The sequence below is a fragment of the Neobacillus nitrireducens genome (genome assembly GCF_030915405.1).
GTDB lineage: Bacteria > Bacillota > Bacilli > Bacillales > Cytobacillaceae > Neobacillus.
The window spans coordinates 2133840-2191510 of record NZ_CP133262.1; the positions used below are offsets into that span (position 1 = coordinate 2133840).

Below are 57671 nucleotides of genomic sequence, written 5' to 3' on the forward strand. Positions count from 1 at the left end.
AAATCAAATATTTTTGACATCATTTATCTCTCCCTTTTTTCTATTAAAATAAATCCCCATTTTCATTGAAAGGAATTTCATAAAGATCTGAACTTACCTCCATATTCGGATGCTGCTTTACATATTCGAGTAAAGGCTCAGACACTTCAATTTCACTTAACACTAAGGTATTTTTAATGCGGACTAATTTAACATTTCTAAAATCTAAAATATTACAAGTTTTAATTGCTGCTTGGATTGCTTGTTTATCATTGGGTAATGTTGTAGCAATTTTTGTAGGAGCAACAACTGTTGAGGTTAACCCATTTGCATAAGTTCCCTCTTTATCCATCTTGTCTACTAGCCGTTGTGTTGTAAAATCAGCCGTCCCAACGCCATTGGCATTTCCCTCGGATTGATGAGTTACATCGAGTACCACCATTTTATTTACATCTGGTCCGCCAGTTGCATAAGGTGTTGGATACCGCCCCGTAATATTTGGATCCATGCCATCCCCACTAATATTTTTACCGATTTCATCGATGACAAGGACATCTAATTGATCAAAGAAAAGCTTTGGTAATAACTCTTTTGCTTGCTTTTGAAGTTTATGTTCTTTATTAATTATCTCTTCTGGAGTAAGAACATCAATAATTGCTACTTTATCAAATGCATTTTCAACTGTTGCCACTCCGAAAAGTATCGGTGTCTTTTCCATGATGATTTTCGCCATTGCTGGGACATTTTCTGCCATATATTTAAAACCCATTTGATGACAGGCTTCTGCCCCTTTTTGCTTCCCTAATCCAATGCTAATCATCTTCATAATTCCACTTTCAACAGGTCCACGAAAGGCTGTATGTGGTTTTACTCGGTTAATAATAACAATTCCGTCGGCTTCAGAAGCAAATTTATCCACATAAACAGGTAACCCATTCGGAAGCTCACTAATTTTCACAACCTCCATTGAGGAGCGAATCTCACACCCAACGCTATCCTCGGTCACCCCTAGATGGGCTAAAACTTCGCGTTGCCCCTCTGCTGTCGCACCTCCGTGGCTGCCCATACTTGGGACAATAAAAGGTTTTGCTCCTAAGTCTTTTAGAAACTTGACCGTCACTGCAGTAATTTCAACGAGGCGATCGAGGCCTCTGCTTCCAACTGCTAAGGCGATTTCCATCCCTGGCTGAATTTTAGTCTGAATATGTACTTGCTGTAATTGTTCAATAAGCGCAGAGCCAAGATCATCAATCTTTTTGTTATCAAAGTTAACTTTGACTTTGGCCATTTTAGGAACTGGAATATCTTTTAATAATTCCTGAAGAATACCCATGTTTACTTCACTCCTTTATTTACTTATTAAGTTTCCTCATTCGTTACTTTTCCATGTATTTATTAGGATTATTAACAGTTCTTCTGTAATCCCTTTCAAAAGAAGTTTTAAAAAAATAAGGTTATTTTCCTTTAATTTGTTTACCAAACAAACTAATTACCTGTATAATATCATTATGACTAAAATACGTCAATATTTATAACTTATTTCTTTTTTTTAATAGCAAGGAGGTTCTTTATGCTCACTGGAGATGCAGCATTTATCAAAAAAATAAACAGATCTTTGATTTTAAGTAAAATTGTTGAGCATAAATTGATATCTAGGGCAGAGCTTGCCAAAATTACAGGATTAAATAAAGCAACCATTTCTGTACAGGTATCAGATTTATTGGACAAAGAACTAATTTATGAAACACAGCAGGAACACAAAAGTTTGGGAAGAAGGCCCATCATGCTCTCCGTTAATCGAGAAGCAGGGTTTGCCCTGGGAATTGATCTAGATAAAAATTCAATTACTTTTACCATTTCGGATTTAATTGGTACTTCTATACACACAGAGATATTAGAACTCCATGTCTCAGAATATAATTTCATTCTTAAGATATTAATCGATCAGATCAATAATTATAAATACAAATTCAATCATACTCGTTACGGTCTTGTTGGAATTGCCATTGGAATACACGGAATTGTCAACAAAGATGAAATAATTGATTTTGTCCCACAACACGGCTGGAAAAACAAAACCTTAAAAGAGGATTTAGAAAAGGCAATCGGAATTAAGGTTTACATCGAAAATAATGCTAACCTTTGCTCCATTGCAGAAAAAGTCTACAAGCACCACCAATGCAACAACTTATTATCCGTCAGTCTGTATTCGGGAATTGGTCTTGGTTTCATTATTAATGATACATTATTCAAAGGATTTCACGGTTATGCAGGCGAGATAGGGCATATGATTGTCGTCCCAAATGGACTCCCCTGCCGTTGCGGAAATTTGGGTTGTTGGGAACAATACGCTTCCGAATTAAGTTTTATTACCCAATTAGCTAAGGATCAAAAGAACCTAGCTTTTAACTATAATGATTTCCAAAATCGGATGATTGAATATGACCCTGCCTTACAAAAAGAGATTGATCGATTTATCATGTTTATTTCAATTGGTTTAAATAATTTGATTAATCTTTATAATCCTGAAATATTAGTGGTCAATAGTGAAATCCTCCGATTATATCCTAATGCAGCTGAAGAACTTAAAGCCCATCTCACATCTTCCATTAGTCATTATTCGGAATTGGTGATCTCACAATTTGGGAAAAGGGCGTGTATCATGGGAGCCTGTGCATTGGCAATTCAAAACTTCTTAGGAGTTTCAGAGCTTTGTTTAACTTTGAGTGAGGAAGGCTTTCTCGATAAATAGAAAAAGCAAAAAGTAACAAAAGCCCTCACTTCCGAGGGCTTTTTCTTTTTCCTATAGGAATTTACGAAAAAACGAGGAAATCAACGCAATTATAAGAAAAAGATTGATGGTTACACTTTCATGCCAAATGTCCCCGTTTTCATGACGTTTGTTTCCGTTTTCAGTGAGATTGTTTAAAACTTGATAATGAATGATAATAAGAGTATCAAATTATTAGGAGGAATTGTAATGAAGAAACTAATTAATTTAGTAGTTAAACAAATCGAAAAAAATAGTGAATACATTCCATTTCATTTAGCTGAACCAGTCAGAACCAATTCACACAAATAAAATGTGAATTGGTTTTTTTTGTTTAAAATTTAAAAAAAGTGCCTGACACTCTAGTGTCTGACACCCATTTTACTTAAAACCAATCGCTATAGCCTAATTTTCTCAAGTGGTTTGCTGATATTTCTAGACATTCAAATGGATCACGGCCATAGGTATCATCTTGTTCTACCAAGAAATACTGTGCTCCACTCTCAAGTCCAGCTTCCATGATTGATTTGATATCAAGATTTCCTTCACCAAGTTCAGCAAATTCAATGGTATTCGTGAATATGTCAAAGAATTTAGCCATGTCCTTAAAGTCAACATCGCTTAAATCCATTTGTCCAATTCGATAATCCTTTAAATGTAATAGTGAAATACGGCCAGTATAGCCTTTAACAAATTCCACAGGATTTACGCCTGCTCTTTGAATCCAGTGAACATCCAATTCAAATCCAAGCTTAGTGGTATTATTTTTAATGATATCTAATAAATATTCACCATCGAACTTTTGGAATTCTAAGTGGTGTGTATGGTAATACAATTCAATTCCATATTCTGCTAATCTGTGAGCCATCTCTTCAGCTTTAGCAATAAACTCCATGATTTGATCTTTATTCCCCATAGCCATTAACGGCATCATGCCAATTCGTAAAAAGTTACAATCAAGAGTCTTGCAATCGTTTACGATTTTTTCAAAGTCATTTGTCAATGTCTCACCAGGCATACCAGGAAGCATTAGTTCTACCGCAGCAGAAAGAGCAGCAATCTTAATATCAAAATCTTCACTCGCTCTTTTTATCTCTGCTACGTTCTCTGGAGTCATAGGGATTTGAGAAATTTCAACGGCATGATAGCCAAGCTCACTTACTTTTCTCATTGTTTCATAGGCACCTAACTCTTCAACTTTCCCCTTTAGCATCATCATTTGGACACCTATTTTTCCCTTTTTCATTAAAATACCCCCATTTGTATGGATTGTTTTTTCTTTGATGACAGGTGAATCGCATCAATTATCGCAATGGATGCAAGGGCATCTTTTGCATGGATATAGTCTTCTGTGTTTTCGGTAATGGCGGAATAGAATTGATTAATTGTTTTTGCATGACTAGCTCCATAATAATGTTTCGAACCTGGCAGCTTCGCATCCCCCATTAATTCTACTTTTTCCCCTGCTTCATTCACTCTTGTGAGGATGCTATCTTTGATGGTGAACCTTTCTTTTTCAAAAAGAACCTCAAGTTCAACACTAGAATTATCTGCATTCGCATTGGTAGCAAAGAATAACCCCTTAGCACCATTTTTAAACTGCATACGGGCGGAAGCAGTATCCTCAACTTCAATGTTATAATCTAATAGTTGATCAACTGAACCTCTAATCCATTCAATTTCACCGCCAACCAGCTGCATTAGGTCTAATGTATGCAGCGATTGATTGATCATCACTCCACCGCCGGCATATTTCCATTGCCCACGCCACGGCCGGCTGTCATAGTATTCCTTTGATCTAAACCATGCTACTAGACCCTTAACCCCTTGGATAGAACCATATTCACCAGAGAGTACAATCTCTTGAAGTTTTTCAAAGGATTCATTGTTGCGATTCTGCAAACAGACACCGATATTAATGTCCTTGTGTTCTTCCTCTAATTTCACCAGAGCAAGCCCTTCTTCCGTATTCAATCCCAATGGTTTCTCTAGAAAAACATGAACACCTTTTTCCACACAAGCCTTCGTAACAGGATAGTGCAGGTAATGGGGCAGACATATATGAACACAATCCAATTCTTCTTTTTCAAGCATTACTTCATAGTTACTGTAAAAGGTTGCTCCTGGTACCGAATTCGATAATGTTTCGTCATTATCACAAACAGCCGTCAACTCAACATTTGGGTTAGCTTTTATCGCCGGAATATGAATATTTGAAATCGTCCCCAGCCCTATAACTGCAATCCTCAGCATTTGCCTATCCCCTTTTTTTTGAAACGAACTCGGGAGCTGCATAGCAATGAGTTCATTTCCTGTATGTTTAATTACTTTCTAACCGGATATTTACCTTCTACAGTAATACGTTTATTTAATTCTTCTAGGAATAAATCTTCATCAAATGGTACTTCAATTTCCTTATCTAACCAGCTTGACAGGTGCATTGCATTTGCAAGTCTAACACCATTAATACCGTCGCTGCCTGGTGCTAATAATGGTGTACCTTCTACGATTGCTGAAGAAAAGTCTTCTAATACTGCAATGTGTTGTTCGCCCCAAACATTGCCAAAATCAAGTACTTCTTCAGTGAAAATATCAGCTGCGCCTCCGCCCATAAACAGCTTCATTACATCTGACATATCCATTGAAACGCTCATTTCATTTTCAGATTGTTTCAGGCGTTTGATCGTTACTTTTTTACTATCGTCTACCACGATTTTTCCTTTATCACCTAAAATTTCTAAACGGTCTGTCCCCATTACATCGTGTGTACGAGTAACGAATACACCGGTAGCACCATTTCCATAATCAAATACAGCAGTCACATCGTCTTCAACCACAATATCTCTTTGATAGCCATAGTTTAATTTTGCATAAACCTTTTTCGGCATGCCGCACATCCATTGAAGCAAGTCAATTTGGTGTGGCGCTTGGTTTACAAGGACACCGCCGCCTTCTCCACCCCAAGTTGCTCTCCATTCACTTTGGTTGTAGTACCCTTGTGGTCTCCACCATGTTGTAATAATCCAGTTAGTATTGCGAATGCTGCCAATCTCACCATTATCAATAAGTTCTTTAACTTTTTTATAAAGAGGATTTGTACGCTGGTTAAAGAAGATTGCAAACTTAAGTTCAGGCTTTGTTGCTGCAAAGTCGTTTAACTCTTTCACTTGTTTTGTATAAACACCAGCTGGTTTTTCAACTAATGCATGAATATTTCTTTTTAGTGATTCGATTCCCATTTCAGGATGTAGATAATGTGGAACAGTTGTAACAACTGCATCAACATCACCACTTTCAAGCATATCGATATAATTATCGTAGAAGGGAACACCAGGATACTTCTCTTCTGCTACTTGTTTTTTAGCAGGATCATTATCACAAATCGCACCAATCACCATGTTTTTTACTTTGCCTTCAGTGATAAAATTAGCGTACATACCACCCTCTGCACCTAATCCAATAATTCCTAATCTTACATTAGCCATAATTAAATTCCCTCGCTTTCAATTTTGTTAAGGATTTCCAAAAGTGCTTCATATTGAAGCTTGTAGCCGCCGGCACCATCCAGCCCTTTGTTGTCTTTAATGATCTCAGTTGCATCTTCAAGTTCTAAATCCTTTAAAGAATCAAAAAGAACGAGATGCGGCTCAAGGGTTAAAAAGCCTTTATAGCCGCTCTTAATAAAACGAGCTAACAATTCCGGAATTTTACCTTCTCCGGTTCCACAGACAACGTTTTCACTTTCAGCGGTTACAGCATCCTTTATGTGTATATAAACAATCTCATCTTTTAAGAGATCGTAACACTCCACTGTGTCTTCACCGCACTGAACGAAATTAGCGAAGTCAAAAATCCCTTTAAAGTATGGAGAACCAACTTCTGTTAAAATCTCCTGACAGCGTCTTCCGATATCACCAAAGATATCCTTTTCATTTTCATGCAGTAAAATTACATTGTACTTTTCAGCAATGGCTGCAAATTCCTTAAGCTTACGAACAACTTCTTCACGATATGGGTCGGCATGATCACTCTTTGGAATATAAAAACTAAATATACGGATATATTGACAATCTAAAAGGTTTGCAATTTTGCAGAGTGTGTTCAACATCAGCTTTTGTTTAGCAAAGCCTTCTTCATCATTAATGAACACTTTACCAATAGGTGAGCCGATGGAAGAAACGCCAATTCCCGCCTTTTGAAGCCTTGGCTGGACGTTTTCTTTGATTTCATCGACAGTAAAATCGCCTATGTTCTTCCCATCTATACCTCGTAACGAAATATATTTCATACCTAAATTTGAGATAACCTCAAGTTGGGTATGAAAATCAGATGAAATTTCATCTGAAAATCCTGAAATTAATAAATCTTGATTCATTTATGCTTTACCTCCTAATTAACAGGAATGTTGCGGCTAGTTTTTGTTTTACGATACTTGGACGGTGTAGTTCCAACCTTCTCTTTAAAAAAGCGGCTGAAATGAGCAACACTTTCAAAGCCTGATGAACGAGATACCTCTGTAAGAGATTGGTTCGGTTCCATTTCCAACAAATATTTCACTTGATTAAGTCTGCAAGCCATTACGTACTCCATTATCGTAAATCCAGTGACTTCTTTAAATACATGCGAAGCATAATACTTACTAAGATTTAATTCAGAAGCAATTCTGTCTAAACTAACTTTTCTTACATAATGATCATTTATCCAAGATGCGATTTCCTCGGCATGGAGTTCCTTTTCTGACTTTTTACTGGTGATTTGAGACAATTGCTTTTGACTCATCTTATAAATACCTAACAATAATTGAACTAACTCAAGTTTCACTTCAGCTTCTAAAAACTCATTCTTCTTCCCTATTTGCTGTGCTTCATCATCAATATGTTTTAATGAAGCAACGATTTCTTTAATCCGTCCATCCACAAATTGCCCTGTTTCATCATAACTTGTGCGAATCAGGCAATTGTTCAGTTTTTTAAACGGATCTAACAAATTGGGTATACCAAGAGCGTTTAATAACTCTTGCAGCCATGTCGGTGAAAAATGAAGTATACTTCTTGTGTAAGGACTGCTTGTTCCAGGATTAGGTTTATGCAATGTCATCCCATCCAATAGGATGATATCACCAGGCTGAAGTTCATAAATCCGATTGTTAATTAAATATTTACAATCCCCGGAATGAAAAAAATAAATTTCATACTCCTGGTGAGAGTGAAAATCAGAAATATAGTTTTCCATACCTTTTATTCTGTAGAAAGCATTTATCCACTCATCCATTATTTTTGATTTATAAGGAAAGTTGATTGGCTTATCCATGGCTCACACCCTTAAAAGTAACCGCTGTCAATTTAGTTTGTTAACTAAACATACTTATATGTTATTACACTTAGTAACAAAAATCATTCTCTTATCCTGCTGTAAAATACCTTTAATTTGTCTGAGATTGCTTTTCAGAAAAACATTACAGACAATTTTTATAAAAAATAGAGACAAAACTAACATTTAATGGCTAGTTTTTGTCTCTATTAGTAATGTTCTAATTCAATTCAATTATTCCATCCAGTTGGTATGGAAAACTCCTTCTTTATCAACACGTTGATAGGTGTGAGCACCAAAGTAGTCACGTTGAGCTTGTAACAAATTGGCTGGGAGTGTTTCAGTACGGTAGCTGTCATAATATGCAATCGCACTTGCAAAGGATGGAACAGGAATTCCACGCTCAATTGCCACAGCAAGAACTTGACGTAATGGCTGCTGATAATTCTCAACGATATCTTTAAAGTAAGGATCTAACAATAAGTTTCTTAATTCAGGATCGCGATCATACGCATCCTTAATTTTTTGTAAGAATTGTGCACGAATGATACAGCCGCCGCGGAAAATCATAGCGATATCACCGTAACGAAGATTCCAATCGTATTCTTCTGATGCAGCACGCATTTGTGCAAAACCTTGTGCATAAGAAACAATTTTACTCATATATAATGCTTTACGAACTGCTTCGATTAATTCTTCTTTATTGCCTTCAAAGCCCTTAACTTCTGGTCCATTAAGAACCTGACTTGCCTTCACACGTTCATCCTTCATTGCTGAAATAAAACGAGCAAATACAGATTCAGTGATAATTGGAAGTGGAACACCTAAGTCTAAAGAATTTTGGCTTGTCCATTTACCCGTACCCTTTTGACCAGCTGTATCGAGGATTACATCAACCATTGGTTTACCGGTTTCTTCATCCACTTTTGTAAAGATATCAGCCGTAATTTCAATCAAATAGCTGTCTAATTCGCCTTTATTCCATTCAGCAAAGACCTCATGAAGCTCTTTTGCATCCAAACCAAGGACATTTTTCAAAATAAAATAAGCTTCACAGATTAGCTGCATATCTCCATATTCAATTCCGTTATGAACCATTTTCACATAGTGACCGGCACCATTCGGACCAATATACGTACAGCAAGGATCGCCCTCTACTTTTGCAGAAATGGCTTCTAAGATTGGTTTAACAAGATTGTAAGCTTCTTCTTTACCGCCTGGCATGATAGAAGGACCTTTTAATGCGCCTTCTTCTCCACCTGAAACGCCAGTACCGATAAAATGGAATCCTGCTGTCTCTAGCTCCTTATTACGTCTGATTGTATCTTGGAAGAATGTATTCCCACCGTCAATTAGGATATCGCCTTCTTCAAGAAATGGCTTCAAGGAGTCAATTGTAGCATCTGTTGCAGTACCAGCTTTAACCATTAATAAAATTTTACGAGGCTTTTCTAAAGAATTAACGAATTCTTCAACAGTACGTGCACCTGCAAAGTTTTTTCCTTCTGCTTCATTCTTTAAGAACTCTTCTGTTTTTTCATAAGAACGATTAAAAACAGCAACAGAATAACCGCGGCTTTCAATATTTAATGCAAGATTTTTCCCCATTACTGCTAGACCAACTACGCCAATTTGTTGTTTTGCCATTCTAAATACCTCTACTTTCTTTATGTATTATTAATCACCATCATTAACATACCATCCATAATAACGATTAAAAGTGAGAACATCAAGCATTTAAGTTCCTCTTTATCCTTATCAAGGATTGAACCTAGGAAAGTAAGGAGGGGAACCTAACAGAACCCCTGCCTATAGTTTTTTTCAAAATTACCGCTTTAAAAAGTATTCTTCGGCATTATCATAGCAAATGTTCCGTACCATTTGCTCCATGTGATTCATGTCATTTGGGGCTAACCCATTTTCAACCCATTCGCCAAGGAGATTACACAGAATACGGCGGAAATAATCATGACGTGCATAAGATAAGAAACTGCGTGAGTCTGTTAGCATACCGATAAAGTGACTAAGTAATCCGACATTGGCAAAATCCTTCATCTGTCTCTCCATACCATCAATATGGTCTAAAAACCACCAGCCAGAGCCTAATTGAACTTTTCCCGGTATCCCTTCTTCATAGAAGTTCCCCATCATACCTGCCAGCATTACATTGTCTTTTTGGTTTAAGTTAAACAATACTGTCCTCGGCAATGCATTTTCTTGGTCTAAGGAATCTAAGAAACGAGATAATCCTTCTGCCATATTAGTTTCTCCAACTGAATCAAATCCTACGTCAGTTCCAAGAAGTTCTTTCATTCTTGTATTATTGTTTCTCATCGCTCCCATATGAAGCTGCATAACCCATTGTTTCTCCGCATACATCTTTCCAAGCTCTTTTAATAAGTAGTAACGGTAGGAAACCAATTCACTAGTTGTAAGCTCTAAGCCTTTTAATCCTTTATTGAAAATTTCTTCAATTTCCTGTTTTGTAGATTCTACGTATTCCATGCTCTGAATGTCATGGTCCGATGCACGGCCTCCGTTTTCATGGAAGTAGGCAACTCGTTGTTTTAATGCAGCCAGTAATGCATCAAATGAATCCACGTGGATACCTGAAACTTGAGATAACTTTTCAATCCAGCTAGCGAAAGTTGGACGTTCTATAAACATTGCACCATCAGGACGGAAGGTTGGAGCAATGATTGTTTTAAAGGTGTCATCATTTTTCAGTAATTGATGGTATTCTAGTGTGGAAATTGGATCATCTGTGGTTCCGATAAACTTCACATTTGATCTCTCAATTAAACCTCTTGCAGTGAATTCAGACGTTTGTAATTTTTGATTACATTCTTCCCAAATTTCACGAGCCGTATCTGGGCTTAATACTTTATCAATCCCAAAATACATTTTTAATTCTAAGTGCGTCCAATGATATACTGGGTTTCCAATTAAATAGGGAATTGTTTCTGCCCATGCGGCAAATTTTTCCCAATCACCTGCATCTCCAGTAATGTATTGCTCTCCGATACCATGCATTCGCATTGTCCGCCATTTATAATGGTCACCGCCAAGCCAGATTTGAGTAATATTTTCATAAGACTTGTTTTCCCAAACTTCCTTCGGGTCTAAATGACAGTGAAAATCAAAAATTGGTGAAGAAACTGCTGCATTTTCATAAAGCTTAACGGCCGTTTCTGTATTTAACAAAAAGTTTTGATCCATAAATTTTTTCAACGAATACCTCTCCTTTAGATAGAAATTCATACGGTTAATTCATTTATTCTGTAAACCCTTACAGAAATAAAAAAGTGGGTATAATATATAAACTCTCTTTAATTTGTTTATTAAACAAATTAATTACATTAATAATTTATCATGATTAATTTGTTAAGTCAATTAACTATTTAGTAAATATGAGAATAATAACGACCTTTTAATGAAAGAACTGATATAATAGTAATATACACACGTAGTGCGAAATGGAGGATATGGATATAGATGGTTACCGGTGATGCGGCATATATAAAGAAAATTAATCGCTCTTTAATTATTAGAGAAATTATTAAAGAAGGAATGATTTCAAGAGCGGATCTTTCCAAAAGCACGAACTTAACCAGAGCAACTATCTCTGCACAAGTTGCTGATTTGTTAGCTGAGGGGCTAATTATAGAGACTCATCTCGAACATTTCACAGTTGGAAGGAAACCAATTATGCTCTCTTTAAACGGACAAGCTGGCTATGCGCTTGGTATTGATCTTGATTTTGGTCAAATATCATTTACATTAACCGATCTTCTTGGCTGTCCTGTTACATCCCATATTATTAGAATTAGTACGGTGGAATATACAGAAATTTATCCACTTTTAGTTGAACAAATTAAGAAGTACAAAACTGAATTTAATGACAGTCGTTATGGCATAGTTGGAGTTGTAATCGCCATCCATGGCTTGGTAGGAAAAGATGAAATCATTCATTATGTTCCACGGTTTAAATGGCATGGTATCAATTTAATAAGTGATTTAGAAAGAGAGATCGATCTGCCGATTCATCTTGAGAATAATGCAAATCTAAGCTCTTTTGCAGAGCGTGTTTATATCCATCATGAAACAGACAATCTGCTATGTACTACCCTCTATTCGGGTATCGGTCTCGGTATGATGATGAACGATGATTTTTTCCGAGGCAAAGAAGGCTATGCCGGCGAAATTGGTCATATGATTGTTGTACCTGAAGGTAAACCATGTAATTGCGGAAATAAGGGATGCTGGGAAAAATATGCGTCCGAAACAGTTATATTTGAAAATCTGTCTGAAAAAAGACAAATCAAGAACCTTACCTACGAACACATTCAAACTTGGCTAGATGAAGGCGACGAGGAAGTACATGAAATGATGGAACAGTTCATCTTCTATCTATCGATCGGATTGAATAATATGATTAATATGTATAACCCTGATGTGCTCGTCATTGACAGTGAACTGTTGCGAATCTATCCAGACTCTCTTAATAAAATTACCAAGAATCTAAATTCTTCAATCAGTCATTATCGTGAATTAATGATCTCTACAATCGGAAATAAATCTTGTGTCCTTGGGGCGTGTGCACTTGCTATCAAACAATTTCTAGATGTCCCGATGTTAAATTTACCCTATGATATAAAAACCAATCAAATTGGAAGCGCACTCACCTATTGATGATCACTCTCCTTATATAACAAAAACCCCTTTATCTAAAAGGGGTTTTTTTGATGTTATTATGCACTTTTTAAATTATCATTAACCTTTTGTTTATCTTTAAGTTCATCAATAATCTTTTTATAAAGATCCTCAGTTAAATTATACAGAACAATTAAGATAACTGCTGCAATTAAGTTTAGTCCGGCTGGAACTAAGAACATTAATCCTTTTATACCAAGGAGTGTGCCTGCTGTTTGCTCTGCATTTGGAACATAACCGATTAATCCAAGGGCAACGCCAGGAATAAAACCAGCTAGCGCCTGTGCTAGTTTCCGGAAGAAACTGTAACTTGAATAGACAATCCCTTCTGTCCGTTGTCCTGTTTTCCATTCGTGATAATCCACTGCATCCGCGACCATTACCCATGGTAAACCTAGTGCAAAACTAAGACCTAGGCTTCCAATTGTAAGTAATATTATGAAAGTCGGTACATTTGCTGGTAAAACAAAGTTGGCAACATCTGCAGCAATTCCAATAAGAAGACCGATAATAAAGGTTTTCTTTTTTCCAAGTCTTTTAACAAGTGCTGGAATAAAGAATGAACCAATGACAGCGATTCCAATACTAGTAAATGAAAGCAAAGACATAAGACCTGGATTACCTAAATTATATTGTAAGTAATATAACTGTACAGCTGTGCGGAGGTTACTCCCCGCAACCATAAACAAACAAACGAAACATAGGGCAATTAGTGGTCTATTACTTAGCAATAATTTGAAGAGCTTTGACATCGGAACTTTTTCTTCTTCTTTTTTAGGCAGCCTAACAACATTTTCATTTGTATTACGATAGCAAATATAATGGAATATTACCCCAATTAGCGCCATCGAACCGATTCCTACGGTATATCCTAATTTTTGATCCGGAAAATATAAAACAATTGGGATAACAACCATCCCGGAAATAAGCATTGCAAATTGGCTCCCAATAGCGCGGAAGGATCCAAGAGATGCTCGGTCCACAGATTCTTGGGTCATGGAAGCTGCGAGTGACCCATAAGGAATATTAACAATGGAATACGACAACCCAAAGGCCATATAAGTTATAAAAGCAAAAGCAATTTTTCCTGTATCTGAAAAGTCAGGTGCCATGAAAGAAATAACCGTCATAATGGCAAGCGGAATCGATCCAAATAAAATGAACGGCCGGAATTTACCTCGTTTCCCTACCTTCCGTTTATCTATAAAAGCACCTACCGAGGAATCTGCAAATGCATCAAAAATTTTCGATACTAAAAATACTAGGCCGCCCCAATAAGCCGAAATCCCAAGAATATCTGTATAGAACTTCAGTAAATAAATTTGCCCCATATCAAACATAAATCCGTTACCCACATCACCTAAACCGTAGGAGACTTTTTCTTTTAAGGATAATCTTTTTTGGGCACTATTCTCCATCATGACTCCTTCTTCCTGTTAAATTAAGTTAAACTGTAACCCTTTTCAAAACTAGATAAAAAATATAAGATTTGAATTTAAACCTGAAAAAATTTTTTAATTTGTTTATTAAACTAACAAACTGTCTGCATAGATAGAATACCACCGTCGACAAATTCCGTCAATAATAATTTGTAAGCGGTTGTCATCCAGTTCCACCTATTTATAAATATTAATCAGCAAGATTCAATTTTGGAGTTCATCACATAAGCAGAAAAGGCTCCGATTTCCATGAAATCGGAGCCTTTGTTTACCTATTTAATTTCAGCCTTTTCTCTTTTCAGCTAAATCAATTGCAAGTTGCGCTGTACGCTTTTTGTTTAATGGATAACAGAATACAATGATTAGGAACACAACACCAAGTGTGATTGCAGGTACAAGAGTTCCAAGTGTATGAATTCCTTGAAGAGTATCCGCTGTTTGTACTTTAAGAGTTGGATTATAACCAACTGCTGCAATTGCTGCACCGCCAACACCGCCGGCAACTGCTTGACCCACTTTACGTGCCATCGAATAGATTGAGTAAACGGTTCCATCTTCACGTAAGCCAGTTAAATACTCATGATAATCAATAACGTCCGTAACGAAAGCCCAAATGACTAGGTTGAAAAGACCATAACCAAACATACCAATTGTTAAGACACTAATAAATTGTGTTCCAGTTAAATTTGGAAGGAAATATAAAAGCGTATATACAAGTGTTGCTAATAACAAACCACCGGAAGCTACTTCTTTTTTACCAAATTTTTCAACTAATGGTTTTACCATTGGCATACCCACAAATACTGCTGCTGCTTGAAGAAGACCTACCATACTTAGTGCTTTAGCATTTCCAAAGTAATCTTTAAATAGATAAACGTTTACTGCACCAATTAGCATAAAGACAACCAAGAACAATAATGAAGCAATGAGGAACCAAATTAATGGTTTGTTTTTTCCAAGACCTTTCATTGTTTGTTTTAAGTTCACTTTTGGTTTAGTTGTTTCATCCATTACAATTCGTTCAACCGATAATTTATAACAAGCCATATAACAAGCAAGTGCAAGTGCACCGAAAAGTAATGCAGCTAAGATGAAGCGATTAGCATCCGGTTTGTTGTTAACAAACAGAATCATTGGACCAGCCACGTTAATAATTAACCCAGCCAAATTTCCACCTAATGTTCTCCAGCTTGATAGTGTTGTACGTTCAACAGGATCGCCTGTGATAACGGAAGCCATTGATCCGTAAGGAATATTAACTGTACTATAGAGTGTTCCCCAAATAATATAGGTTACATAAGCATATGCAAGATAAAATCCATCTGACATTCCTGGGATGTGAACAAACATTAAAATACCAGAAATTATAAGCGGGAAAGACATCCTGAAAATCCAGGGCTTGAATTTTCCATTTTTCCCTGCTTTTCTTGTATCAATAAAACGGCCCCATGAAACGTCGGCTACTGCATCCCACAAACGAGCTAGTAAGAATAATCCACCGACTGCAGCAGGATTAATGTGAAAGACATCAGTATAGAAAACCATTAGGAATGCGGCAACTAGAATAAAGAAGAAATCGTTCCCCCAATCCCCAAACATATAACCAATTTTGTCTTTCATTCCAAACTTTCTAAATTCATTGGCAGAACCTTGAACAGCTGCTTTTTTTGCTGTTTGACTCATTTTGACCCCTCCATTATGCATTTATTTTGTAATTTGCCCTTATAACCTATACCTTTAAATCATTTAAATTCTTTGAACCTTTAATACTTTGAAATCCCTTTCAAACATTTTTAAAAAAAATATAAGTTCACTTCTTTAATTAGTTTAATGAACTAATTAATTTGTATAGATGTATATTATCATCGACTAATTACACAGTCAACAGATTTATGTAAGCGTTTAATAAAAAAAATTCCAATTATATAAAGCCCCTTTTCTTTAAGTAATCAAGTGGTTTAGTTTTGAAGCAAAAGTCCGACACGTAATGTTCAAGAACGTCACTTATTGTTCATTACTGAGCAAAGTTATTTTTTTTATAATAAATATATTGAACTAAATATATAAAAAAAGGTCGTGTATTTTATGGAGAAATTACTTTATGTAACTGCGAATCCAAAAGGCATCGAGAAGTCAAAGGGACTTAAAATAGGGGAAGCCTTCCTTGAGTCTTTCCAACAAGAGCGTCCCGACATTGAGATTAAGAAAATGGACTTATTTTCTTTGGAATTTCCGCAAATGGACGCCGATTTGGTTTCTGCAAGGGGGAAATTAGCCGGTTACGGATATACCTTAGATCAACTTTCAGAGATTGAACGAGAAAAGATACTTAAAATGCATGCTCTCGCTAATGAGTTTATCAGTTATGATTACTTTGTCTTTGTTTCTCCAATGTGGAATCTTAACTCCCCCGCCATTTTAAAAGCATTTATAGACAATCTATTTATTGCTGGTAAAACATTTGCTCATACCGTGAACGGACCAAAAGGACTATTAACAAATAAAAAAGCCATTCACCTCCAAACAAGAGGTGGTCAGTATACTGGTACTCCTATGGAAGCGTTGGAATCGGGTGATCGTTATTTAAAAATAGCTCTCCGTTTCTTGGGGATTGAGGTTATGGATTCTGTTATTACTGAAGGATTTGATATTAATCCGCTTAAGGTACCTGAAATTCTTGCAACAGGAGAAGAAAACGCCAGGCTTGCAGCAAAGGAATTCATGCGTAAGCCTGTCACAATCTAGGCTAAAAATGACATTGGGTTTCCTTTAATAGAGGGAAGCCTTTTTTTATTATCTATCTTTGTCATAAATATCTAATTCATAGTATAATTGGAAAGATGCATAAATTAGATATTTGATATTTTCAATAGTTAAGGAAAGTCATTCACAAAACCAGGAGAGTCTTCATGTTAAAAGATTTTGTCTCAAATGCAACACTATTAATTGCTTCCTTTTCTATTATGGGAGTGTTATTTAAAGATAAGCCATTATACACATCCTCACCACTTTCCACCAAACTTTATTGGGGCCTTTGTTTTGGAATTTTAGGAAATGTATTAATGGCATTTAGCATTCAAATAAATTCAAGTACTATTGCAGATTTACGCCATTTGGCCATTGTTATCGCTGCAATCTTTGGTGGTTATATACCCGGGTTGCTGACTGCAATTCTGATTGCAGCAGGAAGAATCATTCTTTTTGGTATTAATGAATCGTCAGTGCTGGGAGCGTTCGGAGCGATATTGACTGGGATACTTTATGGGGGCCTTTCAAATATAAATATTTCAAGAACCCTTAAAGCTTTCCTATTGAATTTAATCGGGGTGTTTATTACTTCCATCATTTTTATAATTAGAATTGATAATTCACATGTCCTTCAAAATGTTTTAATCATGCATAGTATTATCTCCCTCATAGGTGGTTTTTTTGCCTATCATTTTTTTGTTTTCGTGGTTAATTCGTATGAAGTACAGTCTCAATTAAAACAGAATGTTAAAAAATTGAAGGAGACGGAAGAGAGATTCCGACTCCTAGCTGAATATTCAAGCGACATGATTACCATGCACAATGAAAAAGCCGAATATATATACATTTCACCTGCAGTTAAAGAAATTATCCATTTTGAATATCCTGAACTTCTTGGTAAAAGGATGGATGATTTTATTCATCCTGAAGATATTGAGTATACAAAAAAGATGTTTGAAAAAGCACTTCTCAGAGGTGTGGCTGAATCAACCTACCGATACCGGACAAATATGGGAGATTACGTATGGATTGAATCCACTCTTAAAAGTGTCCATTTTGAGGAAGATGGAAGCAAAAAAGTGATTATCGTTTCAAGGAATATTACCGATCGCAAACTAACGGAACAAAAATTACAAGAGGCCAATGAATTGCTAAATCGTCTCTCCTATATGGATGGTCTAACAGGGATAGCCAATCGAAGATATTTTGATGAAACGCTTGACAAAGAATGGGCAAATTCTGTTACAACCCATTCACCGATCACCTTGATTATGTTCGATATTGATTACTTTAAGAAATACAATGATACTTATGGCCATTTAACCGGTGATTTTTGCTTACAATCCATTGCACAAGCTATTAACAATCAAATGTCTGTTAACTCTCATTATACTTTTTGCCGTTATGGCGGAGAGGAATTTGCTCTCATTTCCCCTTCCATAACCATCGAGGAAGGGATGAAAATTGCATATCAAATTCAAGAGACAATTAAGATACTCAAAATCCCTCATATTAATTCTAAGATTGCTGATATTGTTACACTAAGTATTGGAATAGCCACAATGGTTCCAACATCTATTGAAAAACCTCAGGCATTAATCCAAATGGCTGATTCTGCATTATATTTATCTAAAACAAAAGGTAGAAATACAATTTCATCTTCTCATTTAAGTTTGGAAGGCTTGTAAATAAACAGGCCTTCCTTTTTTTATCAAATTCAAACAAATTTTTCTAAATATTTTGCACACTTTGTTGTATAATGAAGAATATACAAGTAAAATTTTCCTTTCAGCCCTTTATGGATGGTGATGTTAATGGAAATTACGAGACATCTTTTTTTTAACCTTTCAATATATATCATCATTTTGTTTTTTTGTTTGATTCTTTTCGACAATTGTAAAAAAATCACCATTTCGAAGTCCTCACTTACGATTTTTTTTATTGCTATGTTATGGTTATGTATTCAATTCTCATACAATCCGACGCCTTCTGCCAGATATGATTTAAGGATTATTCCTCTTGTTTTAGGTGCCCTATATATTGGAATTGGCCCGATTCTAATTGGATCAATTATTATCATAAGAGGTTTCTATGGCTTTGATTTAGGCTTTTATTTAACAATGATGCTATATGCACCTCTCACAGTAGTATTTTGGCGATTATATCCATGGTTTTTAAAGCAAGTGGCCGCACGCCGTATTTTAGTGACCGTATGTATGGGAATAACCCTCGGCATATTGACAGTCATTGGGATGAGTTTCGCCCATCCCCATTCTAATTGGCTGGATGCTTGGATAGCGTTCCTGTTCCTTCCCTCACTCGGAATTGGGATCATTTCATATGGAATCGAATTTGTTAGAAGAAATAATGAAATGCAACAGGAGTTAATTAAAGCCGAAAAGTTAAAAGCAGTGGAACAAATGGGTGCAGCCATTTCCCATGAAATTCGAAATCCATTAACAGCTGCCAGCGGTTTTGTTCAGCTCTTGCAAGATGATTACCTTTCTAGACAAAAACGGAAAGAATATTTATCGATTGTAAAAGAGGAGTTAATTTCTGCTGAACGGGTTATTCAAGACTATTTAACCTTTGCTAAACCATCACTCGAGGCATTTGAAGAACTAAATGTAAAAAGTGAATTACGGCAAATCATAAATATACTTCAGCCATTAGCGAACCAAAATTCAGTCGAGGTTAATACGGACTTTTCCGTTATTGGGTTTATAAAAGGGGATCTCCAGAAGTTTCGGCAATGCTTTGTAAATGTCCTTAAGAACGCAATTGAATCCATGCCTAATGGAGGTTATTTAACAATAACCACTGAGTACAGTAAAAACTTCGTGACCATTAGTGTGAAAGACACAGGTGTTGGAATGACCATTGAACAGTTGGAGCGATTAGGGGAACCCTTTTATTCAACAAAAGGAAAAAATGGAACAGGCTTGGGGATGATGGTGGTCTATAGCATTGCTCGTGCAATGGATGGAACCATTTGGGCTGAAAGTGAAATAGGAGTAGGAACCACGTTTTATTTTAAATTTCCAACCATCTCTTCCATGATGAAAAGTGAAAATATTATCAGTTAAAACAAACCGACAAAAGCTAAACTTTTGCCGGTTTGTTTGTTTTTATTTTCCGATAAACATTTGGGTCCAGTGTTTGCCTGTCTGTTCAAATCCTACCCCAATATGAGTAAAATTTGAACTTAAAATATTTTTGCGGTGCCCTTCACTGTTCATCCAGGCAGTTACTACCTCTTGTGGTGTACGTTGTCCTTGAGCAATATTTTCACCTGCAGATTTATAGGTCACACCAAAGTCCCTCATCATGTCAAATGGAGATCCATAAGTAGGGCTTGTATGTGAGAAATAATTTTTTTGCTGCATATCCAGTGATTTTTTCTGAGCAACACCGCTTAGCTGGGTATCTGCCTTTAATGCCGGCAGTCCATTTTTACTTCGTTGTGCATTAGTTAAGTCAATTACTTGTTGTACGTATTGACTAACAGTACCAGTTGTTGGAGCATTTTGCGTTTGAGTTGTCTGTTTGGGAGCCGGTGTTGCTTGCCTTGTTGGTGTTGCTTGTCTTGTTGGTGTTGTTTGCTTTGGTACTGGTGCTGTGTGCTTTGGTACTGTTTGATGAATTGGCGCAGGTTGCCCTGCCGGTGTCTGTCCTGTCGGTCCTTGTTGTTGGATAAAGGGTTGTATCTGCTGAAACGCCCAATTTCTTGGGTCGATCGTAATATACTGGTATTTCGCATCCCGGATCAATATCGCTCTAGTATGAGGATATTGATTACTGTTCAATGATGTCTGATAGGCAGAAATCATATCATTATCATTGTTGTTGTTATAATTTTTCTTATATTTCCGTTTTTTATTGAACTGATTTACATCAAGATCCGATTCACTGTTATTATTGTTTGTATAATCCTCAGTTAATGGACCATTATGGTCAATCCCATCATCTCTCCCATTACGTACATCCATGTACGGGGTGTTATCTCTCGTATCGGTGTTCATTCCGACACGATTATTTGCCTGGTTATTAATATCATTCTTATCATTGTTATTACAAGCAGCAAGTCCCATTGTTAAGACCGCTGTTAACAGTAACCCCACAGGTTTTTTTATCAATCGAAATACCTCCTCTTGAAAATCTAGTTGCTCTCTTAGTTTTGATGTTTTTCAAAGAAAGTATTGATGGAAAATAAACGTATTCAAGTATCAGGCTGCCTACTTTTCCATAAAAAAAAACCAACAAATGCAACTGTCGGCTTCGTTAACAAACTTATTCTTATTAAGAGGTTTATTTTTCTAACATTGGAATCCGGCCTTTATATTTGTTAATAAGTTCGCGATTATGTTCTTCAGCACTATCAGCATTGCCACTTTTAAAAATTGGCGGTTCAAAATTATTTTCAATCATTAGACTGATGGCTTCTACCATTATTCCATTCACAATTGCTATTCCGACGACCGTTGATCCAGACCCAAAGCTTATGTCAAGATTCTTGTGCTCCATTAAGGCATCCCCCACCTTAATATGATTATCAATTGGAAGGTCAGTTGTATAATACAAATACTTACCATTTTTATGTCTTGAGGTCACATTTTGTGTATATATAAATGATGTAATTCCAATTACAAACGCACCCTTATTTTTAGCAATTTCGGCAACATCTATAGGCACGGGGTTCCTGCCTGAGGTTGATACAACAATGACAATATCTTGAGGATGAATCATTACATTGGTCATAAATTGTTCAGCAAAATCATTTTCTTTTTCTAATTGGGACGAACGAACAGCCCCTTTATGAAGCATTAAATCTTCCATAAGGATTGGGTTTATTGGCACTAGTCCTCCAGCTCGGTAAAATAATTCTTCCGCTAGGATATGGGAATGTCCGCAGCCAAAGACATGAACGATTCCATCTTTTTGGATGCACTGAGCGACTTTCTCTGCAGCTATTTTGAGGCTTTCATTTTCATCTCTTTCAATTGAGCTTAATAATTCTTTAAGCTCGTGGAAGTATTGTTTGTACATATTAAATAACCTCCAATATATGCTATCATCGTTTCATCTGAATCATAAACTTGTAACGATCTGCACGATAAACAGATTTAACGAATTCAAGAGGGGTATTATCGTTTAGAAACGTATTTCTTTGGATTAGCATAACTGGTGCTCCACTGCTAATTTTCAAATAATTCGCCTCACTTTGGCTGGCAATTGAGGATTCAATGATTTGTGACGCACTATGAATTTTTAGATCTAAATGCCCTTCAATGTGCGAGTATAAGGATCTATTCACAATTTCTTCTGTTAATCCTTTGACAAGATTCGCTGAAATATAATTTGTTTCTAAGGCCATGGGAACACTGTCTGCCATGCGAATCCGCTTAATTTCATATACAGGTCCATATTCAGAAATCAAAAGCTGTCCTGCGATTTGTCTTGTCGCAGGAATAATTTCAAAATGAATTAATTGGCTTCCCGGTTCTAGCCCTCTTGCTTTCATATCTTCCGTAAAGCTTGTCAAACCTTGGAGGGGCTGTTCGATTTTTCTTTCTGCAACAAAAGTTCCCTTTCCTTGCAACCGATACAAATAGCCCTCATTAACTAACTGTGTAAAGGCCTGTCTAACTGTCATTCGGCTAATTTGATATTTTTCGGCATATTCCCTTTCTGGAGGGAGAGCATCACCGGGTCGCAGTTCGCCGTTTTCAATTAATTCTTTGATATATTCTTCAATTTGATAATAAATTGGAATGGGAGAATTCTTAATAATCATTTTCCTCCAACTGCATCCTTTCCTTGAAATAGCCATCCTTACATTACATAAAGGTAAGCTGTTGAAAGAGAATCATGAATTTCTATTAACAGTTTACCTTTAAATCAGCTATTGCCACTTTATCTGCAATAATTGTAACATACGGATGATTTTTCAACACGGATGCAGGAAAACTTTCATTGATTTCTCCATTTAAAAGTCTAAAAAGTGCATCCTTTTTCTGTTCCCCCGAAACTAGAAGAAGAATTTCTTTGCTTTTCAAAATGGTCGAAATCCCCATTGTAATTGCTTGAGTTGGAACCTCTTCGATCCTGCTAAAGAATCTTGCATTTGCTTGAATGGTCGAATCAGCTAAGTTTACAATGTGTGTTGTTGAACGAAAGGAAGTCCCTGGTTCATTAAACCCAATATGCCCATTAGCACCAATCCCGAGAATTTGCAGATCAACCCCACCATGCCTAGCAATTAAATTTTCATAACGATGGCATTCTTCTTGAAAGTCGGCAGCAATGCCACTCGGAATATTTGTTTTAGCTTTATTGATATCTATATGATTAAAAAGCTGGTCATTCATAAAATACCGATAGCTATTTTTATTATTACCTGATAGCCCGATATACTCGTCCAAATTAAAAGTGGTTACCTTCTGATAGGACGTCCCGTTCTTTTGGTGATCCTCAATTAAGCTTTTGTAAGTCCCCATTGGGGTTCCGCCTGTTGCTAATCCAAGTTTAATACTTGGATTCTGAACGACCTTTTGGATAATATATTCCGCAGCCCTATTACTCATTTGTTGATAATCTTTTACTTCAATAACTCTCATTTTGATTTTTCCTCCCTTTTAAAAGCAAGTAATCCACGGCATAGAGTCATATAAACTTCCATTTCTTCATCTAAAATAACTATGTCCGCATCTTTTCCAACAGAAATACTGCCTTTCCGATCATAAATTCCCAATTGCTTTGCAGGGTTCACTGAAACCATTTCAATGGCCTCACCAAGTGAACAGCCAGTGAAAGCGATGATATTTTTCACTGCATGCCCCAGTTTCAAAATGCTTCCAGCAAGGGTTCCATCCTCAAGGATTGCTTTTCCATTTTTTACGGTGACTTCTTGACCGCCTAGATCATACTTACCATTTTTCAAACACTTTGCCCGCATCGAGTCAGTTATTAAAATTAATCCATCACTTTGCTTTTGTTTGAATGCAAGATTAACCATTTCTGGACGGACATGTACCCCATCAACGATAATTTCAGCTTTTAATTCTTCACGTAGAAAAGCTGCCCCCACTACACCAGGTTCGCGATGATGAAGCCCCCTCATTTGATTGAAAAGATGGGTGACGTGATTTGCACCAGCCTCAATGGCTTCGTTAACCTCATCATAAGTTGCATTTGTATGACCGATCGAGGCAATGATTCCATTTGCCTTTAGATATCGAATCATGTCTAATCCGCCTGGCCTTTCAGGGGCCAGCGTGACAAGTTTAATCGTTTTATTGGACAACTTTTGCCATTCTTTAAGTAAAGCAATATCTGGGTCGATTATATGTTGAATCGGCTGTGCTCCTGCCATTGTTGAATTTACAAACGGCCCTTCAAGATGAACCCCGATTATTTCAGATTTCCCTGGAGATTGTTGTTCTTTAATGTATTTCCCAGTATTTATTAAAGCATTTTCAATTTGTTTTCCTTCTTGAGTCATTGTTGTGGCTAAAAAACTTGTGGTTCCTTCTTTCGGTAGGCTCATGACCATTGTTTCCAGTGCTTCCTTAGTGGCATCCATTGTGTCGGCACCAGCCACACCGTGGATATGAACATCGATAAAACCTGGAACTGCATTAAAATGGGCAGGAATTTTAATCACATTAAAACCGTCCTGATCAGATAGCTCGTTTGATGAACCCATTTCAATAATTTTTTGATTTTTTATTTTTATATATCCATCATCAATTATTTTTTGGTCTGAATATACTCGTACACCCATAAGTAAAATATAACTATCGTCTGGAATCATCTTCGATACTTCCTTTCAGATTATAGCTCAATATTAACATCACCATATTCTAGTTGTCTATACCAATATCTTTATTTAGAAAGTTTGAAGAAAACCACATTTCTATGTATACCAATTGATACCAAAGTATTTCTATGGATTATAAGAATAGAAATGATATTTAAACAAAAAATTGGTATAGACATCTATAAATATTTAATGCTATAGTTAGAAATGGAAAAGCGCTTACACCATGTATCAATTATTCAGAAAATAATTCATTTTTAAGTTAATTTTATTTACAATTTATTGGGGGTAATAAGATGAAAAAATATTTACAAAGAATTGGCCGTTCATTGATGTTACCGGTAGCTGTTTTACCGGCTGCAGCCATTTTGATGGGTATAGGTTATTGGATCGACCCTACAGGATGGGGAGCAGATAGTCCGCTAGCAGCTTTCTTAATTAAAGCTGGTGCATCAATTATTGATAATATACCGATTCTATTTGCAGTTGGGGTAGCACTAGGGATGGCAAAAGAAAAAGATGGTTCATCTGCGTTAAGTGGTCTAGTAGCTTACCTGGTTGTAACAACCTTGCTTTCCACTGGTTCTGTTTCATTATTACAAGGGATTAAACCGGAAGATGTTGATCCTGCGTTTGGAAAAATCGGAAATGCTTTTGTTGGTATTCTTTCCGGTATCGTAGCTTCCATGATGTACAACCGATTTAGTCATGTTAAATTACCGGATGCTTTAGCATTTTTCTCTGGTAAGCGTCTTGTGCCAATCATGACTGCAGTATCTATGCTTGTTGTTTCTGCAGTTTTATTCTTCTTATGGCCTGTTATCTTTACAGGACTTGTATCATTCGGAAAAGGCATCTCTCACTTAGGTGCTTTTGGCGCAGGTTTATATGGGTTCTTTAACCGATTATTGATTCCAACAGGTCTGCACCATGCCTTAAACTCCGTATTCTGGTTTGATGTTGCCGGAATTAATGATATCGGTAATTTCTGGGCTGGAAAGGGAGTTAAAGGCGTTACTGGCATGTACCAAGCTGGATTCTTTCCTGTAATGATGTTTGGTTTACCAGCAGCTGCATTAGCGATGTACCATACTGCAAAAGACAAAAAGAAAAAGACAGTGGCTTCCTTAATGTTAGCAGCAGGTTTCGCAGCATTCTTTACTGGTGTAACAGAGCCAATTGAATTTGCCTTTATGTTTGTAGCTCCAATGCTATATTTGGTGCATGCTATTTTAACCGGGATTTCATTAGCCATCGCTGCTGCATTTCATTGGACAGCAGGATTTGGGTTTAGTGCAGGCTTAGTTGACTTTATTTTAAGTTCAAGATTGCCGTTAGCAAACCACCCTTACATGTTAATTCTTCAAGGTTTAGTGTTTGCGGTTATCTATTATTTCTTATTCAGATTCATTATTACGAAATTCAACTTAATGACTCCTGGACGTGAAGAAGACGATGAAGAGTCTTCTGAGGTTGTCGTTGCAGCAGGCGAAAGTAAATTTGCCTCAATGGCCGCTCAAATATATGAAGGACTTGGTGGAGACGCAAATGTTACTTCTGTAGACAATTGTGTAACACGCTTAAGAATGGAAGTAAAAGATATGAACGCAGTCGACCAACAAAAAATTAAAGCAACTGGTGTACCTGGCATCAATATAGTTGGTAAGCAAAGCATCCAAGTAATTGTTGGAACCAATGTACAATTTGTAGCAGATGAAATTATAAAACATCGTAATGGGACTACTAAATTTGATAAGACTAGACTTAATTCGGATTTGACACAAAGAGTGTCGGCTTCGATTGATTCTAATGAACTCTCACCACTTACTGAAAAAGATTTTGTCATGCCAATCGAAGGGGAAATTATTTCGATTTCTGAAGTGCCGGACCAGGTTTTCTCTCAAAAAATGATGGGTGAAGGCTTTGGAATTATCCCATCTAAAGGTACAGTCGTTTCACCAGTGGACGGCGAAATCATGAGTGTTTTCCCTACTAAGCATGCAATCGGAATTATATCTAAACAAGGCTATGAAATCCTTATTCATATTGGCTTGGATACTGTCAATTTAAAAGGTGAAGGCTTTAATGTACTTGTAAAAGAAGGAGAGCGTATTACTAAAGGACAGGAAATCCTGACCTTCGATCTAGAATTTATTAAGAAATCAGCACCTTCAGCGATTACACCAGTTATCTTTACAAACTTAAAAAAATTAAATGTAAAGAAACAGGGACACTCAGACCAAGGTCAAGACGGAATCCTATCAATTGAATAACAGCAAACATCGGCAGGTGCGCACCTGCCGATGTTTTGATATTTTTGGTTGAACCCCACTATAGTGATATTTAAATTGTTTATTTGGAGTCAGCAACTTAACAAAGCTCACCAACAATTTTTGTCCCGTGAACTTCACTAATATTTATCATACTTGCGATAGTATTTAGGTTCATATCAGTAATTCCCCCGCCGGGTAGAATTATAATTCGGTCCGCCGCATAATCCACAAATTCCTTCAACCGGCTAAGGTTTTCTTCGATTGATTTAGAACTTGGCCCTCCGTGAGTTAAAATTCGATTGACTTGATGTTTCGCAAGCCAATTAATAGCATCAAACTGATATTCACTTATTATCTGATCAAACGCCATGTGAAAGGTTACATCCAGCCCTTTCGCAGATTCTAACAGTTTGAGCATGGCCTCCTCATCAATCCAATCAGAATCATTTAAGCAGCCAATCACCACTCCATCTGTCCCTAACTGTTTGAAATGGGTTATATCATTTTGCATAATTTCAATTTCCTCTTTAGTATAAATAAAATTTCCGCCCCTAGGCCTGACCATGGTCATTACCTTCGTATTTTTGGAGTGACAATATGTAATGGTTTTTGCAGCTACCCCGTGACTAACAGTAGTCCCTCCAACAAATAAGTTGTCACAAAGCTCAATGCGATGTCCTCCCTTTTCAATAGCCACAGGAACGAATGTAAAATTCTCTACACAAACTTCTTTTAGCATATACACCCACCTTTCAAATACACCCCAAAGGATACCCCTGAACACTAAGCAAATCAAATCTTCTGCTTTCTTTCCCTCCTGTCATCTTTACCAGTTTAACAATTCTTCAAGTATAAACTTGAAGCAATAGCAAAAAAAAGACTGGTGCCTGACACCAGTCGTTTTTGCTAAGCGAATAATTTTTCTTCTTCTGCTTGGAAAAAGCTCTTCATGGCATGAAATACATCTGCTTTTTGTTTAAGGATATAGTAGCGGAATTGGTCATCTTTAATGTTTTTATAAGCTGACATTAAGGTAGAGTGACGATTATATTGATTTACCTCACCGTAGCCAAACATATTAGATACTTTCATTAATTCTTCAACTAGCTTCACGCAGCGAGCGTTATCCGATGTGAGATTATCACCGTCAGAGAAATGGAATGGATAAATGTTGAACTTACGTGGATTGTATTTGGCATCAATAATTTCTAGCGCTTTGCGGTAAGCAGATGAACAAATCGTTCCACCGCTTTCACCTTTGGAAAAGAAATCCTCCTCACTAACTACTTTTGCCTCTGTATGATGAGCAATAAACTCAATTTCAACCGTTTCATATTTCGTTCTTAAAAAGCGTGTCATCCAGAAGAAAAAGCTGCGGGCCATATATTTTTCCCATATCCCCATTGAGCCGCTCGTATCCATCATGGCGATGACGACCGCTTTTGAATCCGGTTTGATTATCTCGTTCCATGTCTTGAATTTTAAATCATCCTTGTATATAGGGTGGAATGCAGGCTTCCCAGTCATTGCATTCCTTTTAAAAGCAGACATCATTGTCCGTTTCTTATCGATATTTCCCATTAATCCTGTTTTGCGAATATCATTGAATTCAATGTTTTCAACAAGATGTTCTTGTTCTTCTTTTCTTTTTAGATTTGGAAGCTCCAATTGTTTAAATAATGCTTCCTCAAGTTCCATTAAGGATACTTCTGCCTCAAAATAATCTTCACCCGCTTGGTCCCCAGCACCTTGGCCTTTTCCAGGTCCCTTTTGACCACTGGAGCCGTCACGTGCTACTACATCACCTACTTGACTGTCACCATCACCTTGGCCCACGTGTTTGTTTTTGTCATAATTATAACGAATTTTATATTCGTCCAATGAACGAATCGGAATTTTTACTACATCTCGACCATTAGACATAATTATGCTCTCTTCAGTAATCAAGTCTGGAAGATTGTTGCGAATTGCCTCCTGGACCTTTTCCTGATGTCGCTGCTGATCATCGTGGCCTTTGCGGTGGAGGGACCAATCTTCTCTTGAAATTACATATTGATTGTTGTTAACTGACAATGTAAACCCCTCCTTAATTTATTAGTTTCAAAAATGCACACATTTTTATCAAATACATATTATAACTCGAGTGAAAAAATGAAGATAAATATGGATTACTTTATCCTATGCAGAAACATAGAATAATTTACAAATTATTTTGACAATTGTGCTTATGCCTATGAAAATGGACAAATTATTAATGTAGATGCAACACGGGTTTCTGTTGCCCTTTATAAGGAAAAAAATAGACTGACAGATTACCTTCTGCCAGTCCTAACTATTTTAATCCACTTATCTGTTTAATAGACTTCCAACATAGCGCAGTAATTCGTTAGCTGATGTTGTATTATAGCCATGCTCATCAACCAGCCTAGCAACCACATTATTAATCTTTTTCAATTGCTGTTCATCCGGAGTTTTCGATGAAGTAGTAATTTTTACAACATCCTTTAAATCGGCAAACAATTTCTTTTGAATCGCTTCACGAAGGCGGTCATGGGAGTTATAGTCGAAACGTTTACCTTTTCTTGCAAATGCTGATATTCTAATTAATACTTCTTCCCTGAAAGCCTTTTTCGCATTTTCAGAAATTCCGATTTGTTCTTCAATGGAACGCATTAGCTTTTCATCTGGATTGATTTCTTCTCCAGTAAGCGGGTCACGAAGTTTGGATTTATTGCAATATGCTTCAACATTATCAAGATAATTATCCATTAACGTTTTCGCAGACTCTTCATACGAATATACAAAGGCTTTTTGTACTTCCTTCTTGGCAATATTATCATACTCTTTCCGCGCTAATGAGATGTAATTCATATAACGTTCGCGTAACTCTGCCGTGATGGATGGATGTTGATCAAGCCCATCTTTTAATGATCTTAAAACATCAAGTGCATTAATGGATGGTATTTCTTTACGAATAATAGTAGATGAAATTCGATTAATCACGTAACGAGGGTCAATACCACTCATACCTTCATCTGGGTATTCCTTCTTAAGTTCATCCACATCCGCCGTATTAAAGCCTTCCACATTTTCCCCATCATAAAGGCGCATTTTCTTAAGTAGATCAATATCGCCTTTCTTTGGTTCCTTTAAACGAGTAAGAATCGTAAACATGGCAGCAACCTTTAACGTATGCGGTGCGATATGAACATCAGAAACATCACTTTCATTAATCATCTTTTCATAAATTCTTTCCTCTTGTGAAACCTTCAAGTTATAAGGTATTGGCATGACAATAATTCGTGAATGGAGTGCTTCATTTTTCTTATTGGAGATAAACGAACGATACTCTGTCTCGTTCGTATGAGCTACAATTAGCTCATCAGCACTGATAAGAGCAAACCTGCCTGCTTTAAAATTTCCTTCTTGAGTAAGGGATAGCAAGTGCCACAAGAATTTCTCATCACACTTTAGCATCTCCTGGAACTCCATCATTCCTCTGTTCGCCTTGTTAAGTTCACCATCGAAGCGGTAGGCACGCGGATCTGATTCAGAACCAAATTCTGCAATCGTTGAAAAATCAATACTCCCTGTTAAATCGGCAATATCCTGTGATTTTGGATCGGATGGGCTAAACGTTCCGATTCCAGTTCGTTTATCCTCGGAGAAGAAGATTCTTTCCACTAAAACATCCTCAATTCGTCCGCCATACTCCTGTTCCAGTCTCATCATATTCAATGGTGAAAGATTACCTTCGATGCGAATTCCATACTCATCATGGAAGTCCTTTCGCAAATGGTGTGGAATTAAATGCAATGGATCTTCATGCATTGGGCATCCTTTAATGGCAAACACAGAGCCTCTATCAGTGAGAGAGTAGGCTTCAAGTCCCCTTTTCAGCATAGTAACAAGAGTGGACTTCCCGCCGCTAACAGGACCCATTAACAATAAAATACGCTTCCTTACATCGAGCCTTTTTGCTGCCGGATGGAAGTACTCCTCAACAAGCCGTTCAAGCGATTCCTCTAAACCAAATAATTGATTGCTAAAGAATTCATACTTTTTCGTCCCTTTTTCTTCAGTAATTCCTGCATCTTTAAGCATATTATAAACTCGTGAATGTGCCGACTGTGCAACCCATGGCTTCTCTTTCAACAACTGTAAATAATCTGCGAATGACCCTTCCCAACGTAACTTTTCTTCTTCTTCGCGATACATCTCGATTTTTTTTAGAATATCCATAAGGCCCTCCCCCTGTAGGTTAATCAGAGACGATTAATATACTCTATGCTGATAAGCTATTGAACATGCGTAACCAATGCGAGTTAGCGTCTATCTTTTTTGTTACAATAAAAAGAATCTTCCTCTTTTCATTTTTCTAAGATAGGCTATAATAAAACTATATGTGTGATAAAAATGAAAAATGTATAACAAAGGGGGCAATACATAAACATGAACACTTTCATCGTAATATTAGTAATGATCACGTTTTTGACTGCAATCTTAACATCAGGTTATAATGACAAACCAGGTTCTTCAAAATAAAAAAAACTGCCGCTTGGCAGTTTTTTTTATTTAAGATCCAGTTTGTTTTTTTGAACAAATTCCTTCATATACATCCTGCTCTTTCGATCAAGCATCTTTGCCATTTGTACACTCCAGCGGTCCTTTCTTTTCCCTTCGGTCCGCTCATTGTAATAGTTTGAAATTAAATCATCGTATTTTTGAAGCTGACTAACATATACCTGTTTATCTTGTTCATATTCATCTTCATGATAGATATGTTCAAACGGTAGCCTTGGTTTTTTATCTGTCAATTTTGTTGGAACTCCAACCGCAAGTCCAAACAAAGGAATCACCCGTTCAGGAGTTTTTAATAGGTTTTTAACCTCTTCAAGATTATTACGAATTCCACCTATGTAACAAATCCCCAAACCCATCGATTCAGCTGCAATTGCGGCGTTTTGTGCTGCCAAAGATGCATCTATTAGAGCAACCATGAACTTTTCCGTACTTTCGATAGAAGGAGTAACATCTGTTTGTACCATCTCCCCAATAATGGAATGACGATTAAGATCTGCACAAAAAATGAAAAAGTGGCCGTTTATTTCAACATATTCCTGGTTACCGGCAATCTCAGCCAATTTTTTCTTTTTCGCTTGGTCTTTAACACCAATAATCGAATAGGCCTGAATAAAACTCGATGTAGACGCTGATTGGGCACAAGAAACAATCGTTTTGATTTGTTCCTCTGTTAAGGGCATGTCCTCAAAATGACGGAGGGAGCGGTGGTTTAGAATCGTTTCAATTACTTCATTCATAAAAAACCCAACTTCCTTTCCATTAATCAAAAGGAGGCCCGATGGACCCCCTTCCATTATTTTAGATGCGCATAATTTTGTTGACGCAGCGCCTCATAGATAAGAATGGCAGCTGTATTAGAAAGATTTAAGGAACGAATATTTTCATTCATTGGAATCCTTAAGCTGACTTCTTTATTGTTTTCAATGACATCTTTCGGGAGTCCCGTCGTTTCTCGTCCAAAGATAAAGAAATAATCTTTGCTTGAATTACTATAATCAAAGCTGCTAAAAGCCTTTTGACCAAATTTGGTTATATAAAAAAATTCACCGCCAGCATTCTTTTCATAAAAGTCCTCTAATGAATCATAATAGACAATATTGACGTATTGCCAATAATCCAAGCCTGCTCTTTTTAACATTTTATCATCCGTCGAAAACCCTAATGGACGGATTAAATGTAAGTTGGTATCTGTTCCTGCACATGTCCTTGCGATATTTCCAGTATTGGAAGGAATTTGTGGCTGATATAATACTACATTTATTGACACGCTGCTCACCTCGGGTAAAAAACTCTACATGCCATTATACCACGAGGATTTATCCTTTCAATAAAGATGCAATTTTAACCAAGGATTGTATAAAACTTATATTTTATATTAGGTGTATAAGCAGATGAATCTTCATACGCCCAGTACCTCATCCGGCTATTATACGTATGGGCATTCACTAACGGCATTCCGTCTGCATCTTTACCCGTTACAATTGTATTATGATTAAACCGGCCATCCCCTTCAAAATCGTAACAAATAACATCGCCTAATAACAATTGATCAGGGCTGCTGACTTCCCTTGCATGTAAACCACTCTTTGAAAGAGCAAAGTATAGCTTTAAAGAATTTGCCACTGCCCAGCTATAGCTCCATTTTTTATTTTGGAGCCACCAGCCTGAACCCTGGACGGGATAACCTCTCATCGGTGCCCCGCCTATATGAAGGCATTGCGAGATAAAGTTGGTGCAATCATTTTCAAATTTTATATACGAAGGATTATAGCTATTCCACCACCGTTCTGCATACTGCACAGCTTTTAAACGATCGTACTGAAAGCTTAATCGCTCATCCGTCTCCTCTAAGTTTAGTGTAGTTGGCAGTGGGGGAGATTTTTGATACTCATAAGGGTTAATTTCCTCATCCATTACTAAAGCCTTTTTATAAAACTTTGCTAATCTTTCTTCTATTTCTTCCTCCATGTAAAGCATCTCTTTTTGCTTAATTAAATATTGATAATGGGCTTGATATTTTACCGTTTGAAATTCTTCCTCCTCATTCATCTCTATTATTCGACCTGCCGCTTTAACTTTGACAATTTCTGCATCCCTTTTTGATAATGCACTTTGTTTCTGTTCAGCCTTTGGAAAAAATACTTTATGAGTTCTTTTATCGGAAACAAATTGATTTACTCTCTTTTCAAATAAATCTTGAATTAAATGAAGCATACTCTCCACCCCCTTCTTTCATACATATGAAAGAAGGCCGGATTTAATCAAAAAAAATAAGCGAACTACTTGAGTTCGCTCATTTTTACCTATAAAAACTTAAACCTTTTTCTATTTCATTTTGTACTTCAGGATCTTTTTCATGCGCTTGAGCCCTTTCAAGTGCAGAAAAGGCTGTTTCACCGCCAATTTTGCCCAAGGCCCAAGCAGCTGTTCCTCTTGAAACCGGACTTCCCTCGTTTTCCAAAACTTCAACTAAATCAGGAATCGCTGTCTCATCCTTAAAATGTGCCAGCGCAATGATCGCATTCCGCTGAATGGGTTTCTTCCCCCTCCAAGAACCAGCTATGTTTCCAAATTTAGATTTAAATTCCCGATTGCTTAATTTTAAGATTGGCTTTAGCAGTGGTTTGGCAATATCAGGATCCGCTTCAAGTTCCTCATGGAAATGAAAGTGCTTCCCCTTGTTAACTGGACATGCAGTTTGGCAGGAATCGCAGCCATAGACACGATTACCAATTTTATCTCTAAACTCCTCGGGGATAAATGTTTTTATTTGAGTTAAAAATGAAATACAGTGCTGGGCATTTATTTGTCCACCTTGAACCAATGCCCCTGTTGGACATGCATCCAAACACTTGGTGCACGACCCGCATTGGTCTTCAATCGGGGTATCCGGTTCAAAAGGAATACTCGTAATCATTTCTCCAAGATATACATAGGACCCAAACTCAGGTGTAATAATCGCACAATTCTTCCCGCTCCAGCCAATTCCTGCGCGCTCTGCCACAGCGCGGTCAGAGAGTTCCCCAGTATCGACCATCGATTTTAACCGAGCTTCCGGCATTCTTGCTAAGATAAACTCCTCAAGTTTATTTAAGCGATCCTTTAGAGCATGATGATAATCAAGACCCCATGATGCCCTGCTGAAAATCCCTCTTCTCTCACCCTTTTTACTTTCTACGCGGTGATTCATTTTTGAAGGATAGGCAATCGCAATGGCAATGATCGAACGTGGTTCCTCTAATAATAATGAAGGGGTCACTCTTTTCTCAATATCTGGTTCTTCAAATCCTGATTGGAAGTTAAGCTCCTGCTGTCTTACTAATCGACTTTTCAATTCAGTGAACGTGTCAGCGGTCGTAAAACCAATTTTATCAATTCCAATTTTTTTACTATATTCAATTAATTCTTCCTTTAGCTTGTTTACATTCATAGAGTGAACCTCCCTTCTTAACTAGAATGAACGACATGGATATTTATATGTTTTATTCCAAAATAAAATAGGAAAAAACGCAATGCATCGTTCTCCTATGTAACGATACACTGCGTTAGTTAGTATGTATGGAGCGGGTGAAGAGAATCGAACTCTCATCATCAGCTTGGAAGGCTGAGGTTTTACCACTAAACTACACCCGCAAAGGATTAATATTAATGTCATCAACTGACCTTTTCAATATTACACACTATTTTTAACATCGTCAAGAGAAAAACGCATATTTTGTCGAATTTTTTTATGATGATAAAATCTTACAGCACTACTCTAATTCTTTAAGCTGAAAAAACCGGTCAATGACCGGTTTTTTCAATTTATACTCCTAGCAACTACTTAGTTACGGAAACTTGTTCAAAAGGCCATGCAGGCAATTGTTCACGAAGTGGTTTATCTTCCCTATAACCTAAAGCGTACTCTCCTTGCATAATCGTATGGATTTCTCTCGTACCTTCATAGATGACTGGAGCTTTGGAGTTCCTCAAAAACCGTTCTACTGGATATTCATCGGAATATCCATAGGCGCCATGGATTTGAACGGCATCATTTGCTGCATCAAAAGCAGCATTACAGGAAATCCACTTAGCAAGTGATGTCTCCTGGGTATTTCGTTTCCCCTGATTCTTTAACCAACCCGCTTTAAAAACTAACAGTCTAGAAATCTCAAGATTTGCACTCATTTTCGCGATCATTTGCTGTACAAGCTGGTGTCTTCCAATTTCTTTCCCAAATGTTTTTCGTTCATGGCAATACTTTAGGCTTGCTTCAAGGCTGGCTTCTATTAAACCAACTGCTCCTGCAGCTACTGTAAATCGACCATTATCTAGTGCGGCCATGGCAATTTTAAACCCTTCGCCTTCTTCACCCAATCTGTTCTCAATAGGTACTTTTACATCGGTTAAAAATACCTCTCCAGTATTTCCTGCGCGAATACCCAACTTACCCTTGATCGCCTTCGTTTCAACCCCTTCAAAACTACGCTCTACAATAAATGCAGTAATTCCTTTATGCCCAATATCATGGTCTGTTTTGGCAAAAATCAAGAAATGGTCGGCAAAATCACAGAGAGAAATCCATGTTTTAGACCCATTCAGAATATAGTAATCTCCCTTTCTAGCAGCAGTTGTATTCATCGCAGCCACGTCAGACCCCGCATTCGGTTCTGTTAATCCGAAAGCACCAATTTTGTGCCCTTGTGCTTGAGGGACTAAATACTTTTGTTTTTGTTGTTCAGATCCCCATTGCAATAGCGTCATACTATTTAGCCCTGTATGAACAGAAACGGCAGTCCGATAGGCAGTATCTCCTCGTTCTAGTTCCTCACATACAATAGCCAGAGTATTATAATCCATGCCAGCTCCGCCATACTCTTCAGGGATACAAACACCCATAACTTGCAAATCCGCCAATTTTTTCAAAATCGCAGGTTCAAAATGACCTTGGCGATCCCACTCCTGAATATTTGGAATGATTTCCTTATCGACAAATTTTCTAACCATTTCCTTAACACTTTGCTGCTCATCTGTTAATTCGAAGTTCATCATTTAATATTTCCTCCTAAATAATATTTTTTTGTTTTAAACTAGATATTTCTTCGGAATTGTATCCAATGCTCTCTAATAGTGTTTCTGTGTGTTCGCCAAACAATGGGGGATGTCTCCTCATCGTTACTGGTGTTTGAGATAGCTTCAACGGTGAGCCCGTTAATTGAAGTTTATCAATTAATGGATGCTCCATTTCGACTATCATCTCTCGCTCCTTTATCTGTGGATCTTCAAACATTTCAGCAATGGTGTTGATTGGGCCATTCGGAACGCCTGCTGCATCTAATCGTTCTTTCCACTCATTTTTCGGCTTTTTTGAAAGCAGTTCTTCACAAATGGCAATCAGTTTATCGGTATTCTTTAGACGCTGTTCATTATGAATAAATTCTTCCATTTCTGCTAATTCAGGTCTACCCAAAACAGCAACAAATTGCTTAAACTGCTGATCATTTCCTACGGCAATGACAAGCTCCCCGTCCTTGGTCTTAAACACCTGATATGGGGAAATATTGGGGTGCCGATTCCCCATTCGCTTTGGAATCGCACCACTACATAAATAATTACTCGCCACGTTAATTAATGAGGAAACCTGGCAATCCAGCAGTGAAATATCAATTTCCTGTCCTTCTCCAGTCTCGTTTCGATGCTGTAAAGCCGCTAATATTCCTATACAGGTATATAATCCCGTTAAAACATCTGCGATTGCCACTCCGACTTTAACCGGACTCCCATCAGGTTCACCAGTGATACTCATCAGCCCACTCATCGCTTGAATGATATAATCATAGCCAGGTAAATCCTTATAAGGACCCGTTGACCCAAACCCCGTAATGGAGGCCATAATCATTCCGGGGTTATTTGCTTTTAGCTGCGAATATCCTAAACCCATTTTTTCAAGTGTTCCAGATTTAAAGTTCTGAATCACGACATCGCTGTTTGAAGCCAATTTGGCAAAGATTTCTTTTCCCTCTTCTGATTTAAGATTAAGTGTCATACTTTGTTTATTCCGATTGGCACATAAATAATACGCACTTTCTCCATTTACAAACGGTGGTCCCCAGCCTCTTGTTTCATCACCTGAAGCATAGTGTTCAATCTTTATTACCTCTGCTCCCAAGTCCCCGAGAATCATAGAGCAAAATGGTCCTGCTAGTACGCGCGAAGCATCCAAAATTCGGATTCCATCAAGTGCCCCTTTCACACTTATCACCTCTTTCCGACTATAAAAAAACAAAAAGGAGCCAGCAAAACAAACAATGAAATATCCCATTGATTGATTTACTGACTCCTACTCATAGCTCGTCTTCCCGCAAAGGAAATTCAAGTGAATATAGTCAATTTTAATATAATCATTTTTTCATACGATCATCTGGTCATGCAGCAAGGACTTTGCCGTCACCCAGTTGTTATTTTAACTATATACTAATAATTAGAATTTTTCAACAATTACTTTTCAGTAGATTTGATTTGCTGATAATGGAGATCTAGATCTTTTAACGCCGCCACCAAAGCATTAGCTGCCTTCCCACGGTAATACATTTGCAGCGCAGCGATTGCTTCCTCAATACCGTCGTTTAAACTCATCCCCCTTAATACCTGGCCAACAAATTCGCGGGCATGTTCGGTAGCCAATGTACAAGAGGCCTCGAGTATGACCCCATAGTTTCTATCAATTTCAGCGGTAATCGTCAATGTTTCAAATACACTTTTTGCTGCGATCCCTTGGGGTAACCGGGCATGCCCTGCAATAAACAAAGTTTTTCCGTTCATCAATTGAATCTACCTTTCTATTAATAAAATGTAGTATAGGATATATCTTACATTAGTTACTGATCATTTGGAATAAGGGGAACGATGGGGGACTGGGGAAATATTCATTATCTTTTTTATGAATTTTCAACACCGAGGAGCACGAATCATGTCTATTCGTTACCGTTATCATGTTTTTTCATTTCTGATGGGCACGATTAGCTTCTATTCGTTACTATACAAGAGTTCTACCATCAATCAGAGTAACGAATAGATTCATCATTCTTAAACAAAGGAAAATATCCTAAGTTAAGATATCCATAAAGCGATAAAATTCATAAAAAAAACGCTTCTCAAGCGTTATCTGAGAAGCGTTTTTCTTTAAACAAATTGATACCGGTGATCGGGGTCGAACCGATACTCCTCACGGAACACGATTTTGAGTCGTGCGCGTCTGCCAATTCCGCCACACCGGCGCGTATAAAATTATTTTGATAAAGCAATGCCGAGGACCGGAATCGAACCGGTACGGTAGTCACCTACCGCAGGATTTTAAGTCCTGTGCGTCTGCCAGTTCCGCCACCCCGGCAAAATCTAATTACCTATTCTTATCCATACTTTGCAATTACTTAATGGAGGCGGCAACCGGATTCGAACCGGTGGTAAAGGTTTTGCAGACCTCTGCCTTACCACTTGGCTATGCCGCCATTACTATTGGAGCGGAAGACGGGATTCGAACCCGCGACCCCCACCTTGGCAAGGTGATGTTCTACCACTGAACTACTTCCGCAATTTGGCTGGGCTAGCTGGATTTGAACCAACGCATGTCGCAGTCAAAGTGCGATGCCTTACCGCTTGGCTATAGCCCAACGTTTTAAAAAAATTTCATATTATGGGGCGACTGATGGGAATCGAACCCACGAATGCCTGAACCACAATCAGGTGCGTTAACCACTTCGCCACAATCGCCACAATATAATTGGCAGGGGTAGTAGGAATTGAACCCACACCAAAGGTTTTGGAGACCTTCGTTCTACCTTTAAACTATACCCCTATAAATGGTGGAGGGGGACGGATTCGAACCGCCGAACCCGGAGGGAGCGGATTTACAGTCCGCCGCGTTTAGCCACTTCGCTACCCCTCCACATATAATATTCATGTTGCCAGCTTCTGGTGCCGGCGAGAGGACTTGAACCCCCAACCTACTGATTACGATTCAGTTGCTCTACCAGTTGAGCTACACCGGCAAAAAACTAAAGGTGGCTCAGGACGGAATCGAACCGCCGACACAAGGATTTTCAGTCCTTTGCTCTACCGACTGAGCTACTGAGCCTAATTAAGATCTAAGAAAAAATTAAAGCGGTCTGGACGGGACTCGAACCCGCGACCTCCTGCGTGACAGGCAGGCATTCTAACCAACTGAACTACCAGACCAATTGCGGGGACAGGATTTGAACCTGCGACCTTCGGGTTATGAGCCCGACGAGCTACCAGACTGCTCCACCCCGCGACAATAGAAATTAATAAGTTTTGTCCATGATCATAATTCCCATAGACTGTATCAATCTCAGAAAGCTAATTCAAGAAGCAACTCGATTGATACAACTCGCAGATTATTCATTGAAGCAACGCTCGTTGCTCCACCCCGCGACAATAATAAATTTAAACATATGGTGGAGGATGACGGGCTCGAACCGCCGACCCTCTGCTTGTAAGGCAGATGCTCTCCCAGCTGAGCTAATCCTCCACATTAAGGTAAGTCTTTTCGCTGGTACGAAAATGGTGACCCCTACGGGACTCGAACCCGTGTTACCTCCGTGAAAGGGAGGTGTCTTAACCGCTTGACCAAGGGGCCTTATCTCTTAGAAATATTATGGCGGAGAGCAAGGGATTTGAACCCTTGAGACAGGGTTACCCGCCTACACGATTTCCAATCGTGCTCCTTCGGCCACTCGGACAGCTCTCCATAATGGCTCCGCAGGTAGGACTCGAACCTACGACCGATCGGTTAACAGCCGATAGCTCTACCACTGAGCTACTGCGGAATAATAATATTTCAGCCTGGCAACGTCCTACTCTCACAGGGACGCGTGTCCCAACTACCATCGGCGCTGAGAAGCTTAACTTCCGTGTTCGGTATGGGAACGGGTGTGACCTTCTCGCCATAATTGCCAGACCATTTATTCGACACTATTTTATTATAATGTCTTTTTCATATTTTTCAAGAGGAAATTTTATTTTTTTCATTCCCTCAAAACTAGATAATGCAGAAGAAGTTTGTAAATACGAGTTATCATTGTCCAGCTTCAGCGTCCAACGACTAGTGTCCTTCGGTCTTTTCCCTACGATAAGTCAACATCGAATCGCTATCGCTCTTCGTGTTTCCTTTATCTCAGTCAAAGCCCTCCAGGCCATACGTCGCTAAGCGGACGCTTCCGCTTTTCGTTTTGGTTAAGTCCTCGAACGATTAGTATCAGTCAGCTCCACATGTTACCACGCTTCCACCTCTGACCTATCAACCTGATCATCTTTCAGGGTTCTTACTAGCTTGCGCTATGGGAAATCTCATCTTGAGGGGGGCTTCATGCTTAGATGCTTTCAGCACTTATCCCGTCCGCACATAGCTACCCAGCGATGCCCTTGGCAGAACAACTGGTACACCAGCGGTGCGTCCATCCCGGTCCTCTCGTACTAAGGACAGCTCCTCTCAAATTTCCTGCGCCCACGACGGATAGGGACCGAACTGTCTCACGACGTTCTGAACCCAGCTCGCGTACCGCTTTAATGGGCGAACAGCCCAACCCTTGGGACCGACTACAGCCCCAGGATGCGATGAGCCGACATCGAGGTGCCAAACCTCCCCGTCGATGTGGACTCTTGGGGGAGATAAGCCTGTTATCCCCGGGGTAGCTTTTATCCGTTGAGCGATGGCCCTTCCATGCGGAACCACCGGATCACTAAGCCCGACTTTCGTCCCTGCTCGACTTGTAGGTCTCGCAGTCAAGCTCCCTTGTGCCTTTACACTCTGCGAATGATTTCCAACCATTCTGAGGGAACCTTTGGGCGCCTCCGTTACTCTTTAGGAGGCGACCGCCCCAGTCAAACTGCCCACCTGACACTGTCTCCCACCCCGATCAGGGGTGCGGGTTAGAATTTCAATACAGCCAGGGTAGTATCCCACCGACGCCTCCACCGAAGCTAGCGCTCCGGCTTCTCAGGCTCCTACCTATCCTGTACAAGCTGTACCAAAATTCAATATCAGGCTACAGTAAAGCTCCACGGGGTCTTTCCGTCCTGTCGCGGGTAACCTGCATCTTCACAGGTACTATAATTTCACCGAGTCTCTCGTTGAGACAGTGCCCAGATCGTTACGCCTTTCGTGCGGGTCGGAACTTACCCGACAAGGAATTTCGCTACCTTAGGACCGTTATAGTTACGGCCGCCGTTTACTGGGGCTTCGATTCAGAGCTTCGCTTAGCAGCTAACCCCTCCTCTTAACCTTCCAGCACCGGGCAGGCGTCAGCCCCTATACTTCGCCTTGCGGCTTCGCAGAGACCTGTGTTTTTGCTAAACAGTCGCCTGGGCCTATTCACTGCGGCTCTTCGAGGCTATTCACCTCAAAAAGCACCCCTTCTCCCGAAGTTACGGGGTCATTTTGCCGAGTTCCTTAACGAGAGTTCTCTCGCTCACCTTAGGATTCTCTCCTCGCCTACCTGTGTCGGTTTGCGGTACGGGCACCATTTATCTCGCTAGAGGCTTTTCTTGGCAGTGTGGAATCAGGAACTTCGGTACTAAATTTCCCTCGCTATCACAGCTCAGCCTTAGTGAGAAGCGGATTTGCCTACTTCTCAGCCTAACTGCTTAGACGCGCATATCCAACAGCGCGCTTACCCTATCCTCCTGCGTCCCCCCATTGCTCAAACGATAAAGAGGTGGTACAGGAATATCAACCTGTTGTCCATCGCCTACGCCTTTCGGCCTCGGCTTAGGTCCCGACTAACCCTGAGCGGACGAGCCTTCCTCAGGAAACCTTAGGCATTCGGTGGATGAGATTCTCACTCATCTTTCGCTACTCATACCGGCATTCTCACTTCTAAGCGCTCCACCAGTCCTTACGGTCTAGCTTCAACGCCCTTAGAACGCTCTCCTACCACTGACATCTAAGATGTCAATCCACAGCTTCGGTGATACGTTTAGCCCCGGTACATTTTCGGCGCAGAGTCATTCGACCAGTGAGCTATTACGCACTCTTTAAATGGTGGCTGCTTCTAAGCCAACATCCTGGTTGTCTAAACAACTCCACATCCTTTTCCACTTAACGTATACTTTGGGACCTTAGCTGGTGGTCTGGGCTGTTTCCCTTTTGACTACGGATCTTATCACTCGCAGTCTGACTCCCACGGATAAGTCTTTGGCATTCGGAGTTTGTCTGAATTCGGTAACCCGATGAGGGCCCCTAGTCCAAACAGTGCTCTACCTCCAAGACTCTTACTACGTGAGGCTAGCCCTAAAGCTATTTCGGAGAGAACCAGCTATCTCCAAGTTCGATTGGAATTTCTCCGCTACCCACACCTCATCCCCGCACTTTTCAACGTGCGTGGGTTCGGGCCTCCATCCAGTGTTACCTGGACTTCACCCTGGACATGGGTAGATCACCTGGTTTCGGGTCTACGACCACATACTCATACGCCCTATTCAGACTCGCTTTCGCTGCGGCTCCGTCTTTTCAACTTAACCTTGCATGGGATCGTAACTCGCCGGTTCATTCTACAAAAGGCACGCTATTACCCATTAACGGGCTCTAACTACTTGTAGGCACACGGTTTCAGGAACTATTTCACTCCCCTTCCGGGGTGCTTTTCACCTTTCCCTCACGGTACTGGTTCACTATCGGTCACTAGGGAGTATTTAGCCTTGGGAGATGGTCCTCCCTGCTTCCGACCGGATTTCTCGTGTCCGGCCGTACTCAGGATCCACTCAGGAGGGAACGAAGTTTCGACTACAGGGTTTTTACCTTCTATGACGGACCTTTCCAGGTCGCTTCATCTACCCCGTTCCTTTGTAACTCCATATTGAGTGTCCTACAACCCCAAGAGGCAAGCCTCTTGGTTTGGGCTATGTCCCGTTTCGCTCGCCGCTACTCAGGGAATCGCGTTTGCTTTCTCTTCCTCCGGGTACTTAGATGTTTCAGTTCCCCGGGTATGCCTTCCATACCCTATGTATTCAGGTAAAGATACTGTTCCATTACGAACAGTGGGTTCCCCCATTCGGAAATCTCCGGATCAAAGCTTACTTACAGCTCCCCGAAGCATATCGGTGTTAGTCCCGTCCTTCATCGGCTCCTAGTGCCAAGGCATTCACCGTGCGCCCTTTCTAACTTAACCTAAAAGGTTTATAACTCTTACTTACATAAGAGAGAAAATCTAAAATGGCGATTACTCGATGTTTACTTTGCTTCTTCTTACGATTATCTAGTTTTCAAAGAACGATTATAATGAAAGTTATTTTGCTATTGCAAAATAATTTGGTGGAGCCTAGCGGGATCGAACCGCTGACCTCCTGCGTGCAAAGCAGGCGCTCTCCCAGCTGAGCTAAGGCCCCGTTATAAAGATGGTGGGCCTAAATGGACTCGAACCATCGACCTCACGCTTATCAGGCGTGCGCTCTAACCAGCTGAGCTATAGGCCCCCACAACGGAAATATAATAGAGAGATTATACTCTCAAAACTAAACAAACAAAGATCGCGTTACAAACAAACTGTTTTGTCTGGCTCACAGGTCCAGCTTTATCCTTAGAAAGGAGGTGATCCAGCCGCACCTTCCGATACGGCTACCTTGTTACGACTTCACCCCAATCATCTGTCCCACCTTAGGCGGCTGGCTCCTTACGGTTACCCCACCGACTTCGGGTGTTACAAACTCTCGTGGTGTGACGGGCGGTGTGTACAAGGCCCGGGAACGTATTCACCGCGGCATGCTGATCCGCGATTACTAGCGATTCCGGCTTCATGCAGGCGAGTTGCAGCCTGCAATCCGAACTGAGAATGGTTTTATGGGATTGGCTAAACCTCGCGGTCTTGCAGCCCTTTGTACCATCCATTGTAGCACGTGTGTAGCCCAGGTCATAAGGGGCATGATGATTTGACGTCATCCCCACCTTCCTCCGGTTTGTCACCGGCAGTCACCTTAGAGTGCCCAACTAAATGCTGGCAACTAAGATCAAGGGTTGCGCTCGTTGCGGGACTTAACCCAACATCTCACGACACGAGCTGACGACAACCATGCACCACCTGTCACTCTGTCCCCCGAAGGGGAACGTCCTATCTCTAGGAGTGTCAGAGGATGTCAAGACCTGGTAAGGTTCTTCGCGTTGCTTCGAATTAAACCACATGCTCCACCGCTTGTGCGGGCCCCCGTCAATTCCTTTGAGTTTCAGCCTTGCGGCCGTACTCCCCAGGCGGAGTGCTTAATGCGTTAGCTGCAGCACTAAGGGGCGGAAACCCCCTAACACTTAGCACTCATCGTTTACGGCGTGGACTACCAGGGTATCTAATCCTGTTTGCTCCCCACGCTTTCGCGCCTCAGCGTCAGTTACAGACCAGAAAGCCGCCTTCGCCACTGGTGTTCCTCCACATCTCTACGCATTTCACCGCTACACGTGGAATTCCGCTTTCCTCTTCTGCACTCAAGTCCCCCAGTTTCCAATGACCCTCCACGGTTGAGCCGTGGGCTTTCACATCAGACTTAAAGGACCGCCTGCGCGCGCTTTACGCCCAATAATTCCGGACAACGCTTGCCACCTACGTATTACCGCGGCTGCTGGCACGTAGTTAGCCGTGGCTTTCTGGTTAGGTACCGTCAAAGTACCGGCAGTTACTCCGGTACTTGTTCTTCCCTAACAACAGAGCTTTACGACCCGAAGGCCTTCATCGCTCACGCGGCGTTGCTCCATCAGACTTTCGTCCATTGTGGAAGATTCCCTACTGCTGCCTCCCGTAGGAGTCTGGGCCGTGTCTCAGTCCCAGTGTGGCCGATCACCCTCTCAGGTCGGCTACGCATCGTCGCCTTGGTGAGCCGTTACCTCACCAACTAGCTAATGCGCCGCGGGCCCATCTGTAAGTGTCAGCCGAAACCGACTTTCAGCTTTTCCTCATGAGAGGAAAAGGATTATCCGGTATTAGCACCGGTTTCCCGGTGTTATCCCAGTCTTACAGGCAGGTTGCCCACGTGTTACTCACCCGTCCGCCGCTAATCACCGTAGTGATTCGCTCGACTTGCATGTATTAGGCACGCCGCCAGCGTTCGTCCTGAGCCAGGATCAAACTCTCCAAGAAAGTTGATTAGCTCATTTGTTACGTTGGCTTAGTTTCATAAAAGAAACTAAAATTTATTGTTTGTTTGCACGATTTTGTTTGTTTAGTTTTCAAAGAACAATTTCAATATCGCTCGTAAGCGACTTTATTAATATAACATAAGACATTTAAGACTGTCAACATTTTTTTAAAACCGTCACTTACGAAAACAATTTTGTTGTTTGGCTCGCAGCGACGGTTATTAATATACCAAGGAATCATAAAAAGGTCAATATGTTTTATTGTTTTTTTACGATAATTTTTTACTAAGTCGATAACCTCTATGAAAAACCCCTTGCCCTTTCGTTTCAATATTAACTACATCAACTAAATGCTTTTCAATCATATATTCGAGCAGGACAGCAAGGTCAACTGAATAAGGGGTCAACTCTTCTTCATTCATAATTTCATTAAACTGCCATACTTCCTTACGACTAAGAATTTCTAAAAAATGATTCGTGCCGATAGTCGTTCTCGAATGGATCATAAACTCGCTCGCAAGGAATAAAAGCTCTAGTCTTTTCTCAAGCGTTTCTTCACTGTAGACAAGCTCTTCGTATAATTTAAATATTTCTGGTTCAATTTGTTTTACTTGGTTCCAAACCGTTAGCTCTGGGTGGAGTCCATTTTCTAATACCGCCAACCTTGCAAGATGGTGAAGGGAATGCACGACATAGTTATATGCATCTAAGAACTGATGTCCTTCAAACAATGCCTTTCCATCGACATAGCGCCGAATTAATTTTGCAAATTCTAAACCCATTTTTATTTTGCGTCCGTTAAATGGAAATTCTCGCAATTCCGTTTTTAACTCAGCAACGTATTCGTTTCGATCAAAAATGATTTTCGCCTCATGGAGCCATTCAAAAATTTTGCGATTTGTTCCTAATAGTAACCACTCCTGCAACTTTGCTTCCGTAATAATATGCATGGCAGCCTTTTTGTCATGGTAAGTATAGTGCTTTATAAATAAAGGCTGTTCCGCCTCTTTGACTAATACCAAGAGAATTACATCAAATGAATCCGTTATGTGGCTTAACTTTTGTTTTTTTTGCACCATTAATACCCCAAGAGTATTTAATTGGCTCGCCCTTTCTTGGTAAATAGGCCGAAGGATGTCTTCCATTTATCATTCCTCCATTTTTTTCAGGTAGCATTATAAGTTCGACAAGGAAAGCAAATCTCCTTCTTTATCCAAAGACAAATTTCGACATTATTCCACCTAGTTTTTTTATTCTCTCTATAAATATGGTATAGTTTTCTCGAGGAGGGAGTTATATGGCAAAATATTCGAGTAAAATAAATAAAATTCGTACCTTTGCATTATCATTAATTTTCATCGGCTTCATTGTTATGTATGCTGGAATCTATTTTCGAACTTCACCACTTATTATGACCATTTTTATGATTTTGGGCCTTCTTTTTATTATTACCAGTACAATTGTATATTTTTGGATTGGAATGTTATCAACAAAAACCATTCAAGTGAAATGCCCAAGCTGTGGGAAACATACTAAAATGCTAGGTAGAGTGGATATGTGTATGTATTGTCGCGAATCATTAACCCTTGACCCGAATCTTGTAGGTAAGGAATTCGATGAGTCCTATAATAAAAAATCCTAAAATAAAAAGAGGAAGAAGAAAACCACTTTGCAGAATAGCTGCCATGGGGTCCTTCTTCCTCTTTTATTTACAACAAAAAAGGCTGATAAAAAAATCAGCCGCCGTTCTATCAATGAACTTCTTTACTTGCGCATTCTGGACAAGAACCGTAAATTTCCATGCGGTGATTCTCCACTTTAAAACCTGTAACATGTGATGCCAAGTGCTCTACTTCATCTAAACCTGGATAAAGGAAGTCAACTATTTTCCCACACTTTTCACATATCACATGATAATGATGAGATGTAACAAAGTCAAAACGGCTTGAAGCATCACCAAAAGTCAATTCTTTCACTAAACCCACTTCACGAAATACTCGCAAATTATTGTAAACTGTCGCCACACTCATATTTGGAAATTTTCCCTCTAGGGCTTTATAAATATCATCTGCAGTTGGATGTGACATCGAGTTTATTAAATATTCAAGTATCGCATGACGTTGCGGAGTAATTCGTACCCCTGTTTCTTTTAAAGTATCTAAAGCTTCTTTTAACTGAGTAATCGCCATGCACCTTCTTTCTAAAAAGTATTCTTATATTATAATTGTTATAATTAATTTTACTAGGTAATTTGTACTTTTGTCAATATTGTTAGCTCATTAACTTAAAATATTAACTTCTTCTTTCATGCAATGTTTGTTCTTTTAAGCCTAACTCATGGTTCACATAACGTGCGGTCACGAAGAGTAAGTCAGAAAGTCGATTTAAATAGGCTAATACAAGGGGATTAACCTCTTCACCTAGTGAAACTGCACATCTCTCAGCCCTCCTTGCTGTTGTTCGTGCCACATGGAAAGCAGCACCTGCTGGATGACCACCAGGCAAGATAAAATTCGTTAATTCTGGAAGTAATTCGTTCCAGGCATCAATTTGCTTTTCCATTTCTTCTATATCTGATGTTACAAGTGTCCACTTCACTTCTTTCCCTTTTGGTGTAGCCAGCTCCGCTCCCACATGAAAAAGATTTGTTTGTATTTTATGATAAATAGTATCAATTATTTCTTTCCCTTGAAAATTTTCATTAAATAAGTGACTCAACGCTAATCCAATCATAGAATTTGTTTCATCACAAGTCCCATAAGCTTCGACTCGTAAATCATTTTTCGCAACTCTTTGTCCGTAGATAAGTGACGTAGTTCCTTTATCACCGGTCTTTGTATATATTTTCATTTTTTTATCCCCCTGTAAAATGATATGATACTAGCTTTCAACTCTTATGCATTCGCTTATTATGAGAGGTGTAATTATCGTCTTCATCATATCACCTGTATCTATACTTAGAAAACTTGAAATATGGAAACTCTATTTAATTCCATAAAAAAAGGGGCCACAATGGACCCAAAGTTTATCTGAGGAGGTATGCCCTAATAAAATGATATTCAATCCAACGTTTCTTGCATTGGACAAATGCCTTCTATGCACAAAATAGGCTTTGGTAAGTAAATTAACTGAGCTGTTCTCGTATGTAAGTTAGTGCCTCATCTACATGGCCTTTAACTTTGACTTTTCTCCATTCTTTGACGAGGTTGCCTTCCTTATCAATAATAAAAGTTGATCGTTCTATTCCCATATATTCTTTACCAAAGTTCTTCTTTAACTTCCAAACTCCAAATGCTTCCGCTAATTGATGCTCCGTATCTGCAAGCAGCAAAAATGGCAAACCATATTTCTCAACAAATTTTTGATGACGATCAACTGGGTCTGGACTCACTCCCAATATAACGGCATCCACCTCTGTAAATTGTTGAATTTGATCTCGAAAATCACATGCCTCGGTTGTACAGCCCGGTGTCATGTCTTTAGGATAAAAATAAAGCACAACATTAGTGCCCTTGAATTTTGAAAGAGTTACTGTTTCTCCACTATTGGTTTCTAACTCAAAATTCGGTACCTGCATACCAATTTCAACAGACATCCTAACCACTCCTATTGTAATTTATTCCTTAATGTCAGCGTATCAAAGTCAGGGCTCACTACACAAATATCCTGCATCACTAGCTGACTTTTTCTCGATCAAATACCACGCGAGCAACAAAGGCGGCTGGTAGTGTATAACCTATCAAGGCCTCGGTGACAGTAATAATTCTTCCTAAACCATGGGGAATGACATCCCCATTTCCAACTGAAAATAAAGTCATTGCACTAAAATAAAAGCTTGTTTCAAAAATATTCTGGTGATCTTGGGTATTTACCTCCCTTAACAACGGCATTCCGATCAATTCAAAAAGTAAATAAATAAGACCAAAACCAATAATAACAGTTAAATAAACTGAACCTAAATATAAAAAGTTATCAATGGATACTAATTTCCCTTTTACGGTATTTGGAACAAAGAGCGTCCTTAAGCTCATAAAGATGCACAAAATAACGAGTGGCAGCAAGAAAAAAAACACACAGATCACCTCAATTTAACATCTGATATTTAATTTCTATGCACGCTTGGCCAATATAATATCAAATTCTAGTTAATTGCCGGCACCTCGGTATTTTTTTACCCCTTGATTCCAAAGCATGACGGACAGGACGAAGAAAACAACTCCAATCACAGGAGTTAAAAAAGAGTACCAAAACCATTCCTTTTTGCCGAGGAAAAATGCAGCTGGATAAACGCCAACAAAAGCAAATGGCATCACCCACGTTAGTACAAAACGAATAAGTTTATTATAGATATTAACGGGATACCGTCCATAATTGCTAATATTGTACATCATCGGCATAAGCGAGGTGCGTGCATCTGCCCAAAAGCTAATACAGGCAATCATGATGAACACCCCACCATAAACCAATGCCCCACCAAGCACAAAAACAATAAACAAGAACGGGTCGAACCAATGGACCTCTAGCCCTAATCGACTACCTGCATAAAACATGACAGCAAGTCCCGTGATCGCCCCTAATAATGATTCCATTTCAATTCGTTCAAGAATAATTTGAAAGAGACTGTGTATCGGCCTGGTTAAGATACGGTCTAACTCCCCCTTAACGATATAGCGTTCATTAAAATCCCATATGTTAAAGAAGGCAGAAAAAACTGCAGAAGGAACTAGAAAAAATCCATAGATGAAGATGATTTCATCTCTATTCCAGCCATTTAGTAAATTGGTATGTCCAAAGACAACCAATATGAAGATAAGATTTATAGCTTGCGATAGTAAATCAGAAAAAAACTCTACAAATATATCTGCTCGATATTGAAGTCTTGTTTTTAAATATTGAGATAAGTATTGAAAAAACATCGAAATATAAAACAACTTTTAGCCCCCTTGAATAATCAGTTGTTTTTTCGCCAAGGACCAAAGGATTTGGATGGGAAAAAATAAAATGATTACCCAAACAAATTGTTGAGAAATTGCTTCAAGTGCTTGGGTATGGGAAAAACCTTTTGTAACAATCATACTAGGAAAATAACTAATTCCTTGAAAGGGAAGATATTTCATCACATCTTGTGCCCAGCCTGGAAAAAAACTAATCGGCAATAATAGTCCTGAAAATAAATCAATAACGACACGTTTTGCCCGAATGAGCCCGGAGTTATTATATAAGAAGAAAGTAGTAATCCCCGTTAATAAATTCAATTCAGTGTTTATAAAGAAACTTAACAGGATGGAGAGCGCAAATAATCCCCAGACACTTAAATCCCATGTAAATTCTATGGGAAAGACAAAATAAACAATCAGCATTCCAGGCATTGAAAAGAAGAATAGCCTAAAAATCCCTTCCCCCAAGCCCTGCATCGTTTTCATTCCGAGATAATTATAGGGTCGGATTAATTCAATCGCCACTTTTCCTTCCATAATTTCTAATGCCATTTCACGATCGAGATTGTTAAAGTAAAATGCACGGGCCATCCAGGAAATTGCTACATAGGTGGTCATCTGTGTGACAGAAAGACCAACGATATGTTCCTTAGAGCCATAGATCGCAGACCACAAAAAATAATAGGCTCCAATGTTAATACTATAGATTAGAATTCCTGTGTAATAGTTGGTCCGGTATGCAAGCATCATTAAAAAGCGGATTCTAATCATTTCAAGGTATTTATCCACTTACACTGCACCCTTTTCATAGATATTTCGAATGATTTCTTCTGTAGAGGTTTCGTTTATTTTAATATCTTTTATTTTAAATGCGGCGACTACCTTGGCAATGACCTGTGAAATAAGTTCATCATTATCTTCTAATGCTGCTGTAAAAATTTGCTCTTTTTCGTCCTGCTCCCACTTAACAGGTATCCCTCGGGTGAGATTTAGCAGTTCAGAAACTCCGACATGCTCAAGGAACTGAAACTGAAGTTCCTTTCCTTCTCCCCATTTCTCCTGAAGATTCTTTAGTGCACCATCATAAATAACCTTTCCTTCGTCAAGCATAATCACCCGTTCGCATAATGCCTCAATATCCGTTAAATCATGTGTGGTTAGGAGAATGGTCGTCTGATATTTCTCATTAATTTCTTTTAAAAAATCACGAATCTTTAACTTAACGAGCACATCTAAGCCGATCGTCGGTTCATCCAAAAACAATAATGGAGGGTTGTGAATCAATGCGGCTGCAAGCTCACACCTCATTCTTTGGCCAAGAGATAATTTCCGCACGGGCTTATCTAAGAGCGGCTCAATATCTAAAGTCTGGATGACATGATTCATGTGGCTGTTATAATCTTCATCTGACACCTTATACACCTTTTTCAAAAGGCGAAAGGATTCCTGAACCGCTATATCCCACCATAATTGTGATCGTTGTCCAAAAACAACTCCAATGGTTTGGACAAATCTTTCCCGTTCTTTATGTGGGTTCATTCCGTTTACGGTGATTTGCCCGGAAGAAGGTGTCAAAATTCCTGTCAGCATTTTAATCGTTGTTGATTTACCAGCACCATTTTCACCAATATATCCGACCATTTCACCCTTTTTCACTAAAAAATTAATATCATTTACAGCTGGAACCACTTTATAATTTCTTGTTAGTAAATCTCGAAATGCCCCTTTTAAGCCCGTCCGACTGGAATAGGACTTAAATTCTTTTCGTAAGTTTTTTACTTCAATTACATTTTCCATTTTTTCCTCCCGAATCAATGCCTAAAAGGATAGTTTAGCCAAATAAGACTGATAAAACAACACTCAAGCACTTCAATAACTTTCCGAAAAGTGAAAACACATTCGGGAAATGAGGAAAAGTGATAAAATAAGTAAGAATCAGATGAAGGAGGAAAAAATATGAAATTTACTAATTCAGAAAGATTACATAATGAAGCACTTGAACACATTGTTGGCGGCGTTAACAGTCCCTCTCGGTCCTACAAAGCTGTTGGCGGCGGTGCCCCTGTTGTCATGGAACGCGCTCAAGGTGCATATTTCTGGGATGTCGACGGTAATCAGTATATCGATTATCTTGCAGCCTATGGTCCAATTATTACAGGCCATGCCCACCCGCATATTACAGAAGCAATCAAATATGCGGCTGAAAGTGGCGTCCTTTATGGTACACCAACACCGCATGAAGTGAAATTTGCTAAAATGTTAAAAGATGCGATTCCTTCGATGGAAAAGGTTCGTTTTGTTAACTCAGGCACAGAAGGCGTAATGACGACTATACGTGTGGCCCGTGCTTATACCGGACGCGATAAAATTATCAAATTTGCCGGCTGTTATCACGGACACTCTGACCTCGTCCTTGTCGCTGCAGGCTCAGGGCCATCTACTTTAGGCACGCCGGATTCTGCCGGTGTACCAAAAAGCATCGCTCAAGAAGTAATTACAGTACCATTCAATGATATCGAGCCCTTTAAAGAAGCGATGGCTAAATGGGGCGACCAAATTGCTGCGGTCCTCGTGGAACCAATTGTTGGCAACTTCGGGATTGTTGAACCGAAACCAGACTTCCTACAACAGGTTAATGACATTACCCATACAGCAGGCGCACTCGTGATTTATGATGAAGTCATCACGGCTTTCCGCTTTATGTACGGCGGCGCCCAAGATTTATTAGGGGTTCAGCCAGATTTAACAGTGTTAGGCAAAATCATAGGCGGCGGCCTGCCAATCGGTGCCTACGGTGGACGGAAGGAAATCATGGAAACTGTTGCTCCGCTCGGACCTGCCTATCAAGCAGGAACGATGGCAGGGAACCCTGCTTCCATCCTTTCAGGAATCGCCTGTCTTGAAGTATTAAAGCAAGAAGGTATTTATGATTATTTAGACCGTTTAGGTGCGATGCTTGAAGAGGGAATTTTAGAGGCTGCAAAGGAAAACAATATTCATATAACAATAAATCGTTTGAAAGGAGCTTTAACGGTTTATTTTACAAATGAAAAAATAGAAAATTATGTGCAAGCTGAAAATACAGACGGTGAAACATTTGCAAAATTCTTTAAGCATATGCTGCACCAAGGAATAAACCTTGCTCCTTCCAAATATGAAGCGTGGTTCTTGACTATTGCACATACAAAAGAGGATGTTGAAGCAACTTTACACGCAGTTAGAAATGCATTTTCCTCACTTTCTAACGAATAAATATACACCATTTATGCAAAAAAGGAAGTGGATATCACTTCCTTTTTTTATTATTAATCATTTGAAAACGTTTACAATTATACATTTCCTCAATTATCCAACACAAATTTGGATCTATTTTCTTATCCAAAATAATGTATATTTATTTGATTTCTGAAAATTCTTATGATATTATTAATCTATTATTTTTACCCTTTTACTTTATACCTCGTTAAAGTATCAACCGAGTACAAACTACAACCAAATACAATATTCATAAACTTTAAGTTTCATAGGAGGTGAAAGAGGCCTTAGCGAAATTTGCTAAAGCCTAATATGATGACACAAAAATGGACCCCTTCCCTATTCAAAGATTTCCACAAACAAGAACATGATGCCTGCGGGATTGTCGCATGTCTTGAAAAATCAAAGCATCCAACCAGAAAAAATATTTTTGATTGTATAAACGCTTTAGTAACAATGAACCATCGTGCTGGTTTTATTAACGGAGAAGGCGATGGCGTAGGTATTCATACGGATATCCCTGTTGCACTTTGGAAAGAAAAACTGCTCCAGGCCGGTCAGGAACCAACACTTGCTGAAAAAGAGGAATTTGCTGTTGGTCATGTTTTTGTTAGCCAAAAAGCAAATTGGAAGACTACGAAACAAGAATTAATAAACAAGTTAGAAAAATACGGCTTTGATTTAATCTATGAAACAGATAAAGTAACCGATACTTCGGCTCTTGGTCCAATCGCTATTCAGGAAAATCCTGTGTTTTGGCAATTCGCCTGTCTTTCCGCTCAAAAGGGACAGGAATTAACGAAGGCCCTTTTCGATGCTTTAGTTGATTTAGAAACAAACGAACTAGTTCATGTCGCTTCACTAAGTCAGAACCATGTGGTTTATAAGGTAATGGGTGCTGGGGATATTCTTCCGCGTTTCTATCATGACCTTGCAAATCCACTTGTTGCATCAACAATGACACTCGGACATAATCGCTATTCTACAAACACACTTTCAAGCTTTTTCCGTGTCCAACCATTTAGTGTTCTCGGGCATAATGGAGAAATCAATACAATTGCAAAGCTTCGCGACGAAGCTAAAATGATTGGTGTACCGCTAGTCAAAGATGGCAGTGACTCTCAAGATTTAAGCCGGACAATGGAAACATTAATTTGCCGTGAAGGTTATTCTTTATTTGAAGCAATGGATGTTTTATTCCCGCCAATTATCAATGAAATTAAGGCATATCCTGAAAATCTACAAGATCTATATACTTATCTGAGGGAAGCCTGGGGACACTTTGCCCAAGGTCCTGCAGGAATTATCTCTAGATTTGGCGATGAAGCTGTATTCAGTGTCGATGCTCTCGGTCTCCGTCCACTTTGGATGCTTGAAATTGATAGCTCGTATCTGTTTTCCTCAGAACCGGGAATCATTTCTTCAAGCGAATATGTTAATGATCCAAAGCCTTTAGCACCAGGTGAAAAGGTTGGCTTTAAATGGAACGATGATACGCTAGAAGTATATGAACAAGCACGTTTTCAAAATGAGGTCTACACTCGCTTTTCTGAAAAGTTAAATATCAGCGAGGTGAGGGCGCGTTTGCTTCCTCCTTCATTAGGTAAGACAGTTACAATGAATTATCCTGACAAAATCCATAATGGACAATATAAAGCTTTCGGCTGGGAACGCGATCATATCCAATTAATCGAGCAAATGGCAGAAAAAGGTGTGGAGCCCATTCGTTCATTGGGCCACGATGCCCCACTTGCTGCGCTTAACCCTGAACGAAAAAATATTGCTGATTATTTTAAAGAGAGTGTGGCTGTCGTTACGAATCCTGCAATTGACCGGGACCGCGAAACTGAACATTTTTCCACTCGAGTAATTATTGGAAAGCGACCAACTTTATTTAATAAAGAAAATAGTGAGACTGTGATTGAATTGACCACTCCTTTATTATTGGAAGGAAAAGCAGGCTATAGTCTTTCCGAAGGTTTAGGGCAGCCAAGTTTTGATCAAGTTGTTCATCATTTTCAGGAACAAAAGCTAGTAACCTTTATTTCTACAACCTTCAAAAAAGAAGAAAAGTTGGAGCATGCATTAGAAAGACTTGCAACTGAAGCAGTCCAAGCGGTGCAGGCTGGGAAGACATTACTTGTCCTTGATGATGCAACAGCACATCAGGAAGATTCCTATTGGATTGACCCACATTTAGTAACATCGGTCATTGATCAAGCACTTGTTAAAGCGGAAATAAGAAGAGATTGTTCTTTAGTTCTTCGCTCTGGAGCTATTCGTTCACTTCATGACATGATTACTGCTTTTGGATTAGGTGCCGATTTAATTAGTCCATATTACATGTTCCTTACAGTTCTTGACGAGACAACAAAGCCTTTAACAAATCTATATAGTGCTTTAACTAAAGGATTGGAAAAAGTAATTTCAACCATAGGTATACATGAACTGAGAGGTTATGGTCGTCTTTTCTCAAGTATCGGATTACATGAAGAAATCGCTAACCTATTAAACATCGTTAACTTCTTTGGATCGAAGGAACTTGAAACAGATTTTGAAGCGATGAAACTTGATGCTCTGTCCAGAGCTGAGGATTATCACAATGAAAAGGAAAGAGTCGGAAAGACGTTCCACCTCTTCCCACGGATTTGGAAAGCAATTGGTGAAGTAGCAGCTACAGGTGATTATAGTAGTTATCGTGATAAAATCTCTGAACAAGAAACAGAGAATCCAACAACAATTCGCCATTTAATTCAACTTAAAAAGAGTAGTAAATCGCTAACACCGGCAGAAGTGGATCTTTGTGTTGGAGACCATGATTTACCGTTCCTTATTTCTTCTATGTCCTTTGGTTCACAGAATGAAACTGCATTCAGAGCTTATGCCGAAGGTGCAGACCGGTTAAATATGGTCAGCCTAAATGGTGAAGGCGGAGAAATCAAGGATATGCTCGGTAAATATCCAAAAACAAGAGGACAGCAAATTGCCTCCGGTAGATTTGGCGTTAATGCGGAACTCCTTAACTCTTCGAACCTATTAGAAATTAAAATTGGTCAGGGTGCGAAGCCTGGTGAAGGCGGACATTTACCTGGTTCTAAGGTTACCGCAAAAGTTGCCGAAGCACGTAATGCAACGCTTGGTTCTGATTTGATTTCACCATCAAACAACCATGATATCTACTCAATTGAAGATTTAGCACAAATGATCCTTGAATTAAAAACGGCAAACGACCAAGCAAAAATTGCTGTTAAAGTTCCAGTTGTTCCAAATATCGGAACGATCGCTGTTGGTATTGCTAAAGCAGGTGCAGATATTATCACTTTAAGTGGTTTTGATGGCGGTACGGGGGCAGCCAGAATTCATGCCCTTCAGCATGTTGGTTTACCAGTAGAAATTGGTGTTAAAGCAGCACACAATGCCCTGCTTGAAAGCGGACTTCGTCATAAAGTAGAAATCTGGGCGGATGGCGGCATGAAGAGCGCTATGGATGTTATGAAAATCATGCTGCTTGGTGCAAACCGAGTTGGTTTCGGTACACTTTCCATGCTGGCAATTGGTTGTACGACCTGCCGCGGCTGTCATTTAGACACCTGTCATGTTGGTATCGCAACTCAAATTGAATCAGAAGCACAAGCAAAAGAACACGGCTTAAGACGTTTTGTTCCACGCCAATTGGAATTAGCAGTACAAGGAATTATGAATCTATTTACAGCTTTTGGGACAGAGTTGCA

43 protein-coding genes, 19 tRNA genes, 3 rRNA genes and 1 pseudogene (2 of these 66 cut by a window edge) are annotated in these 57671 nt (G+C 39.0%); 10 read left to right on the plus strand and 56 right to left on the minus strand.

Translation table 11 applies throughout. The features are described from left to right. Both RCG22_RS10315 and RCG22_RS10320 read right to left on the minus strand, forming a co-directional pair. On the minus strand, nucleotides 1–20 hold the 5' portion of the coding sequence (locus RCG22_RS10315; RefSeq protein WP_308106751.1) for an SDR family oxidoreductase. 751 nt of this gene lie to the left of the window's left edge; 20 of the gene's 771 nt are visible here — the first part of the coding sequence; the start codon lies at nucleotides 18–20; the stop codon falls past the left edge of the window. A 23-nt stretch (nucleotides 21–43) separates the two neighbouring features. Continuing rightward, nucleotides 44–1312, minus strand: coding sequence for a nickel pincer cofactor-dependent isomerase, group 22 (locus tag RCG22_RS10320; protein ID WP_308106752.1), 1269 nt, complete (start codon nucleotides 1310–1312; stop codon nucleotides 44–46). Nucleotides 1313–1549: 237 nt separating this feature from the next. Between RCG22_RS10320 and RCG22_RS10325 the strand changes: the two genes are divergently transcribed. Beyond that, nucleotides 1550–2731, plus strand: coding sequence for an ROK family protein (locus RCG22_RS10325; RefSeq protein ID WP_308106753.1), 1182 nt, complete (start codon nucleotides 1550–1552; stop codon nucleotides 2729–2731). 403 nt (nucleotides 2732–3134) lie between these two features. On the opposite strand, the gene RCG22_RS10330 is transcribed toward RCG22_RS10325, so the two are convergent. The 7 genes from RCG22_RS10330 to uxaC all read right to left on the minus strand — a co-directional run bounded on the left by RCG22_RS10330 (nucleotide 3135) and on the right by uxaC (nucleotide 11290). Then, nucleotides 3135–3995 (minus strand): sugar phosphate isomerase/epimerase family protein, encoded by an 861-nt coding sequence (locus tag RCG22_RS10330; protein ID WP_308106754.1) that lies wholly within the window; start codon nucleotides 3993–3995, stop codon nucleotides 3135–3137. After that, a complete protein-coding gene (locus RCG22_RS10335; protein WP_308106755.1) occupies nucleotides 3995–5002 on the minus strand; it encodes a Gfo/Idh/MocA family protein in 1008 nt (335 codons plus the stop codon). Before RCG22_RS10335 ends, RCG22_RS10330 begins: the two co-directional genes overlap by 1 nt. Nucleotides 5003–5073: 71 nt before the next feature. Further along, nucleotides 5074–6234 (minus strand): Gfo/Idh/MocA family protein, encoded by a 1161-nt coding sequence (locus tag RCG22_RS10340; RefSeq protein ID WP_308106756.1) that lies wholly within the window; start codon nucleotides 6232–6234, stop codon nucleotides 5074–5076. Nucleotides 6235–6236: 2 nt separating this feature from the next. Next, nucleotides 6237–7124, minus strand: coding sequence for a sugar phosphate isomerase/epimerase family protein (locus RCG22_RS10345; RefSeq protein WP_308106757.1), 888 nt, complete (start codon nucleotides 7122–7124; stop codon nucleotides 6237–6239). A gap of 14 nt (nucleotides 7125–7138) precedes the next feature. Further along, complete coding sequence (locus RCG22_RS10350) at nucleotides 7139–8059, minus strand: AraC family transcriptional regulator (protein WP_308106758.1); 921 nt, start codon at nucleotides 8057–8059, stop codon at nucleotides 7139–7141. A 234-nt stretch (nucleotides 8060–8293) separates the two neighbouring features. After that, the gene (gene gndA, locus RCG22_RS10355; protein WP_098260746.1) at nucleotides 8294–9706 is read right to left on the minus strand and encodes an NADP-dependent phosphogluconate dehydrogenase; all 1413 of its coding nucleotides are present in this window, start codon (nucleotides 9704–9706) and stop codon (nucleotides 8294–8296) included. A 180-nt stretch (nucleotides 9707–9886) separates the two neighbouring features. Continuing rightward, nucleotides 9887–11290 carry a glucuronate isomerase gene (gene uxaC / locus RCG22_RS10360; RefSeq protein WP_308106759.1) on the minus strand — a complete coding sequence of 468 codons (1404 nt, stop codon included), beginning with the start codon at nucleotides 11288–11290 and terminating at the stop codon, nucleotides 9887–9889. A 264-nt stretch (nucleotides 11291–11554) separates the two neighbouring features. Here uxaC and RCG22_RS10365 point away from each other — a divergent pair, with 264 nt between their 5' ends. Then, a complete protein-coding gene (locus tag RCG22_RS10365) occupies nucleotides 11555–12751 on the plus strand; it encodes an ROK family transcriptional regulator (protein WP_308106760.1) in 1197 nt (398 codons plus the stop codon). A 59-nt stretch (nucleotides 12752–12810) separates the two neighbouring features. Here RCG22_RS10365 and RCG22_RS10370 read toward each other — a convergent pair whose 3' ends face one another. Both RCG22_RS10370 and RCG22_RS10375 read right to left on the minus strand, forming a co-directional pair. Further along, on the minus strand, nucleotides 12811–14193 hold the full coding sequence (locus tag RCG22_RS10370; RefSeq protein ID WP_308106761.1) for a glycoside-pentoside-hexuronide (GPH):cation symporter: 1383 nt from the start codon (nucleotides 14191–14193) through the stop codon (nucleotides 12811–12813). A 300-nt stretch (nucleotides 14194–14493) separates the two neighbouring features. Beyond that, complete coding sequence (locus tag RCG22_RS10375) at nucleotides 14494–15894, minus strand: MFS transporter (RefSeq protein WP_308106762.1); 1401 nt, start codon at nucleotides 15892–15894, stop codon at nucleotides 14494–14496. Nucleotides 15895–16296: 402 nt separating this feature from the next. Here RCG22_RS10375 and RCG22_RS10380 point away from each other — a divergent pair, with 402 nt between their 5' ends. The 3 genes from RCG22_RS10380 to RCG22_RS10390 all read left to right on the plus strand — a co-directional run bounded on the left by RCG22_RS10380 (nucleotide 16297) and on the right by RCG22_RS10390 (nucleotide 20045). Next, nucleotides 16297–16956, plus strand: coding sequence for an FMN-dependent NADH-azoreductase (locus RCG22_RS10380; RefSeq protein ID WP_308106763.1), 660 nt, complete (start codon nucleotides 16297–16299; stop codon nucleotides 16954–16956). Between the two features lie 164 nt (nucleotides 16957–17120). Then, nucleotides 17121–18647, plus strand: coding sequence for a GGDEF domain-containing protein (locus tag RCG22_RS10385; protein ID WP_308106764.1), 1527 nt, complete (start codon nucleotides 17121–17123; stop codon nucleotides 18645–18647). 258 nt (nucleotides 18648–18905) lie between these two features. Further along, nucleotides 18906–20045 (plus strand): ATP-binding protein, encoded by a 1140-nt coding sequence (locus RCG22_RS10390; protein ID WP_308106765.1) that lies wholly within the window; start codon nucleotides 18906–18908, stop codon nucleotides 20043–20045. A 42-nt stretch (nucleotides 20046–20087) separates the two neighbouring features. Here RCG22_RS10390 and RCG22_RS10395 read toward each other — a convergent pair whose 3' ends face one another. The 5 genes from RCG22_RS10395 to nagA all read right to left on the minus strand — a co-directional run bounded on the left by RCG22_RS10395 (nucleotide 20088) and on the right by nagA (nucleotide 24772). Further along, on the minus strand, nucleotides 20088–21095 hold the full coding sequence (locus RCG22_RS10395; RefSeq protein WP_308106766.1) for a CAP domain-containing protein: 1008 nt from the start codon (nucleotides 21093–21095) through the stop codon (nucleotides 20088–20090). 172 nt (nucleotides 21096–21267) lie between these two features. Beyond that, entirely contained in the window at nucleotides 21268–22005 is a 738-nt protein-coding gene (locus RCG22_RS10400) for an SIS domain-containing protein (protein ID WP_308106767.1), read from the minus strand. 25 nt (nucleotides 22006–22030) lie between these two features. Next, nucleotides 22031–22753 carry a GntR family transcriptional regulator gene (locus tag RCG22_RS10405; RefSeq protein WP_098260737.1) on the minus strand — a complete coding sequence of 241 codons (723 nt, stop codon included), beginning with the start codon at nucleotides 22751–22753 and terminating at the stop codon, nucleotides 22031–22033. A gap of 85 nt (nucleotides 22754–22838) precedes the next feature. After that, nucleotides 22839–23576: a glucosamine-6-phosphate deaminase gene (nagB, locus tag RCG22_RS10410; RefSeq protein WP_308106768.1), complete on the minus strand. Its 738-nt coding sequence runs from the start codon at nucleotides 23574–23576 to the stop codon at nucleotides 22839–22841. Beyond that, nucleotides 23573–24772: an N-acetylglucosamine-6-phosphate deacetylase gene (gene nagA / locus RCG22_RS10415; RefSeq protein WP_308106769.1), complete on the minus strand. Its 1200-nt coding sequence runs from the start codon at nucleotides 24770–24772 to the stop codon at nucleotides 23573–23575. Before nagA ends, nagB begins: the two co-directional genes overlap by 4 nt. A 302-nt stretch (nucleotides 24773–25074) precedes the next feature. Here nagA and nagE point away from each other — a divergent pair. Both nagE and RCG22_RS10425 read left to right on the plus strand, forming a co-directional pair. Beyond that, a pseudogene (gene nagE / locus RCG22_RS10420) lies at nucleotides 25075–26511 on the plus strand (N-acetylglucosamine-specific PTS transporter subunit IIBC); the annotation flags it as partial. Nucleotides 26512–26622: 111 nt separating this feature from the next. Continuing rightward, nucleotides 26623–27051 carry a PTS sugar transporter subunit IIA gene (locus RCG22_RS10425; RefSeq protein WP_308107127.1) on the plus strand — a complete coding sequence of 143 codons (429 nt, stop codon included), beginning with the start codon at nucleotides 26623–26625 and terminating at the stop codon, nucleotides 27049–27051. Between the two features lie 97 nt (nucleotides 27052–27148). Here RCG22_RS10425 and RCG22_RS10430 read toward each other — a convergent pair whose 3' ends face one another. The 33 genes from RCG22_RS10430 to RCG22_RS10590 all read right to left on the minus strand — a co-directional run bounded on the left by RCG22_RS10430 (nucleotide 27149) and on the right by RCG22_RS10590 (nucleotide 46893). Beyond that, a complete protein-coding gene (locus RCG22_RS10430) occupies nucleotides 27149–27790 on the minus strand; it encodes a copper homeostasis protein CutC (RefSeq protein ID WP_308106770.1) in 642 nt (213 codons plus the stop codon). 167 nt (nucleotides 27791–27957) lie between these two features. Further along, nucleotides 27958–29124, minus strand: a complete 1167-nt coding sequence (gene yhbH, locus RCG22_RS10435) for a sporulation protein YhbH (protein WP_308106771.1) — start codon at nucleotides 29122–29124, stop codon at nucleotides 27958–27960. A 273-nt stretch (nucleotides 29125–29397) separates the two neighbouring features. Next, nucleotides 29398–31293, minus strand: a complete 1896-nt coding sequence (locus tag RCG22_RS10440) for a PrkA family serine protein kinase (RefSeq protein ID WP_098260731.1) — start codon at nucleotides 31291–31293, stop codon at nucleotides 29398–29400. 329 nt (nucleotides 31294–31622) lie between these two features. Beyond that, entirely contained in the window at nucleotides 31623–32372 is a 750-nt protein-coding gene (nfsA, locus tag RCG22_RS10445) for an oxygen-insensitive NADPH nitroreductase (RefSeq protein WP_308106772.1), read from the minus strand. A gap of 56 nt (nucleotides 32373–32428) precedes the next feature. Then, nucleotides 32429–32902, minus strand: a complete 474-nt coding sequence (trmL, locus tag RCG22_RS10450; protein WP_098260730.1) for a tRNA (uridine(34)/cytosine(34)/5-carboxymethylaminomethyluridine(34)-2'-O)-methyltransferase TrmL — start codon at nucleotides 32900–32902, stop codon at nucleotides 32429–32431. Between the two features lie 74 nt (nucleotides 32903–32976). Then, nucleotides 32977–33849: an amidase domain-containing protein gene (locus tag RCG22_RS10455; protein ID WP_308106773.1), complete on the minus strand. Its 873-nt coding sequence runs from the start codon at nucleotides 33847–33849 to the stop codon at nucleotides 32977–32979. Nucleotides 33850–33934: 85 nt separating this feature from the next. Continuing rightward, entirely contained in the window at nucleotides 33935–35065 is a 1131-nt protein-coding gene (gene queG, locus RCG22_RS10460) for a tRNA epoxyqueuosine(34) reductase QueG (RefSeq protein ID WP_308106774.1), read from the minus strand. A 129-nt stretch (nucleotides 35066–35194) separates the two neighbouring features. Continuing rightward, a tRNA-Gly gene (locus tag RCG22_RS10465) sits at nucleotides 35195–35268 on the minus strand. 186 nt (nucleotides 35269–35454) lie between these two features. Continuing rightward, the gene (locus tag RCG22_RS10470; RefSeq protein WP_308107128.1) at nucleotides 35455–36663 is read right to left on the minus strand and encodes an acyl-CoA dehydrogenase family protein; all 1209 of its coding nucleotides are present in this window, start codon (nucleotides 36661–36663) and stop codon (nucleotides 35455–35457) included. 16 nt (nucleotides 36664–36679) lie between these two features. Continuing rightward, entirely contained in the window at nucleotides 36680–37867 is a 1188-nt protein-coding gene (locus RCG22_RS10475; RefSeq protein ID WP_308106775.1) for a CaiB/BaiF CoA transferase family protein, read from the minus strand. A 245-nt stretch (nucleotides 37868–38112) separates the two neighbouring features. Then, complete coding sequence (locus RCG22_RS10480; protein ID WP_308106776.1) at nucleotides 38113–38436, minus strand: DUF3870 domain-containing protein; 324 nt, start codon at nucleotides 38434–38436, stop codon at nucleotides 38113–38115. Between the two features lie 373 nt (nucleotides 38437–38809). Then, a tRNA-Leu gene (locus tag RCG22_RS10485) sits at nucleotides 38810–38891 on the minus strand. A 27-nt stretch (nucleotides 38892–38918) separates the two neighbouring features. Then, nucleotides 38919–39004, minus strand: a tRNA-Leu gene (locus RCG22_RS10490). 44 nt (nucleotides 39005–39048) lie between these two features. Continuing rightward, nucleotides 39049–39122 (minus strand) — tRNA-Cys (locus RCG22_RS10495). Nucleotides 39123–39130: 8 nt separating this feature from the next. After that, nucleotides 39131–39205 (minus strand) — tRNA-Gly (locus RCG22_RS10500). 4 nt (nucleotides 39206–39209) lie between these two features. Then, nucleotides 39210–39284, minus strand: a tRNA-Gln gene (locus RCG22_RS10505). Between the two features lie 24 nt (nucleotides 39285–39308). Further along, a tRNA-His gene (locus RCG22_RS10510) sits at nucleotides 39309–39384 on the minus strand. A gap of 11 nt (nucleotides 39385–39395) precedes the next feature. Beyond that, nucleotides 39396–39469 (minus strand) — tRNA-Trp (locus RCG22_RS10515). A 5-nt stretch (nucleotides 39470–39474) separates the two neighbouring features. After that, nucleotides 39475–39559: transfer RNA gene (locus RCG22_RS10520), tRNA-Tyr, on the minus strand. A gap of 27 nt (nucleotides 39560–39586) precedes the next feature. Continuing rightward, nucleotides 39587–39662 (minus strand) — tRNA-Thr (locus RCG22_RS10525). Between the two features lie 13 nt (nucleotides 39663–39675). Further along, nucleotides 39676–39748: transfer RNA gene (locus RCG22_RS10530), tRNA-Phe, on the minus strand. Nucleotides 39749–39775: 27 nt separating this feature from the next. After that, nucleotides 39776–39849, minus strand: a tRNA-Asp gene (locus tag RCG22_RS10535). 2 nt (nucleotides 39850–39851) lie between these two features. Beyond that, a tRNA-Met gene (locus RCG22_RS10540) sits at nucleotides 39852–39925 on the minus strand. A gap of 161 nt (nucleotides 39926–40086) precedes the next feature. Beyond that, nucleotides 40087–40162 (minus strand) — tRNA-Val (locus RCG22_RS10545). A gap of 33 nt (nucleotides 40163–40195) precedes the next feature. Then, a tRNA-Glu gene (locus RCG22_RS10550) sits at nucleotides 40196–40270 on the minus strand. A 19-nt stretch (nucleotides 40271–40289) separates the two neighbouring features. Continuing rightward, nucleotides 40290–40381, minus strand: a tRNA-Ser gene (locus tag RCG22_RS10555). 4 nt (nucleotides 40382–40385) lie between these two features. Then, nucleotides 40386–40460 (minus strand) — tRNA-Asn (locus RCG22_RS10560). A gap of 14 nt (nucleotides 40461–40474) precedes the next feature. Then, a 5S ribosomal RNA gene (gene rrf / locus RCG22_RS10565) occupies nucleotides 40475–40591 on the minus strand. 271 nt (nucleotides 40592–40862) lie between these two features. Further along, nucleotides 40863–43799 (minus strand): 23S ribosomal RNA (locus RCG22_RS10570). A 141-nt stretch (nucleotides 43800–43940) separates the two neighbouring features. Further along, nucleotides 43941–44016 (minus strand) — tRNA-Ala (locus RCG22_RS10575). Nucleotides 44017–44026: 10 nt separating this feature from the next. Then, a tRNA-Ile gene (locus tag RCG22_RS10580) sits at nucleotides 44027–44103 on the minus strand. Between the two features lie 108 nt (nucleotides 44104–44211). Then, nucleotides 44212–45749: ribosomal RNA gene (locus RCG22_RS10585) — 16S ribosomal RNA — on the minus strand. The 16S, 23S and 5S rRNA genes sit together here with 18 tRNA genes alongside, the layout of an rRNA operon. A 268-nt stretch (nucleotides 45750–46017) precedes the next feature. Next, a complete protein-coding gene (locus RCG22_RS10590; protein WP_066251629.1) occupies nucleotides 46018–46893 on the minus strand; it encodes a nucleotidyltransferase-like protein in 876 nt (291 codons plus the stop codon). 152 nt (nucleotides 46894–47045) lie between these two features. Here RCG22_RS10590 and RCG22_RS10595 point away from each other — a divergent pair, with 152 nt between their 5' ends. Continuing rightward, nucleotides 47046–47390, plus strand: a complete 345-nt coding sequence (locus tag RCG22_RS10595; RefSeq protein WP_308106777.1) for a YgzB family protein — start codon at nucleotides 47046–47048, stop codon at nucleotides 47388–47390. A 109-nt stretch (nucleotides 47391–47499) separates the two neighbouring features. On the opposite strand, the gene perR is transcribed toward RCG22_RS10595, so the two are convergent. The 7 genes from perR to RCG22_RS10630 form a co-directional block, all read right to left on the minus strand. Beyond that, on the minus strand, nucleotides 47500–47937 hold the full coding sequence (perR, locus tag RCG22_RS10600) for a peroxide-responsive transcriptional repressor PerR (protein WP_098263460.1): 438 nt from the start codon (nucleotides 47935–47937) through the stop codon (nucleotides 47500–47502). 103 nt (nucleotides 47938–48040) lie between these two features. Continuing rightward, nucleotides 48041–48598, minus strand: coding sequence for a cob(I)yrinic acid a,c-diamide adenosyltransferase (locus RCG22_RS10605; RefSeq protein ID WP_308106778.1), 558 nt, complete (start codon nucleotides 48596–48598; stop codon nucleotides 48041–48043). A 274-nt stretch (nucleotides 48599–48872) separates the two neighbouring features. Then, nucleotides 48873–49343 (minus strand): thioredoxin-dependent thiol peroxidase, encoded by a 471-nt coding sequence (gene bcp, locus RCG22_RS10610; protein ID WP_098263462.1) that lies wholly within the window; start codon nucleotides 49341–49343, stop codon nucleotides 48873–48875. Nucleotides 49344–49422: 79 nt separating this feature from the next. Then, complete coding sequence (locus RCG22_RS10615; protein WP_098263657.1) at nucleotides 49423–49779, minus strand: potassium channel family protein; 357 nt, start codon at nucleotides 49777–49779, stop codon at nucleotides 49423–49425. A gap of 114 nt (nucleotides 49780–49893) precedes the next feature. Next, nucleotides 49894–50679: an ABC transporter permease gene (locus RCG22_RS10620; protein WP_308106779.1), complete on the minus strand. Its 786-nt coding sequence runs from the start codon at nucleotides 50677–50679 to the stop codon at nucleotides 49894–49896. A gap of 3 nt (nucleotides 50680–50682) precedes the next feature. Beyond that, on the minus strand, nucleotides 50683–51474 hold the full coding sequence (locus tag RCG22_RS10625; RefSeq protein ID WP_308106780.1) for an ABC transporter permease: 792 nt from the start codon (nucleotides 51472–51474) through the stop codon (nucleotides 50683–50685). Further along, the gene (locus RCG22_RS10630; protein ID WP_308106781.1) at nucleotides 51475–52482 is read right to left on the minus strand and encodes an ABC transporter ATP-binding protein; all 1008 of its coding nucleotides are present in this window, start codon (nucleotides 52480–52482) and stop codon (nucleotides 51475–51477) included. Between the two features lie 159 nt (nucleotides 52483–52641). Here RCG22_RS10630 and RCG22_RS10635 point away from each other — a divergent pair, with 159 nt between their 5' ends. Beyond that, on the plus strand, nucleotides 52642–53937 hold the full coding sequence (locus RCG22_RS10635) for a glutamate-1-semialdehyde 2,1-aminomutase (RefSeq protein WP_308106782.1): 1296 nt from the start codon (nucleotides 52642–52644) through the stop codon (nucleotides 53935–53937). 318 nt (nucleotides 53938–54255) lie between these two features. Next, a protein-coding gene (locus RCG22_RS10640) for a glutamate synthase-related protein (protein WP_308106783.1) crosses the window boundary here: on the plus strand, nucleotides 54256–57671 show its 5' portion. The gene runs 1054 nt beyond the window's last position; 3416 of the gene's 4470 nt are visible here — the first part of the coding sequence; its start codon is at nucleotides 54256–54258; its stop codon lies beyond the right edge, outside the window.

Bases quoted from the DNA above. Each gene is read 5' to 3' on its own strand.
- RCG22_RS10320 (WP_308106752.1), bottom strand. From the start codon at position 1,312: ATGGGTATTCTTCAGGAATTATTAAAAGATATTCCAGTTCCTAAAATG.
- RCG22_RS10325 (WP_308106753.1), top strand. From the start codon at position 1,550: ATGCTCACTGGAGATGCAGCATTTATCAAAAAAATAAACAGATCTTTG.
- RCG22_RS10330 (WP_308106754.1), bottom strand. From the start codon at position 3,995: ATGAAAAAGGGAAAAATAGGTGTCCAAATGATGATGCTAAAGGGGAAA.
- RCG22_RS10335 (WP_308106755.1), bottom strand. From the start codon at position 5,002: ATGCTGAGGATTGCAGTTATAGGGCTGGGGACGATTTCAAATATTCAT.
- RCG22_RS10340 (WP_308106756.1), bottom strand. From the start codon at position 6,234: ATGGCTAATGTAAGATTAGGAATTATTGGATTAGGTGCAGAGGGTGGT.
- RCG22_RS10345 (WP_308106757.1), bottom strand. From the start codon at position 7,124: ATGAATCAAGATTTATTAATTTCAGGATTTTCAGATGAAATTTCATCT.
- RCG22_RS10350 (WP_308106758.1), bottom strand. From the start codon at position 8,059: ATGGATAAGCCAATCAACTTTCCTTATAAATCAAAAATAATGGATGAG.
- gndA (WP_098260746.1), bottom strand. From the start codon at position 9,706: ATGGCAAAACAACAAATTGGCGTAGTTGGTCTAGCAGTAATGGGGAAA.
- RCG22_RS10365 (WP_308106760.1), top strand. From the start codon at position 11,555: ATGGTTACCGGTGATGCGGCATATATAAAGAAAATTAATCGCTCTTTA.
- RCG22_RS10370 (WP_308106761.1), bottom strand. From the start codon at position 14,193: ATGATGGAGAATAGTGCCCAAAAAAGATTATCCTTAAAAGAAAAAGTC.
- RCG22_RS10375 (WP_308106762.1), bottom strand. From the start codon at position 15,894: ATGAGTCAAACAGCAAAAAAAGCAGCTGTTCAAGGTTCTGCCAATGAA.
- RCG22_RS10380 (WP_308106763.1), top strand. From the start codon at position 16,297: ATGGAGAAATTACTTTATGTAACTGCGAATCCAAAAGGCATCGAGAAG.
- RCG22_RS10385 (WP_308106764.1), top strand. From the start codon at position 17,121: ATGTTAAAAGATTTTGTCTCAAATGCAACACTATTAATTGCTTCCTTT.
- RCG22_RS10390 (WP_308106765.1), top strand. From the start codon at position 18,906: ATGTTATGGTTATGTATTCAATTCTCATACAATCCGACGCCTTCTGCC.
- RCG22_RS10400 (WP_308106767.1), bottom strand. From the start codon at position 22,005: ATGTACAAACAATACTTCCACGAGCTTAAAGAATTATTAAGCTCAATT.
- RCG22_RS10405 (WP_098260737.1), bottom strand. From the start codon at position 22,753: ATGATTATTAAGAATTCTCCCATTCCAATTTATTATCAAATTGAAGAA.
- nagB (WP_308106768.1), bottom strand. From the start codon at position 23,576: ATGAGAGTTATTGAAGTAAAAGATTATCAACAAATGAGTAATAGGGCT.
- nagA (WP_308106769.1), bottom strand. From the start codon at position 24,772: ATGATTCCAGACGATAGTTATATTTTACTTATGGGTGTACGAGTATAT.
- RCG22_RS10425 (WP_308107127.1), top strand. From the start codon at position 26,623: ATGCCAATCGAAGGGGAAATTATTTCGATTTCTGAAGTGCCGGACCAG.
- RCG22_RS10430 (WP_308106770.1), bottom strand. From the start codon at position 27,790: ATGCTAAAAGAAGTTTGTGTAGAGAATTTTACATTCGTTCCTGTGGCT.
- RCG22_RS10440 (WP_098260731.1), bottom strand. From the start codon at position 31,293: ATGGATATTCTAAAAAAAATCGAGATGTATCGCGAAGAAGAAGAAAAG.
- nfsA (WP_308106772.1), bottom strand. From the start codon at position 32,372: ATGAATGAAGTAATTGAAACGATTCTAAACCACCGCTCCCTCCGTCAT.
- RCG22_RS10455 (WP_308106773.1), bottom strand. From the start codon at position 33,849: ATGCTTCATTTAATTCAAGATTTATTTGAAAAGAGAGTAAATCAATTT.
- queG (WP_308106774.1), bottom strand. From the start codon at position 35,065: ATGAATGTAAACAAGCTAAAGGAAGAATTAATTGAATATAGTAAAAAA.
- RCG22_RS10470 (WP_308107128.1), bottom strand. From the start codon at position 36,663: ATGAACTTCGAATTAACAGATGAGCAGCAAAGTGTTAAGGAAATGGTT.
- RCG22_RS10480 (WP_308106776.1), bottom strand. From the start codon at position 38,436: ATGAACGGAAAAACTTTGTTTATTGCAGGGCATGCCCGGTTACCCCAA.
- RCG22_RS10590 (WP_066251629.1), bottom strand. From the start codon at position 46,893: ATGGAAGACATCCTTCGGCCTATTTACCAAGAAAGGGCGAGCCAATTA.
- RCG22_RS10595 (WP_308106777.1), top strand. From the start codon at position 47,046: ATGGCAAAATATTCGAGTAAAATAAATAAAATTCGTACCTTTGCATTA.
- perR (WP_098263460.1), bottom strand. From the start codon at position 47,937: ATGGCGATTACTCAGTTAAAAGAAGCTTTAGATACTTTAAAAGAAACA.
- RCG22_RS10605 (WP_308106778.1), bottom strand. From the start codon at position 48,598: ATGAAAATATATACAAAGACCGGTGATAAAGGAACTACGTCACTTATC.
- bcp (WP_098263462.1), bottom strand. From the start codon at position 49,343: ATGTCTGTTGAAATTGGTATGCAGGTACCGAATTTTGAGTTAGAAACC.
- RCG22_RS10615 (WP_098263657.1), bottom strand. From the start codon at position 49,779: ATGAGCTTAAGGACGCTCTTTGTTCCAAATACCGTAAAAGGGAAATTA.
- RCG22_RS10630 (WP_308106781.1), bottom strand. From the start codon at position 52,482: ATGGAAAATGTAATTGAAGTAAAAAACTTACGAAAAGAATTTAAGTCC.
- RCG22_RS10635 (WP_308106782.1), top strand. From the start codon at position 52,642: ATGAAATTTACTAATTCAGAAAGATTACATAATGAAGCACTTGAACAC.